Genomic DNA, 57,671 nt, shown 5'->3' with positions numbered 1-57,671 from the left:
TATTCTCGCCAAGCCTTTTGACCCACCAGTGTTTTTAAATCTGCATATTGCGTGGAAAAAGCAGCGCCCCGTCAGCCAAGCAGACCGCGCCTTTGTGGAGTTTTTAATGAAAAACCGCTAACAGACGTACACAATAGAAAGGGCCGATTTCTCGGCCCTTTTAATGCGTCACCTAATAATTAAGGTGAAATAGCTTAACTCATAATAAGTTAGCGCTGTTTACGGCGACCAAAGGCAAATGGCAGCAGTAATAAACTTAACCAGCCAAGAGCACCACCGTCATCCTTCTTCGGCGGAGTATCGGTAATAGAGACAGACACTAAGCTCGAATCACTATTGCCGTGGTTATCGGATACCGTCAGTTGGAATGAAACGGTTTGCGCCGCGCCATCCACATTAGGTGCAACTAAGTTTAACTTGGCTGCGGCGGGGTCAAAATTAAAGCTCGCGCCGCCTAACTGAGTCCACTTGTAGGTCAGCGGATCGTTGTTCGCATCCGATGATTTACTCGCATCGATAAACAGCGGCTTACCTTCTTGGACTGCGGTTGGCGCTTCAACCTTAGCCACAGGCGCCACTTCAGCAACATCAAACTGATAGCTCTGAGTCAAAGTTTCTGACGACGCGTTATTGACCTTGTTCGACAGGCTTAACTCATTATCAACACCTGCCTTACGTGGAACCAGCTCAAAACTGATGTCTTTCGCTTCAGCGCCCGATGGCATCTCGACCGTCCAAGTGATCTTATTGCCATCTTGCTTACCGTCATGGCTGATGTTAGCCACTTCATGACCTTCAGGCAGCATAGCTTCTAAGTTATATACGCGTGTTTCTTGAGTTTTGTTGGCTTCGATACGGGTTTTCATCACCTTAGCCACGCCCGGTGTTAACTGACCGCTCAGCATATTCCCTAGAGGCGACAGCACATCATCACCAACACGTTCAAAGACGACGGGGAGCTTCACTGGTGCCACTTTGTCATCGCCCGTGGTAAGAGTCAGCATGGCTAAGCCATCGTCACCCACTTTAAGCGCATCCTTCCACGCTAGCTTAATGTCAAAGTCCTTAATATCGCCAGAAAGCGTCGCCGTAAAATTATCCCCTGCGGCTTCATCGTTATAGAAGGTCAATTGCTTTAACCCAAACACATCATCAGCCGTTGCTGATGAGGCGCTGTAGTTTTGCACAATCACATAGTAAGTGCCTTTAGCAGGATTGTTGAGTAAGACACTTTCCTCAGAACCGTCTTTCGCCGATGACCCCACTCGCGCAAGTTTGCTACCATCGTTTTTGTCGAGTAGTACATACATATCGAGATCAGGGGATGTGGTGTAGCTAATCGATGCACGGAAAAAGCGCGCATTATCATTAACATCAAATTTAAAGACTTTGACGCCATCCTCAAGATCATCTGTATATGAAGCATTATTCGAGTCTTGCTTCACGCTTGACTCAATGGTTTGGCTTAGTTTAAGGCCCGTCACTTCGGCGCCAACGCTAGCAAAATCCACCGCCTTTAAGCCTTCAAGAGTGATCTCATCCGCATTACGAGTCGCTTGAATGCTCACCAAGTTTGGCAGGTTACGCTTACCAATCTTAGCGGCAATCGGCATAGTCGCTGTCGGGAAGCTGGTCGACTCAAGCACTAAGTTACCAAAGCCCCAATCGGCGCCCACTTGTGTTACATCGGCGGTCACGGTAATAGTTTGGCTCGCACCTTTTTTCAGGGTAAAGCTTTCAGGCGATACCGTTACTGCTAACTTATCGGTCACCGCTTGGCCCTTCGCCGTCCAGCTACCATCTTGGGTTGCGGTTACGGTACGGGTCCAAGTACAGGTATTGACACAACGAGAATCAGCCATACTCGGCACGTTGAGCTTACGAGGATCGCCGTTCAATAAGGGATTTGCAATTTCATAGTTAAGGGCACTTTCGTCCATCACTAAGCCGGTTTTAGCCGCTAAATCGACACGAATACGGCCAGCGCCCACATCGAACGGATCGGCAACAGTTTTAGCATCGGCTTTTTTCATCGCCTGTGCGGTCGTTGCGGTCAGCATTAATGCGGAGCGGATATTGTCCGGCGTCCAATCTTTATGCAGCGACTTTAACAGCGCACCAGCACCCGCAACATGGGGGCTTGCCATGGATGTACCCGACATTAGAGTAAAGTCGGCTGGATCTGTACCCGATTTATCATGGCCAAATTGTTGATCAGCATAAGCTGCGTAAATATCCGAACCCGGAGCGGCCACCGACGGCACTATCACATCATTGGTCGCATTTGGACCAATCAACGAGCTTTTAGAAAGAACATCAGCTTCACGTTCAACAACCTTAGGAGCGATACCAATGGTAAGCTGTTGATTTGGATTAGTTTCCAAACTATTAACAAGTTCAATACCATCTAGATTGCTGATCAAAATAGAAGGGACATTGAGGTCTGCTAAACCTGTCATCGTAAAATCAATATCCTTACCTTCACCGTCTCTATTAAAGATGATGACTCCCTTCGCTCCCGCAGCTAATGCCCCTGCAACTTTCACAGAAAAAGCACATGTGCCCCGCTTTATTACCGCAATCTTGTCTTTGAAAGCATCAGCCGCAAAAGCATTACAGCCTTCAAAATTATTAGCATCAAGTGCGCCTGCATATACTACTGGACCAGTAACAGACTCAACAATCGCAGGGCCATCACCTAATGTATAAAGATAATTTTTCCCATTAAATTCAACAGTTGGTTTAATAGTTCGACCATGTGTCGAATTAGCCACAGAGGTATACCATGGAGCATTTTTGGGAGTCGAATAAGGTGATTGGGTGATTGCGGCACTGGTTGCGGTCGCTGGACGAGTATTCCCAGCTGCGACTGCAGCAAAAATACCTGCATTACGTGCCGCTAAAAAACCCTGTTCAGTGGCACTATTCCAGGGATTACCACCGCCACTGATGGAAAAGTTAATCACGTCAACGCCATCTTTAATCGCATCATCAATGGCTTTAAGGATAGGCACAGTCGGGCAACCCGAATACTTGTCACCCGCATCCCCTGGCTTACAAATTTGGTAAGCGATAATATTAGCGTGGGGCGCGACACCTGAAATCTGTGCAAACTTAATATCTGTAGGGATACCTGAACCTTCTAATTTGCCCTTCTCTCCTTGAACATAAGGCACATCAAGCAAGATATTCCCTGCCGCGGTGCTGGCCACGTGCGAGCCATGGCCACCGTAGTCTTCACCATTTTTAGCGGGGGGCGTTGCACCAAAAATCTTTTCATCATCATAGATATCAGTGATTTCAGGGTAACTACGCACACCAATCAGCTTATCGTTACACATGCTGGCAAAATCGGTTCTACAATCACCAATATAAATCCCTTGCCCTAAGGGGTTTGTATGGTCATAACCATCACCACCAATATCGGCAAACGAGGCATGATCAGAGTTAATACCCGAGTCGATTATCGCGACTATCACACCCTCACCCATGGCCTTGGTGCCAGTAGCACTACCGTCCCACACCTTTGGGGAGCCGATCAGTGCCTGACTCACATCGGTCTCAAGCTGTTCCATACGCTCACGCTCGATATAAATCACCTCAGGTAGTTCAGCCATTTTTATCGCTTGCGCCTGCGTCATACGCACTGCGATACCATTGAGTGCATATTGATAGGTCGTTAATGGCTCCAGCTGCGTACCAATAGCAGCACTGGCACTTGTTAAAAAGCGCTCTTGTTTGACCTTAAGGAAACTAACGTAGTTTTTCACCTCAGGAGCCGCGGCGTTAAGTTTAACATTGCCGGTCTTTCCTGTGCCTTTTGCCTGTGAGGTCGACTGTACATGCTGTGGGCTAGTTGCTTTGAAGCCAGGAATATCCCCTTGATAATTCGCGACAGCACTGTCACGCAAGCGAACAATATAAGTATGCTCACCTTCGGCAAACTCTGGCTCAGGAATAAATTTTACATCTTGGTTGTTAACCGCGGTAAATTGACCTCGAGTCGAATCATTTAATAATTCGGCAGGAATATCTAACTGAATTGTTTCACCCGTTGGAGATAATACTGTCTGCGCATTTGCTGCAGATGACAGCAGTGCCATAGACACTGCTAATGCAATTTTTGTTTTCATTCTCGCTTCCTTCGCTAAACATAATTTTTCTACAAAGTTCAATTTTTAATATTTATTCAGCACGGAGACATAATAAAATGCCCGCACCAAGTGAACTTTACAGCAGCGTTTTAACACGTGATGATACATATTGAAACAGATAATTAACGGTACAATTATCTGTAAAAACAAATATTAAGAACATCGTACTTAATAGATTTGAATAAAATACACATTAACAGAATGCGTAACTAGTTAAAAAATATGGACGCAAATTTAGCAAATACTTAAAAACAAAAATAAAAACAAAAAATCCGCTAAAAATGTGCATAAATCTAAAGCGCGCTAAACAGCATGACTAACCATAAATATCCATCAATTTAATATGAAATTATTTCACCTAATTATTATTTTTTAACAATTTCAAATCAAAAATTTATGCAGAATAAGCTTGTACTTTATGCATTACGGAATGAAATACTTTTTGGAGTAACAAGAACAACGGCAAAATAGCAACAAAAAAGGGGAATAATTCCCCTTTTAACTAAATCTTGATTGATAAGATGGTAAGACTTAAATAACGGTCCCCATTACTGCTCGACTCTAACCGCTTTCATCAATACTTCAGTGGTGTATTTACCATTATTAATCACAGGGAATCGGTCATAGGTCTGAAAAATCACCTTGTCTTGATACTTGATCATAGCCACTACGCCGTAATTAATGCGTTTATCGATAGATTGCGCCGGTAATAAGAACTTAAACGGCACTGGTGCCCGAGCGATATTAAAGCTCTTTTGAGCAATGATGACGCCGGGCGTGTTCAAATCGATAATCGCAATGGTAATTTCACTGCCTTGGGGCAGGAGAATTTTCTCCAAATAGCCCGCGGCTCCATTCACCACCACCGGAGGATCGGGTTGAACCGTCACACAGCCACTTAAGGCAAATGTCATCAGTAAGAATGAAAGAAACAACTTTATTTTCATCAACATATTAACTTCCTTTTACCATACGGATCAGCCCCTCTTGGGTCGTCGATGCGACAAGCTCACCCTGCTGATTAAAAAATTGGCCTCGTACGTAACCCCGTCCACCACTGGCGGTTGGACTGTCGATACTGTAGAGCAACCATTCTCCCATATTAATCGGGCGATGGAACCACATTGCATGATCGATTGTTGCCATGCGGATCCCCGGCGTTAAAAACGACACCCCATGGGGCTGAGCCGCCGTGACTAAAAAGTTAAAGTCAGAGGCGTAGGCCAGCAAATATTCGTGAATATGGGCATCCGTTGGCATTGGTCCATTCGCCCTTAGCCACACATAGCGATAGGGTTCAGTTTCTTTGGGCGCGAAGGGATGCAAGGGATTGACTAACCGCATCTCAATCGGCGCGTCTTCCATAAACTTTTCAAGAATGCGCGCGGGCACTTTATCCCTTAAGGTCATCGCCAGCTCATTTTGATTCAACAAACCTTCAGGACCCGGCACCTCAGGCATTTTGGCCTGATGGTCAAAGCCCGCCTCGGGTTCTTGGAACGAGCAGGTCATATGAAAAATCGGCCGCCCCTTTTGTATTGCGCTCACGCGTCTGGCACTGAAACTGCCGCCGTCACGCATATTCTCTACTTCATAGACTATGGGTAGCTTCTCATCCCCTGCGCGTAAAAAATAAGAGTGTAGCGAATGCACTTTACGCTCGGCTGGCACGGTTTGCTTAGCAGCGCTCAGTGCCTGGCCCATCACTTGGCCACCAAATACGTGCCCAAATCCTAAGTCTTGGCTTTGGCCACGAAACAGCCCGATTTCAATTTGCTCAAGGGATAATAATGATAAGAGATCGTCTAATACCTGACTCATAGGATCCTACTGAAAATTAGCAACTAATGCCCAAGGGTAACTCAGGTAGACTAGGGCTGACCAGTAGAGAGTCAATAGCTTATCGTATCTTGTTCGTTATTAGTGCCATTACCCGCATACCTACTACTCAATCTTAATATGATGATCAAAGGCACTCTGTTTTGACCAAGCCAGCACTTTATCTTCACCGCAGGTATGCAGATTAACCGGAAACGCTTGATAAAGCTCAGGCCAATACTTGGCTAATTTATCTGGCGTACACTGGCCTTCGCTGAAGTAGATAGACTGAAATTCGGCAAACATTCCATGACTCACGCTGCCCGCCCCCGCGAGCAAATGTTGGCCATTCGGTGCGGCACCACTGACTAAAAATGCCATGGTCGCCGTGACCGTATCAAAGGAAAACAGCGGTTGAATCGCTGGGGCTAAATGTTTATGGGTCATGGCCGTGAGCGCCTGTGGGCACAGGCTATTGATATGGATATTATATTGCTCGCCCTCTAAAGCAAGGCTATTAACCATACCGACGAGGGCCATCTTGGCGGCGCTAAACGGAACCTGATGTAAGTCGCCAAACAACGCCGACACCCCTGTGGTCATCAAAATTCGGCCATAACCTTGGGCTTTCATCAGCGGCCAAATCGCTTGAGTAAGATAAAAGCTACCGTTGACATCCACATCAAACTGTCGCTGCCAGTCTGCTTGTTGGATATGCTCGAACGGGCAGGCGCCGTAAACCCCGGCGTTATTGACCAAAATATCCACGCGTTGCCAATCTTGCTGTAGGCGATTCACCATCGCCTTGACATCATCCTGCTGGCTAACATCCACTTCAAAATACAGGCATTCTCCCCCGAGTTTTAAAATGGTTTCATGGGTTTGTAGCAGTTCAGTATTAGTTGTAATCAATGCCTTGCTTTGAGATGGGCATACTTTAGGTTGGTCAACTAGAGCTACTTTAGCACCCCGTTCAGCCAACATAATGGCATAAGCTCTCCCTAGCCCTGAGCCAGCACCTGTTATCAACGCTACTTGATTATCGAAACGCATCCCACCGGTCCTTATCTTTAACATAAACGTGACGAGCTCATTTCACCTCAGTAAAGTCCTATTGAGGCACTTAACCTTGGGGTTTAAATCTCGATAAACTTAGCTAGCTTCACTCACGAACATGCGGGAGCAACATAGGCTATAAAAGCACAGCCCCTATAGATTTTCTTTGAACTTGGCGGCAAATCTTTCCCCTAAAAGCGAAACATCTGTGCGCCAATTCAAACTCTGTTACATGCGTGTATTAGATAGTACTCACTTTAAGGCAAATTCTTGTTATGCTATGGCGCTGTTCACTACCCAATTCTTTTTTCAGATAACGACTGGACATCATGAATCCTTGGATTTTAGCCATTAGACCCCGCACTTTACCCGCGGCAATCGGTCCCCTGTTAATCGGTAATATTCTGGCACTGCACCTTGAGCGTTTTAGCTGGCTAATTGCCGCCACCTCAATGTTATGCGCCATCCTATTGCAGATCGCCGTCAACCTCGCCAATGACTATTTTGATTTTAAAAATGGTATCGATACCGCCGAACGTATCGGGCCGGTACGCGTGACCCAAAGTGGTATGATCCCCCCCCATAAAGTCCGTAATGCCATGATCCTATGCTTAGTGCTGGCATTAACCGTGGGCTCATATTTGATTTGGCATGGCGGCTGGCCGATTGCGATTTTAGCGGCAGCGGCAATTTTAGGCGCCCTCGGCTACAGCGGCGGCCCTTATCCTTTGGCATCACACGGGCTAGGTGAAGTCGCCGCCTTTGTGTTTTTTGGCTTAGTCGCCGTGGTCGGCAGTTATTATTTGCAGGCGGGTGACACTAATTTGAATGCTTGGCTACTTGGCTGTGCAATTGGCTTATTTAACGCCGCCATTATGTTGGTCAACAACACCCGTGATATTCGTACCGACACCCAAGCAGGCAAACATACGCTCGCAGTTAGGATTGGCGAGGCGCAGGCCAAAGTCTTGTATCAAGCGTTAATTTACTTGCCCTTTGGGTTAGTGATAGCGGGATTCTTACTGGGCATTCTGCCGGGCTTACCAGTACTGCTCGCGGGCTTATCCCTGCTTATCGCTCGTAAACTTAGCAGCGATTTCTATGCAGTATCCGGTGAGGCGCTCAATCCACTATTGGGACGCACGGCAAAACTCACTATGATTTTCAGCACCCTATTCAGTGTGGGATTGGTGTTTACCGCCTAAACAGGATATCAAGGTTTCGGGATTGCCCCAGAGTTGAGTTAAAAACCAGCCCACAGGGCGGCTAGGTAAAAATAGACTAAGCTTAAAATACAAAAAGGTTCGTCACGATGCGTTTAATACGCAACATGACGAACCTTTTGCTTTTAGGGGCAAATTAAGACCAGAGATAACCCGATATTGCGGTGTTTAATAACACACCACTAAATTGATGCGTGGCTTTTGGCGTCTGCAAATGCGCCGCCCCAAAACACACATGTAAAGGGATTAAGTGTTCTTCCCTTGGGTGGCTAAAACGTGCCTCAGGCGCCGATTGCCAATCGATTAATTGTGCCTTGGCGTGGTTATCGCCTGATGTCACCACATTCGTTAACCAAGTATCAAACGCTTTGCTGCGAGGCAACACCTTAGGATCGCTGGAGAAAAACGCCCTCATATTGTGAAACGACATACCAGAACCCACAATCAATATTCCTTGGGTGCGTAATGATGCTAATGCTTCACCGATAGCGATATGGGTACTCGGGTCCAGGTGCTGCACTAAAGACATCTGCACCACAGGAATATTGGCCTCTGGATACATCAACTTAAGTGGTACAAAGGTGCCGTGATCGAAAGCACGCTGATTGTCTAGCCGTACCTCGATTCCACTTGCCTTAAGCAAATCGGCAATGGTTTCGGCAAGCTGCGGCTCACCAGGTGCAGGATAAGAAAGCGTATAGGCCTCAGGGGGAAAGCCATAATAATCGAACAGCATACCTGGATGGGGATGGCTCGACAGTGTCACCTGCGCCTCTTCCCAGTGGGCGGTAACTAATATAATTGCCTTGGGCGTGGGAATAGTCTCTGCCACCTTGGATAAATATGCCCTTAACTCCAGATGATTTGCATCATTGAGTAGCGGTAAAGGCCCGCCACCATGGGGAACAAATAACACTGGCATTAAAGCGGAATTCGCGTGCGTCATAATAAACTTCTCTTGATTAAACCGTTAGTTATCACTTGTAAATCAGATCTTGCCAGCCTTGTGGCTAAGAATTAGAAAGCCGCTTTCATGTCCACCAGCTGACGTTGAAAACGCACTAATCTATCAACGGTTTCATCGAGCTTGATGATTAAAAACAACAGTGCAGATAAAGACAGTGCGGGTAACGCGCTCAGGGTGGTTTCGTAATTAAAGTGGTAATAAATAGCCCCCATCATCACCGACAGTAATGCCGTCGCCGACAGAACTCGATATTCACGCCAGCCAATGCCAATGGCGCCCAGCACTTCAATCACACCGATAAAATAGCCAAAACCCGTGGGCAAATTCATCACGCTAAAGGGCACATGGAAAAACGGCACGCTGAGTAACTTGCCCATGCCCGAGAATAAAAACACTATGCTCATCGCCAGCGTCACCACCACCGCCGCACGATTTAAGGTATTGGCACAGATAAAGAGTTTTTGAGGGTCAGTCTCGGCCACGGTTTTATTTGCATTGCATTTAGCGAAACATAATTGATTTATCGACATAACTACCTCATTACTCATCTCTTTTAGCCCCAGTTCAGCATTAACCCTCGCTAAACGGCACCCTAAACGCAAAGTAGTGGACTCGCATTGAGCCCACTACTGCTATAGGACGGAATTATGAGCCGACAAAAAGTAAATAAATATGGAATAATATCTAACATCTCCTAAAATAATTCTTTATTTGTTTAAGAGCCTTGCCATGACCTTAGAACAACTGCTGATGTTCAATACCGTCGCCCTCGCGGGCTCGCTAAAAGCCGCCAGTGACAAACTTCATAAGACTCAGCCTGCGATCAGTCAGAGCATTAAACAGCTGGAATCCCAGTTAGATTTAGTGCTATTCGACCGCCAAGGGTATCGCTTAACGCTCACCCAAGAGGGACGAAAGCTGCTGCAATACGCCCAGCGTGTACTGAATGAAGCGCAGGAGATGCGACAAGTCGCGAAGCATTTAGCTAAAGGTAACGAGGCCAGTATCACCTTAGCCTTCGAAGCATCCTTTAATCTAACCCGGATCTTGCCGATACTGGAGCGCACACAAAATGAATTCCCTCACACTCAAATCATTCTTAAACAAGAATATTTAACCGGCGCGCTCGAAGCCTTAAATCAAGGCAAAGCCGATATTGCGATTTCAGCGGGCGGCATTGAGCCAATACGCTCAAGCCATTTTGAGCTGGCTTACTTATTTTCAGGCAGTCTATTGGATGTGGCCTCACCGCGCTTACTGAGTCGACACCCCACTCTGAGCCATGTGCGCGAATTGGTGAACGAGTACCAAATTGTGATCCAAGATACTGGCACTGGCACCGCCAATATTGAATTTGGGGTGCAAGCTGGACAGCGCCGTTGGTACGTTAATGATTTTTATACAAAGAGAATGCTCATTCAGAGCGGCATGGGCTGGGGAAAATTACCACATTATTTGGTGGAACAAGCCCTAGCGGATGGAAGCCTATTACCACTGGAACTGCGGGAAAGGCAAAACCTTATCCAACTCGATTACTATGTGATGCGCCCACCACACTCGCCATTAGGCCCAGTAGCGCAGGCACTGTGGGAAAACCTAGTCCAATTAGTTTCACTCCATTGAATAGTGCTAACAGCATAATTTCCAACGAACCAAACACTGCGACTATTTCAAGTTTAAGGGCAATCCTATTATCTGCGGCCGCAGTGACGCAACTTGTCCCCTGAGCCAGTCGTGCCTTCACGGCGAATAAAGTAACTCAGCGTTGATAATAAACAATTGACCAAAAATCAAACTGTTCGCCTTTGGCGGCGCACCAATCAGGAAACGGCTCAACCCCAAAAAGAGTGGAATACTCCTCCCAGCAATTGATCATCGACTGGTAATAATCATGCCGGTTTTGCAGCCTTGATTTACTCTCGTGCGTTTGTAATCGCACAATTAATGCTTGTGCTGACGCTAACGAATCTTTTGCCCGCGATATATCCCCCAGTAATACAGATTCAGATAGATGGTGAGTCTGAAAATCGACACTGTTTAAATGGGACAACGCGACTTGAGTGAGGCAAATTTCATCGGCCGGCTCGAGCGTCAGCGCCCTTTCATAGGAGGCGATATCCTCGCCAATGAAGCCTAACCATTTGTGGGGGATAGGATTATTGGGCTCATCTAACGTCCATTGGGTTAGCACGCCTTTAAGCAGCACGATAAGGGGATAAGCAAGTAACTGGTGTGTTTCACGGTGCCAAAAGCCTAAGGAGGATAGCTCCTCTGCGATATGCCTTTGCTCTGCCAAGGGCAGGGTCTTACAGTGCGACACGAATTTATTGACCGTCGCAATCGCTTGCTTCTTCAGTCCTTGCTCTTTTTGCAGGCAATATTCGCCAAAAAGTTCATACCCCTTCCAGGCCAAATACTGGGCCCCTATTGCCTTTAATCCTTCAAAGTTATCGCTATTCCAGTAGTTCATAGAGGTGTTTAAGTTAGTAGCTTGAGTTAAGTGTTTAAGTTAAGTGTTTGAGTTAGATGCTTGAGCTTCGTGGTCTTCACCAGCAAGGTATTTGCGGTCAGTAAAAATATAAGCCTTTACCGCAGATTGTAATCGCCAAGCCCATCTGGAACCAAATGATTTACCATTAAGCAGTTAACTATCTATGATTTTTATCTCAACTTCCCCGTTGTATAACCTCTATCGAGCATGTCACTACAATAATAAAGGGCCTTGCGGCCCTTTATTCAATGTTAGTGTAACAGCATGATTATTGGATTTCTTGCTTAGCGAGTGCACGGTCTAGCTTGGCACGATCCACTTCAGGCGAGGCTTTAACCGCTTGGATTAAACCGAGTAGATCTGTGCCCTCTTCGGCAGCCAGTAACAATAAGTTATTGTTATTTTGCCAATCTACTTTTAGGCCATGGGCCTTGGCAAAATCGTCAGCCGATACACCTGGCTTTAGCTTAACCACCAACTTACCCGTCATTTCGGCAAAGGGTTGACCCGATTGGGTGACCACTTTCTGCCCTTTGACCAACTGCTTAGCCTGTTTAATCCCTGTCTCAGTTTTAACAAAGTAAGGCGTATCCAAACCTAAAAACTCGGCACGGCTCATTCCTTTAGTCTCAGTTTGTGCTTCTAAAAAATCGACTTTGTCATGTGCCATCGCCTGCAGAGACAGTGAAAGTGCAACAGCCACTAATGATAAATTTAACGCTTTCATTGGTTACTCCTTAAGATGCAGACTTGGCGACATGGCCATGGAAACGGATAGACCAGCCTTTCAGCTTACCATCAGCTTCATTAGGAATTTCAATAGGTGCACGGCCTCTATCAATCTTGATGAAGGAGTAGCTGCCACTATTCACATCAATTAGTTTAATCGTCCATTCGCCTTTTGATGATTCACCATAGAAGGCATTCGATAACATGGGCGTTGCATCATAGCCAGAGACCAGGTCTTCAGGATCATCTTTATCCATGACACCTTGGTAAACTAAACCGTTATAAGGTGTCATCAACACACTCTTAGTACCCGAAGGTGAAATCAGCTCGACCGCTAAATCCGGTAGACGCAGGTGATCGGCAGTCAGTTCAATTTGCACGGCTTCAATCACTAAATCGTCAGCGACCGCTAGGGTATCACTCACGCCATTAACATCTGCATCGGGAATCGCTTTGTTTAGCGCAGCGCTTGCTTGCCATTCAGTTACAACATAGTCACCTAAGTCCTGCGCGTAGGATTTGGCCAATTTAACGGCTTCGGTAAGATTCACACGACCAAAACCATAGAGGTTATGGAATGAAAAGCCTGCCGCATTTTGCAACCAACCAGGGATAGCTGTGTATACTGGCGCACCGTCACCCTCACCAATAGTCACGGTTTTAGGCGCAATATCCGCATCCACTTTGGTAGCTGTCTTCGCCAAAATATAGCGAACATCACGCCAAGTCAGATCTGGATTCGCACTCATGATGACAGCAACTGCCCCCGAAGTGTTGGGTGCTGCAGAGGAGGTGCCGTTCATTGTCGATGTGTAATCACAGTTAGGGTTTAAAGGATTTGAACCGCCGTGGAATGGTGTGCTTGGTCTATCTTCTGCAATTGCAGAGCCCTTCTCACATCCCATAAAGTCGGTTGTCACAATCGCTGGATCGTCATCGCCATATTCACCACCGGGGGCTGTGACAAAAATATTCGAGCCCACAGATGAATAGCTAGAAAGTTCACCCTTAGCATTAATCGCACTGACCACTAAGTTATAGACGTTAGCATTGTCAGAGGACATGTTAGAATTATGGAAAGGTAAGCCATGGTTAGCAGGATTTTCTGCCGTTGCGGTGAAGTAATCTCCCGGAACCCAAAAAGTATTCCAACGGTAATATTTATAACCGTTACCCGCAGATTTAACGAAAACACTGCCTTTGCCATCGAAACTTTTTGTCGTAATGTCTTGATAAACTTCAGTCTCATCCTCATTAAACCCATGCGGGAATGGCACGCTGTAACCATAGCTTTGGTTAAAGACACGCGCACTATCGCTATAGGCACTGGCACCATGGGATTTAGCGAAGTTTTCAAATGTCTGAGTGCTTTTCACTTTACCTGTCGGGTCTTCATCTAAGAAATTAAAGCCGATTAATTTTGCCTTGGGTGCCACGCCACGCCCACCAATACCGTTCCAACCTTCCGCAGCAATAATCCCTCCAACAGCAGTACCATGGGCAGCATCAGCAGAACCGGAGAAAGGTGTAGGGTCAACCGTACCAGTAATTAAATTGTACGAACCACCATTTACAGTGTTATTTGTTAGATCTGGATGAGCAATCTCTAAGCCGCTATCGACCACTGCAACAATGACGCCTTGCCCCATAGCATTGTCTGAAATCGCACCGCTCACATTCATATCTTCACCGGCCACACCGCGATGAGCCGCAAAAGCATTCTGCCCGGTGTTTTTTAAATGCCATTGGTAGGTAAAGAGTGGATCGCCATGTTTAATATTGATTGTCAGATTAGCTTCAGCCTGTAACTGGCCGTCGGACACTTTGAACCGAACCACTTCAGTCCCTTCACTGGCATCGGATGCATAGGTAAATTCACCAGTGTTTTTATTCACTAACGTAAAAGTGCCTAGTTTAAGATCGGCAGGGTCTACTAAAGAATAAGTTAAACCACCTTCGGCATCAGTCGCCTCCAATTTTCCTGTAAACAGAATCGACTGTGACACATCAACAGTCATATCCGCCGTGGTCGGGGCGGTATTCACTTTAGGCACAGGTGCCGGAGTCTTCTTATCATCGCTCCCACAGCCAGCCAATAAGGCCGCCGTGATGCTTAATGCAACAATGGACATACGCATAGTAGACATTCCTTCTTGTCATTACTTTTTGCAACTTAATTTGGTGTAATAATGTTGATTAATCTTATTCCGCATTAAGTGCTGTTATTTTAGTTATACCCTATGATTTCTTGTAAAATACAAGCATCAAATGGGATGCAAAGATTTAACACAAAGGAAATAGTTATGAAAACAAATATAAACAGAATGGAAGATTGAATAATTTTATTAATTTATATAATCAGTAGAAAACGCTCAAGATAAACAAAATCAAGAATCAGAAAGACTTTATCGCAAAAATAAAATAAACAAATAAAAACAAAGCATTATGAATTTAATTGAAATCAAAAAATTACAGAACAACAAACCATTTAAATGACATATTATTTTACACTTTGTAACATAAAACTCTTTTACAATATTACAAGCTCAATAATACCCATTAAAAAGAATGGAATACTTTTTAAAAATTATATTTTTAACACATAACAATCACACATGATTTTTATTTAAACTCAATAAATTTAAAAGCCCCTATTTCTAGGGGCTATTCAAATTAATTTATCTAGATTTTAATGAGCGTCCTATTAGGCGCACTCCAATCTAAATGATATTTCTCGCCAGCGGGCTTATCTAAGCGCTCAAAGGTATGGGCACCGAAAAAGTCCCTTTGTCCTTGAAGCAAGTTTGCTGGCAGGGTCTCGCTGCGGTAACTGTCGTAATAGGCCAGTGCCGAACTAATACAAGGTACGGGGATCCCTTGCATCACAGCCGCCGCCACAGCACTGCGCCACTCGGTTTGTTTTTCCGACAAGGTAGTAGCAAAGGTGTCTGCCATCAATAAACAGCTTAAGTCCGCATCTGCTTGATAAGCTTGAGTGATTGATTGCAAGAAGGTGGCACGAATAATACAACCCGCACGCCAAATCTTAGCGATTTCAGCAAAATCAAGCTGCCATTTTTGCTCCTGCGCCGTCATCGCCATCAGTTGGAAACCCTGGGCGTAGCAACACACTTTCGCGCAATAGAGCGCACTCTCTAAGGCATCGATTAAAACGGCTTTTTGAGCATCATCCATCGCCACAGAGGCAGGACCTGAGAGCTTTTTACAGAGCTGAACACGGAGGGATTTTTGGGTGCTGACCGCGCGCGCATAAACCGCTTCGGCAATAGTGGGAGCCGGACAACCAATTTGCAAACTGCTTACCGCAGTCCATAGGCCTGTGCCCTTTTGCCCTGCTTTATCGAGGATCATCTCAACTAATGGCTGACCCGTTAGCGGATCCGCCTGTTTGAGCACCTCGGCGCTGATCCCCATCAGATAGCTGTTTAAACTGCCCTTATTCCAGCGTTCAAACACCTCACCCACTTGAGCTGCACTCATGCCTAAGCCATCGTGCATTAACTGATAGGCTTCGCAAATCAGCTGCATATCGGCGTATTCAATCCCGTTATGCACCATTTTCACATAATGTCCGGCGCCAGCAGGACCAATATAGGTCGTGCAAGGCTCACCTTCGGTCACGGGATTACCCGGCTCAAAACGCTCAATTGGCAGCCCTGTTTGAGGATCAACCTTAGCGGCAATGGCCTTCCAAATCGGCGCCACATGCTGCCAAGCCCCAAGATCGCCACTTGGCATTAATGATGGGCCAAAACGAGCACCCACTTCTCCGCCCGAAACCGCCGAGCTGAAGAAGATAAATTTCCCTTGGTAACGCTTTTCGCGCTCAACGGTATCCGTCCAAAGACTGTTGCCCGTATCGATAACAATATCGTCCGCTTCGATACCAGCAGAAATCAGGGCATGACATACCCCATCCACAGGCGCACCTGCGGGGACAGAGAGTACCAGAATACGAGGGTGAGCGAGGCTTGCTAACATTTCTGAAAGATTAGCACAGCCTGTAATACGCAGCTCCTGTCCTACACGTTCTTGTTTTTCTTGTTGTAAAACACCGTTGACTTTAACAGGATCAAGGTCGAAGGCACTGACGCGATATTGATTGTCGGCAATGTTTAGCGCAAGGTTTTTGCCCATCACGCCAAGGCCAATCACGCCAATGTCATTAAGATTGCTGTGGTTTTGCATTATATAATTCCCACGGGTCACAGAGGTTAGAAATAACCAATTTGGAGGTGTAATTATATCGGGCTTTGTAACTTAATTACCAGAGACAATAGACGATGCATACGATTGGCAATCTCGATTACAGCCTAAGATGTGTTGTTTTTTCAGGAGAATATTCCTAGATTTCATCAAACATCTTTACCAATCGTATACATCTGGGCAAGCGCTTCCTTAGGGAAGGGAATTAATTAGTGAGCGAGTTTTAAGCCGAGTACACCAAGCAAAATCAGGATTAAGCTGGCGATTTTCAGCAGACTCACGCCCTCGCCTAAGAGAATAATGCCCGCAATTGCCGTGCCCATGGCACCTATGCCGACCCAAACCCCATACGCCGTGCCTATCGGTAGCTGTTTAACCGCCAGCCCCAATAGCAGCACACTCACGGTCATGGAGAGCACAGTAAACACACTCGGCCAGAAACGACTAAAACCGTCGGTGTATTTAAGCCCGATAGCCCAACCAATTTCAAATAGCCCAGCAAGAATTAATAGAAACCAGCTCATAGAGAACTCCCATACGGGGTCGTCCCCAAATTGATATCGGCGGATTTAGGGTCGTCCCTAAGCCGTTGCGAAATGTGTAATGTCGCTAACAATTGGAATCTAGATATAAAGCTTAAGATCCAATGCCTTAATCGTGCTTTGTAAAAGCTCGACGATTAAGTATGCGGGTTAGACTAACAAATAGTGACATCTAAGAGCAAGCCTTGGGCTCCAGCCCTTTCCGCAAAAATTAAAGCGATAGCCTGATGAGACTGCACTCATGAGACTATCGCTTTATCTTGGCAGTACGGCCCTTATTTTTGACCGCACACTACTGCCTTGTCACTTAGCCCACAAGGGCATCGGCATAGCCCATGCGGGTTAAGGTCGTGCGAACTAAATCGAGGGTTTGTGGATCTTCAATCGTCGCTGGCGCCGTATATTGCTGATTGTCGGCAATTTTACGCATAGTGCCGCGCAGGATTTTACCCGAGCGGGTTTTCGGCAGTTTTTGAATCGCGCTCACCAACCTAAAGGACGCGACAGGACCTATTTCTTGACGAACCAGCGCAATTAACTGCTTATGCAGTTCTTCATCCGTAATCACCACACCTTTTTTAAGCACCACTAACCCCAGTGGCACTTGGCCTTTGAGTTTGTCATCGACACCAATCACGGCCGCTTCGGCCACATCGGGATGCTGACAGAGTACCTCTTCAAACCGCCCAGTGGAGAGTCGATGGCCGGCTACGTTAATAATGTCATCGATACGGCTCATGATATAGAGATAGCCATCTTCATCCATGTAACCCGCATCCCCCGTAAGGTAATAGCCTGGATACATAGATAAGTAACTGTCTTGATAGCGTTTATTATTTTGCCAGAGAGTGGTGAGTGTGCCCGGTGGCAGCGGCAATTTGATCACCACGTTACCTGAGACATTCGCCGCCACTTTGGCGCCCAGTTCATCGACCACATCGACCTCATATCCAGGGACGGGTCGACCGGGCGATCCCGCTTTAACCGCAATCGGTGCTACGCCCATCAGGTTTGCCGCCACAGGCCAGCCCGTTTCGGTTTGCCACCAATGGTCGATAACGGGTTTATGCAGTTTGGCTTCAGCCCAATGCAAGGTATCGGGATCGCAACGCTCCCCTGCTAAAAAGACATTCTTCAGGCAGTTTAAATCAACACCTTGGATAAATTCGCCATCGGGATCCTCGCGCTTAATGGCGCGGATCGCCGTAGGCGCGGTGAAAAAGCTTTTAACTTGATACTTAGCAATCGTGCGCCAAAAAGCGCCTGGGTCTGGTGTGCCTACGGGTTTGCCTTCATATAACAGCGTCGTCGCCCCGACAAGCAGCGGACCATAGACAATATAGGAGTGTCCTACAACCCAGCCCACATCCGATGCCGCCCAAAACACATCCCCTTGGGCAATATCGTAAATATTGGCCATGGACCAAGCCAATGCCACCGCATGACCGCCATTGTCTCGCACCACTCCTTTAGGTTGACCTGTGGTACCTGAGGTATAAAGCACATACAAGGGATCGGTGGCTTTCACCGTCACACAATCGGCGCTGCCGCTAGTACATAAGTCGGTTTGCCAATCCTTATCTCGCCCCGCTTGCATTTGCGCCTCATATTGGGGGCGATTTAAAATCAAGCAGTGCTCGACTTTGTGCACCGCTTCATTTAATGCTTTGTCCAGTAGGGGTTTATAGGGCACCACGCCCGAAGGCTCAATCCCGCAGGAGGCCGACATTACCAACTTTGGCTTAGCATCATTGATACGGGTCGCCAGCTCATTAGCCGCAAAGCCGCCGAAGACCACCGAATGAATAGCACCAATGCGCGCGCAGGCAAGCATGGCATAGGCAGTCTCGGGCACCATGGGCATGTAGATGACAACACGGTCCCCCTTGGTCACGCCAACACTTTGCAAATAGCCAGCAAGCCTTGCCACTTGCGCCTGCAACTCTCGGTAAGTAATGCTGTATTCTGTTTCCGTCACAGGGCTCACGTAATGAATAGCAATTTGCTCACCACGCCCTGCCAACACGTGCCTGTCCACCGCGTTGTAGCAAGTATTTAACTCGCCATCGCTAAACCAGTGATAAAACGGTGCCTCGCTTTCATCTAATATTTGTTTGCTCGGCGTAACCCAATCTAAGGCCTTGGCGGCTTGTTGCCAAAATGCCTGTTTATTCGCAATAGATGTCCGATGTAATTGTTGTCCAACATCTGTCATAAGGCCTCCCATCATGACACTCACCCGTGTCACCACAGATGAAACTCTCCCCTTCCTTCCATCGAAGATTATGACCTGCCGCGCGCTATTCCCCCATTAGACTAAGGGATATAACCGCTAAAAATGTTAAACATGTTGGATTATTGTGCTTATCCCTTGCTGTACATAATAATTCCACATAATCTTATGTTTTAATGGAATTTTTCATGGAAAGAAAACGCATTATGATGCGCTTTAAACCCGCCTTACTCCTGGTCCTCAGTCTCGTTAGCGCGAACGGCATTGCGTCAACTCAGCAGCTAGAGACCTTACTCGAACCCTTATCTATTGGTGAACGAGCCAAGGTCGACAATACTCAGATTATTAGCGCCAAGCTACTGTCGCGGGTCTACCAAGTGCGTCAATATCAGCCGCTCTGGCAAGACAACGACTACGCTGGCACTATGCTCGATGTGATTAAAAGTGCCGATGATGAAGGGTTGTCGAAGGAAGATTATCACTACTCCAAGCTAGTCGAACTTTACCAACAGCTCAGTACCTCGAATTGGCAGGATGAATACCGCAGCAATGTATTTGAAGTGCTGCTAAGCGATGGGATCATCACCTACGCCATTCACTTGCTGAACGGCAAAGTGAATCCCAGCATGCTCGGCAAAACCTGGAATTATGATGAAAACCATCTGGATTTTGATACCACATTAAAACAGCTTGAAGCCCATATTAAAACGCGTACAGTTGCCGAGGCGATTAAGGGATTAGCGCCTAAGATTACTCCTTATCATCAGCTAAAACAGTATCTTGCCCAGTACAAAGACTTAGCGGCACGCTATCCCTTTAGCCCCATTCCCTATACGGAAGTCATCAAGCCCGGCAGCACTTCCCCTTCGCTGCAAGACATTGCCACTCGGCTAACAGAGTTAGGTTACATAGCTGCAAGCGCGTCAGCGGACAATAGCGCCGCCGTGAACCAGCCCTTAACGTACGACAGCACGCTCGAAGCCGCGGTGCGTCAATTCCAAACCGACCATAGTCTCAAAGCCGATGGCGTGATTGGTGCGGGCACTATGGCGGCGCTGAATGTGCCCTACTCGCAACGAGTCGATCAGATCCGTATTAACCTCGAGCGAGCGCGCTGGTTATCGGCAAACTTGCCCGCCAATTATCTTATCGTCAACTTGGCAGGTTACGAGCTGTTACTCTTTAAAGACAACAACTTAAGCTGGCGAACCGACATTATCATCGGCAAAATTAACGCTAAAACGCCACTGTTTAAATCCAAGTTAAAATACGTGGTCGTTAACCCTACTTGGACAGTGCCCCGCAGCATCTCCACAGAAATCATCAATCACTTGCGTAAAGATCCCGATTATTTACAGAAGAAACACTTTAAAGTGGTCGAAGGCTCGGGCACGCCCGTGGATGCAAGCGGTATCGATTGGCACAGCATGACGCGCAAAAACTTCCCCTACTGGTTTGTGCAAGACCCGGGTGAAGATAACTCACTGGGGTTAGTTAAGTTTATCTTCCCTAACCAATACTCGATTTATCTGCATGATACGCCAGCTAAAAGTCTGTTTGAACAAACGGATAGAGCCTTTAGTCATGGCTGTATTCGAGTCAAAGATCCGCTCGTGCTGGCGGATAAATTGCTGAGTGCCAATGCCAATTGGTCAAGTAGCACACTCAGTAGCAAATTAAGTGAGGGAAAAACGGAAAACCTGTTCTTAGATGAACCCTTAGACATTTTGATCATGTATTGGACGGCAACGATCAAAAATGGAAAAATCAAGTTTTACAATGATGTATATAAACGCGATCTGGTACTTATCGAGGCATTAAACCGCCCAACCTATGAAGGTGTGTTAGCAGACGACGGCTTGCTCAACACCATGGAGTAAACGCCGATAATCGCGGCTTTTGATACAAGTTACTTGCTCAATCCACTGCGCTGCGTTACCCAATTGTAAGACGAGGACAACGCGGCATATCCCCGCTTCACTAGAACCTTTTACGCTCGCACTTACATCATTAATATCAATAGGTTGAACTCAAGCCGCTAGAGCGAGTGGCAACAAGAATTGACAAAAAAATCAGACTAACCACGCCACAATCTTTACCTTTACGTAAACTTCATATATCTTGCATAAAAATGATTAACTAAGGTGCCTGAATGAGCGCAACTAACACGCCACAAACGACTTATTCGATCAGTGATCTCTCAAAAGAGTTTGATATCACGACCCGAAGCATTCGTTTTTACGAAGACCAAGGCTTACTTAAGCCAAAACGTCGCGGTCAAACCCGCATTTACAGTCTCAAAGACAGGGTTCGACTCAAACTAATTCTGCGCGGCAAGCGCCTTGGGTTCTCCCTCGCGGAAACCCGCCGCCTGTTCGAACTTTACGATGCCGACAAGAGCAGCACCACCCAGCTCAATACCATGCTTGCCCTAGTCGAAGAGAAAAAATCCGCACTGCAGCAGCAAATGGACGACATTAAAGTGGTACTGATGGAGCTGAACTCGGCCGAGCAGCAATGCCGCCTCGCCCTAGAAGAAAGCAAGGCCAAGGCCTAATCCCTTCGAGGCTTGCGAGCATAGCATTAATCAAAACCTCAGTTGGTACGACCGCGTGACAGGGGTATATCACGCACTGTAAGACGGTTTTAAAGACTCAAGCACCTAATAATCATAAAAATATAAATTAGAACCTAAGATAGGACACAAGCAATGAACTCACTCTACACCAGTCTCAATTTTGGCCTAGGCGAAGAAGTCGATATGCTGCGCGATGCGGTGCAAGATTTCGCTAAACATGAAATCGCCCCTATTGCCGCCAAAGTCGACCACGACAACGCCTTCCCTAACGAAATTTGGCCCGTGCTCGGTGGAATGGGACTCTTAGGTGTCACTGTGCCTGAGGAATACGGCGGTGCAAATATGGGCTATCTTGCCCACGTGGTCGCCATGGAAGAGATTTCCCGCGCATCTGCTTCTATCGGGTTAAGCTACGGCGCCCACTCCAACCTGTGTGTAAACCAAATTAACCGTAACGGTAATGCTGAGCAAAAAGCCAAGTATTTACCAAAGCTGGTCAGCGGTGAACATATCGGTGCTCTGGCGATGAGTGAACCCAATGCAGGGTCAGATGTGGTTTCAATGAAGCTGCACGCCCGTAAAGAAGGCGACCGTTATATCCTCAATGGCAACAAGATGTGGATCACCAACGGTCCCGATGCCAATACCTATGTGATTTATGCCAAAACCGACTTAACCAAGGGCGCCCACGGCATCACGGCCTTTATCGTTGAGCGTGGTTTTAAAGGTTTCAGCCAAGCGCAAAAACTCGACAAATTAGGCATGCGCGGTTCAAACACCTGTGAACTGGTGTTTGAAGATGTCGAAGTGCCAGAGGAAAATATTCTTGGTGGCCTCAACAATGGCGTCAAAGTGCTGATGAGTGGCTTAGATTACGAACGCGTCGTGCTCTCAGGCGGCCCGCTTGGGATCATGAATGCCTGTATGGATATCGTCGTGCCTTATATCCACGAACGTGAGCAATTTGGTAAATCCATCGGTGAATTCCAATTAGTTCAAGGCAAATTAGCCGATATGTATACCGGCATGAACGCCGCTAAAGCCTATGTGTATAGCGTGGCGAAATCCTGCGATCGCGGTGAAACCACCCGTAAAGACGCCGCGGGCGCCATTCTTTACAGCGCGGAACTGGCGACCAAAATGGCACTGGATGCCATTCAATTGCTCGGCGGTAACGGTTACGTCAATGAATATGCGACTGGCCGCTTACTGCGCGATGCCAAACTCTATGAGATCGGTGCTGGCACCTCAGAAATTCGCCGTATGCTGATTGGCCGCGAGCTCTTTAACGAATCGAAATAAGCAGCCTAGGGCGAACGGCGCATGACGAGCTTTAGCCTTTCATGCTCCTCGCCCACCGAGCCAACTGATACTGAGTTACCGCTTTATAAGGACAATCAAAGTGACGCAATTAAGCAGTCGTATCAACGCCCGTAGCGATGAATTTAAAGCCAAATCCGATGATATGGCCGCCCTAGTGGCCGATCTTAAAACCAAACTCGCCAAAATTGAACTTGGCGGAGGCCCCGTTGCCCTAGAGCGCCATTTGGCCCGCGGCAAACTCCTTCCCCGTCAACGGGTTGAGAAACTCCTCGACGCAGGTTCGCCCTTTTTAGAGCTGTCACAGTTCGCGGCCTTCGACGTTTACGATGAAGAAGTACCCGCTGCAGGGATTATCGCCGGTATCGGCCGCGTTAGCGGCGTAGAGTGCATGATTATCGCCAACGATGCCACGGTCAAAGGCGGCACTTACTACCCTATCACGGTCAAAAAACACTTAAGGGCACAGGAGATTGCCAGCCGCTGCCATCTGCCCTGTATCTATCTAGTCGACTCGGGCGGCGCTAACTTGCCCCGTCAGGATGAAGTGTTCCCAGATCGCGACCATTTCGGCCGGATTTTCTACAACCAAGCACAAATGTCCGCCAAGGGTATTCCACAAATTGCGGTGGTGATGGGTCTGTGTACTGCGGGCGGCGCCTATGTGCCTGCCATGGCCGATGAATCTATTATCGTTAAAGAACAAGGCACTATCTTCTTAGCTGGGCCGCCGTTAGTTAAAGCCGCGACCGGTGAAGAAGTCAGCGCCGAAGAACTCGGCGGCGCTGACGTACACACTAAAATTTCAGGTGTGGCGGATCACTTAGCCCAAAACGATGAGCATGCCTTAGAGCTTGCCCGCCGCGCAGTGCTGCGTCTGAATCATCAAAAACAAATCAATAGTCTGCTGAGCCCTGTTAAGCCACCCAAATTTGATATCAACGAACTCTACGGCATCGTCGGCACCGACTTGAAAAAGCCCTTCGATGTCAAAGAAGTCATCGCCCGCATCGTCGACGACTCGGATTTCGATGAGTTTAAGGCCAACTATGGCGCGACTTTGGTCTGTGGTTTTGCCCGTATTCACGGCTATCCCGTGGGGATTGTCGCCAACAACGGCATTTTATTCTCAGAATCGGCGCAAAAAGGCGCGCACTTTATCGAGCTGTGCTGCCAGCGCAAGATCCCGCTGCTGTTCCTGCAAAACATCACTGGCTTTATGGTGGGTAAAAAGTACGAACACGAAGGTATTGCTAAACACGGTGCCAAAATGGTGACCGCAGTATCCTGTGCCAATGTACCAAAATTTACCGTGATTATAGGTGGCAGCTACGGCGCGGGTAACTACGGTATGTGTGGCCGCGCCTTCGAGCCGACCATGATGTGGATGTGGCCCAATGCGCGCATCTCTGTAATGGGTGGCGAGCAAGCCGCTGGCGTATTAGCCACAGTGCGCCGCGACGGTTTAGCCCGTAAAGGCGAAGCATGGTCAATTGAGGATGAAAAGGCCTTCAAGGCACCGATTATTGCCCAGTACGATAAAGAGGGTCATCCCTACCATGCCAGCGCCCGCCTATGGGATGACGGCATTATCGACCCAGCGCAAACCCGTGATGTGGTGGGCCTTGCCCTGTCAGCCGCATTAAATGCCCCTATCGAAGATACCCGCTTCGGTGTCTTCCGTATGTAACGCATCTTGCGATGCCTTACGTATCAATCATAGAGGGAATAACTAATAATGACTGACACACAACACCAGAACACTAGCACTCAATCCTTAGCTAATTTGCAGCACGTCAGCTATGCGCTGAATAACGGCGTAGGCGAGTTAATTCTTAACCGAGCCGAAGTGCACAATGCCTTCGATGAGGTGATGATCAGCGAGATGATCGCCGTCCTCGGTTATTTTGCCGAGCACAAAGACTGCAAACTGTTGGTATTAAAAGCCAATGGCAAAAACTTCAGCGCAGGCGCCGACTTAAACTGGATGCGCAAACAAGCCAAGATGGATTTTGAGCAAAATCTGAATGACGCCAAGGCGCTGGCTAAGCTGATGCAGGATTTAGATACCTTTCCAAAACCTACTATCGCCTTAGTCCAAGGTGCGGCCTTTGGCGGCGCGCTGGGGTTAATCTGCGCCAGTGATATTGCCATCGCCACCGAGCGCGCAAGCTTCTGCTTAAGCGAAGTCAAACTAGGGCTGATCCCCGCGGTAATTAGCCCCTACGTTGCCCGCGCCATGGGCAATCGCGCCTCACGCCGCTATATGCTGACCGCGGAGCGTTTTGATGCGCCAACGGCGCTCAAACTCAATGTTATCCATGAGATAAACGACGATCTTGAGGCCGCAGCCCAACCTATTATCACCGCGTTGCTCGCCAACAGTCCGCAGGGAATGGCGTGGGTGAAGACCCTACTCGCCCGCCTCGAAGACGGCGTGATAGACCAAGATACGATTGATTACACCAGCGAGCGCATCGCCCGCATTCGGGTATCTGATGAAGGCCAAGAAGGTTTAAACGCCTTTTTCGAAAAACGTCAGCCGAACTGGCACACGCCAACAGATACTCAAGGAGTTCTTTGATGTTGACTAACAGCATGTTCACTAAGCTTTTAATTGCTAACCGTGGTGAAATTGCCTGCCGCATTATCAAAACCGCGCAGGCCATGGGCGTTCGCACCGTAGCCTTATATTCCGATGCCGATAAAAACGCCCGCCATGTTGCCATGGCCGACGAATCGTTTTACTTAGGTGGTAGCGCCCCAGCAGATTCTTACCTCAAGGGCGACTTGATTATCGAGATTGCCAAAAAAGCTCAGGCACAAGCCATTCACCCAGGCTATGGTTTTTTATCGGAAAACGCCGACTTTGCCCGCAAGTGTGAGGCGGCCGGAATCGTGTTTGTTGGCCCAGGCAGCGATGCCATCGATGCCATGGGCAGCAAGAGCGCGGCCAAAGCCATTATGACGGCGGCCCAAGTGCCTTTAGTACCCGGTTACCATGGTGACGATCAAACCGATGCCACCCTCAAGGCCGAAGCCTTAAAAATCGGTTTCCCCATGCTGATTAAGGCCGCCTACGGTGGCGGTGGCAAAGGCATGCGTATCGTTGAGCACGAAGGCGAAATTATGGACGCCATCAACTCGGCGCGCCGTGAAGCGGCCTCCTCCTTCGGTAACGATAAGTTATTGATGGAGCGTTATTTACGCCAGCCTCGCCATGTCGAAGTGCAAGTGTTTGCCGATACCTTTGGCAATGCAATTTACCTATCGGATCGCGACTGCTCGATTCAGCGCCGCCACCAAAAAGTGGTCGAAGAAGCGCCTGCACCCGGTTTAAGCGATGAGCTGCGCGCCCAAATGGGTGAAGCCGCTGTCGCTGCCGCCAAGGCCATCGATTATGTCGGCGCGGGAACTGTTGAATTCCTGTTAGATACCGACAATAGCTTCTACTTTATGGAGATGAATACCCGTCTGCAGGTAGAGCATCCAGTGACCGAAATGGTGACGGGCCAAGACTTAGTCAAATGGCAGTTAATGGTCGCCAGTGGTCAACCTTTACCGCTCAAACAGGACGAAGTGCGTATCCATGGACACGCCTTTGAGGTACGTATTTACGCCGAAGATCCGCAAAATGAGTTTTTACCCGCCAGCGGTAAGCTCAACTTCCTGCGCGAGCCTGAGCAAAGCAAATATGTGCGTATCGATTCCGGCATCCGTGAAAACGATGTGATCAGTAACTTTTATGATCCAATGATCGCCAAACTGATTGTGTGGGATGAGTCGCGCCCACGTGCGCTGCAACGCCTAGTGCATGCCCTCGAGTCCTATCAAATCAGTGGGCTTAAACACAATATTGAATTTTTGGCCAATATTGCCGAACATCCCGCCTTCGCCAAGGCGGATTTTAGCACCGACTTTATCAATCGTTACGGCGATGCGCTGATTGGCAGTGCTTCGAGCGAAACCGATACGGCAATCGCCTTTGCCGCGCTGTATCAAGTACTTGCCCGTAAAGAAGCCGCCAAGGCTCAGGCGATTAATAGCGCCGATCCTTACTCACCTTGGGGCCAAGTCAGTGGCTTTAGACTCAACAGCGTTAGCCAGCATACAATTGCCCTGCTCGACGATGCCCACGAGTTACAACAATTGGTATTGTTAGACTTTGGCGATCACTACCTATTATCCCAACCCGCAGCAGATGGCCAAGTGAGCAAGTCCCTTAGTGGTGAGCTTAAGCAAGATCTACTGTTAGCCGAAATCAACGGCCATAAGAGTAAAGTGCCTGTCAGCGCTCAGGGCGATGATTTTACGCTGTTTTTACCCTCAGGCAGTTATCACTTCAGGGCGGTAAAAACCCAAGTGGTTGAGGCAGAATCGAGCAATGAAGATAAGCTCAAGGCCCCAATGAACGGCACTGTCGTGACCCACTTAGTGGAAGTCGGTGCTGAGGTGAAGGCAGGACAAGGGCTACTGGTGATGGAAGCGATGAAGATGGAATACACCATCGAAGCGCCCTTCGACGGTATTGTTACCGAGTTCTACTTCAAGGCGGGCGAGTTAGTGAGCGATGGCGCAGTGCTGCTCCATGTTGAGCCCAAAGCTCAGAGCGAGGAAGCCTAAATGTCTGCGCTGGATCTTACGAACTTAAGCGCCAGCTCGGATAGGGTTAGCCTATTCGAGATGGGGCCCCGTGATGGCTTGCAGAATGAGGCCGCCGTCCCAACACAGGCCAAAGTCGCCTTGATTGAATCCCTCGCCGATGCGGGTGTGAAGCGAATTGAAGCAGGCAGTTTTGTATCACCCAAATGGGTGCCACAAATGGCCGACAGCGGTGACGTATTGCGCCAAATTCGCCGTCAAGCGGGCGTGGTTTACAGCGCCCTCACCCCTAATGTCAAAGGCTTAGAACTGGCGCTGGATGCAAAAGCTTCCGAAGTCGCTATCTTTGGCGCGGCTTCACAAAGCTTTAGCCAACGCAATATCAACTGTTCGATTGAAGAGTCGATTGAACGCTTTATCCCGTTGATGGACATGGCAAAAGCCGCCAATATCCCCGTGCGTGGCTATGTGTCCTGCGTTTTAGGTTGCCCCTATGAAGGGGAAATCGCGGCGAACGAAGTGGCAAGAGTGTCTGAAATCCTTTACAAAATGGGCTGTTACGAAATTTCGCTCGGCGACACTATCGGTGTAGGCACGCCGTTAAAAGCCCGTAAAATGCTGCAAGCCGTGATGGAGCGAGTCCCGGTTGAAAAGCTTGCCCTGCACTTCCACGACACCTATGGCCAAGCATTAGCCAATATTACCGCCTGCCTCGACTTAGGTGTGCGCAGCTTTGACGCCTCAGTGGCGGGCCTAGGTGGTTGCCCGTATGCAAAAGGCGCATCGGGCAATCTAGCGAGTGAAGACTTGGTCTATATGCTCCACGGGCTCGGTTTGAAGACGGGTATAGATTTAGAAAAACTGGCTTTAGCGGGTTTTGGGATCAGCAAACAATTAAATCGTCTTAATGGCTCTAAAGTCGCCAATGCAATCTTGCAGGGCGCCAAAGCCTAGGTGCTAGGTGCTAGGTGCTAGGTGCTAGGTGCTAGAAATGATTGGACACGAATAACAATTTAAAGGACATCAAAATGGCAGGACTCAATAAAGTCGTCAGCAGCTATGAAGAAGCGTTAACAGGTTTATCCGATGATATGACCATTATGGTTGGCGGTTTTGGCCTGTGTGGTATTCCTGAAGGCTTAATCAATCAAATGGTTAAGATGGGCGTTAAAGGCTTAACCGCCATTTCGAATAATGCCGGTGTGGATGATTTCGGTCTGGGCTTATTGTTAAAACATCGCCAGATTTCGACCATGATCGCCTCCTACGTCGGTGAGAACGCCACCTTCGAACAGCAAATGCTCTCGGGCGAACTGAATGTGATTTTAACGCCGCAGGGCACGCTGGCGGAAAAAATCCGCGCCGGCGGTGCAGGCATTCCGGCATTTTTCACCGCCACAGGCTACGGCACCCCCGTGGCGGAAGGCAAAGAAACCCGCGAGATCAAAGGCCGTCACTATGTGTTAGAAGAATCTCTGACAGCCGATTTTGCCCTCGTTCGCGCTTGGAAGGCCGATACTATGGGTAACTTAGTGTTCCGCAAAACCGCCGCTAACTTTAACCCTATGATGGCGACTGCGGGCAAAATCACGGTAGTGGAAGCTGAGTTTATTGTGGAGCCGGGCGAGCTCGATCCTGATCATATCCATACTCCCGGCATTTATGTTGATCGCGTCATCCAAGGCAAGTTCGAGAAACGTATCGAGCAGCGCACGGTAAAAGCGGCGAAATAAGCAACGCTGAACGATTAACAACGCAAGCTAAAGCGACAGAGTCTAAGCCCTAAATAAAGACCGAAAAATTGAGGCCAATAGAGACTCTAGGTAAAGGAAGGATAAAGATCATGGCATTATCAAGAGAACAACTGGCACAGCGCGTTGCCAAAGAATTACAAGACGGCTACTACGTCAACCTCGGTATTGGCATTCCCACGCTCGTGGCCAATTACATTCCCGCTGGCATGGAAGTGATGCTGCAATCGGAAAACGGTCTGCTCGGCATGGGTGAATTTCCGACGGAAGAAACTATCGATCCGGATTTAATTAACGCCGGTAAACAAACCGTCACCGCGGTAAAAGGCGCCTCGTTTTTCTCCTCCGCCGAAAGCTTCGCGATGATCCGTGGCGGCCATGTGGACTTAACCGTACTCGGCGCCTTTGAGGTCGATGTGAATGGTTCCATTGCCTCATGGATGATCCCAGGCAAACTTATCAAAGGCATGGGCGGTGCAATGGATTTAGTGGCGGGTGCGGAAAATATTATCGTGACTATGATGCACGCCGATAAGTACGGCAACTCTAAGCTGTTACCCGTGTGCGAATTGCCCCTCACAGGTTACGGCTGTATCAAACGTGTTGTCACCGATTTAGCCTTTATCGAGATTAAAGATGGCGCCTTCCATCTGTTAGAGCGCGCCCCCGGTGTCAGCGTTGAAGAAATTGTTAGCAAAACCGCTGGCAAATTAATCGTGCCAGACCATGTACCAGAGATGGTGTTTTAAGCGTTCTATAACGTGTGCAAATAACCTATAGCAATAAGGCTTGAAACTTACGTTAAATTGAAGCTTTAGGCTAAAAGATGTTGAGCGTTAACCGATTTTTTTTAGTTTTAAAAGCCCAGAAGAGGATTCTGGGCTTTTTATTGCTTTGCTTAACCCATTGAAACTGACGAGTGCAACAGCACTTATGCTCTGGCGACACGCCGTAAACCCATCCTTGGGGGCTCAACGAAAAAGTCCCTTTTTTCGATGGTCGCCAACGCATCAGCGCTGTTTGCTGCAATGTTCTGCACATTCACCCCTGCTTTACAAATCGTTTGAATAGATGGCCTATCCAGTCGTTTTCCTTCACAGTTAGCCACCTTGTATGCAGTTGCGGTAAACTCGCCGCAGCCAAAATAATAAGGATGCTCAAGTTGTTAGCTAAATATCTCAATAAACGCAGCCGCAGTCGTAAGCATATGCGCGATTATGCTCAAGATGTATTTCCCCGCAATCAACATCTACTAACCGATTATATCAATAGCGGGAAGGCTGATAGTTTTGAAAGAGTAAAGCAATACCGTGAATTCGATAAGGATTTTCGTCAATGGCAATTATTTCGGGCTGAGTTTGGTGTACCCAAACGCCATTGGGGTTATCTGGCCCAGCTTACCTATATCGAATCCGGTATACTTGAAGCTAAGCCATTGATGTGCTCACTAGCATATGGTTATTTTGATACTGCGATTGACTACTATCGTTTTTACCGCGAGATTGAAACAAAAGGTGAGATTGCTAATGCCATGTGGGCAACAGAACGAGCATTTCAGCTTGTGATTATGTTGTTAGCAGGACTAAAAGCTGAAGCGGATGAGTTATATAATGCGAACGCCACCGCCTGGCGCGCTGGCTGGATAATTCGTTCCCACGGGTTTATCGGTGATTTTTTGGTGTTGTTATATGGGCGATATTTGGGTGTTATTGAGCCGCCTTTTACTAGTGAAGTGCAAGTGACATTGCGAAAAACGGCTCCTTTCCCCTATGCGCCCTTTTTAGATAACTGGGACACACAGGATATCGAATTCATCAGCACTATGTTGCAAACCCTGTGTGACCATCAGGTAGAGCAAGCAGTTATCGGCGATAAAAAGTGCTTTTTTGAGTTTGATAGTGGGCCACACGCATATTTACCATTGACTGCGTTAATGCTTCTAAAACTGCGATCCCTTAAGGGGTTACCTAACCCGCAATTCAGTCATCCCGCATTTGGCGATATAACAGCGTTGTTTGAGCAAGTCTCCACAGCCTTTAGCGACTATGTCGCAGCAGAGAAGATCCTGCAGATTGAAGATGCGGCCGATGAAGTGTTAACCCAGACATTAACCAGAATGCAAAGCCAAGATTTTAATGTCCATGCTATTTTTGCCAAGCGGCATCCATCGTAAGTGCTAGTTAAGATGTTGATTAACCATGCATTACAATAACCCATATTGATAACCCAGACTTAAGGCTGAGCCTATTCAAGCCTTAAGTCATCCCAATGCAAACAAGAGGACAAAGGATGTACCAGATTGCGATTGTGATATTTGATGAATTTACCGATATCGATTTCTTTTTAATGCGCGATATTCTCGGCCGCACAACAACCGATTGGACAGTCAAAGTGCTAGGCACCAAACCTAGCCACAGGTCGAGTTTGGGGATGACGGTAGAAACCGATGGTCATGTCGCGCAAGTCGCCGATGCTGACGTGGTGTTATTCAGCAGCGGCTACAAAGGCGTACCTGCCGCACTTGCGGATCCTGAGTTTATGTCGGCCCTTAAATTAGATCCCGCACAGCAATTGCTTGGCAGTATTTGTGCGGGCTCATTCTTTTTTGCCAAGTTAGGCTTACTCGACAATATCTCGGCAACGACTCACCCCGATGCCAAACCCGCATTGGTAGCAATGGGTGTGGAGGTGGAAGACTCTGCTCTGGTGGTCAATGGCAATATTGCCACCGCGGGAGGTTGTCTGTCCTCACTCTATTTAACGGGTTGGGTTGCGGAGCGCTTATTTGACAGTGCGAAGCGCCGCGAAATTCATCGGCAACTGATCCCCGCAGGCCAAGCCGATGTGTTTGACGCTTTAATCGAATCCTCGATTGCCTCAGCCATTCGCTAATATGGTGTGCAATCCTCTGGATAAAGGGCGCAATTATGATACTCAAGGCATTACTCAATCAGTTAAAAATCGAGCACAAGATCACCAGCGCAGCCGAACTTGCGGCGCTATTGTCGCAAGATGAAGCGCTACTTCAGCAGATCAAACAGGCGGATGCGCAGTATTGGGTCAACTTTAGCAAGCAGACATTTGATGGTTGGTACTGCGTCGCTACGCCATCGAATGCCAGTTACCATGTGTACTATCAAGAACGTGGGCAACATTGCTGGGGAGAAGAAGTATTTAGCGATCAATACTTGGCGATAGCTACGGTGATTTTTGAGTCAGGACTGTTTCACGCTGAATAAAGGCATCATAAGTCTGAATAACTTTCGATGAGTTAGGCTGAGCACTTAGTGCCAAGACTTTCTAGCTAAACCGATTCAGACCCCATAACAAAGCCATCAATCTGCTGGCACTTAGCAATATTGATGGCTTTTCATCTAAGTAACTTACTGTTAAGGTGATGTTTTTATAAGCAATTAACGTTCTCGTTCAACAGGTCAATGGCAGCGGAGCATTCACTATGGATTGGTTACTGATCGCCCTCGCAGGTTTACTCGGCGGCATGTTAAATGCGGTGGCGGGCGGCGGCAGCTTTATTACCTTATTTGCCCTTGTGTTTGTGGGCGTACCACCACTGATGGCCAATGCTACGGGTACGGCGGCCCTGCTCCCTGGCTACCTTGCCAGTGCATGGCGTTTTCGAAAAGAGATTGAATATCCTGCAAATCTTAGCTTAAAAACCCTCTGCCTGATTGCGATAGCTGGCGGATGCCTAGGCGCGGCGATACTGCTAAGCACCAGCGAGCAAGTATTTGCTTATCTTGTCCCTTGGTTGATTTTGCTGGCCACACTCGCCTTTATCGCCGGACCTTGGTTACTGAAAAAACGTTTAGCGAATGCCAACCTCCCCCGAGTGAATACCGTCAAGCCACTGACGGCAATGATGATTCTCTTCATCGTCTGTATTTACGGCGGTTATTTTAACGGGGGATTAGGGATTATTTTACTCGCCACCTTTGGGTTACTCGGCCAAACCCAATTACATGGGATGAACGGGCTTAAAAATTTACTCTCCGCCCTACTCACCACCATTGCCGTGGTGATTTACGCCCTAGGTAATCTGATTGATGGACAATATCTGTTACTGCTTGCCATCATGGCGATTATTGGCGGCTATCTCGGCGCCGCGCTGGCTTATCGCATTCCCCAATCCCTGTTGCGGGGTTTTATAGTGCTTGTCGGTTTCGCCATGAGTGTGGGATTTTTTATGCGTTAACCCCTTTGCGTTAGCCTAAGATATGCCAACCTCAAGAGTCATGTATTGGCAGACTACCTGCTTAATAGAAATCTAGATACTGGACAAAATAAGGAAGTATGATGGGCGCCATTTCGATTAGACAAGCACAAATAGCCGACCTTAATGCCATAACTAGCTTACTGTTACAGCTGGGTTACAATGCCACCGAGCCGCAGTTACAGCAGTATCTCGATGCTCCTAAAAGATCGGATGAAATCTATCTCGCAGAGTCAGAGGGAGTTGTGGCTGGGTTGATAAGTTTGATCTTTTTTGATTATTTTCCCTCGCAGCAGCAAATCTGCCGCATTACTGCTTTAGTGGTGACTGAGGCCAGTCGAGGCTTAGGTGTGGGGACGCAACTGATTGACTTTGCCAAAGACAGAGCAAGTAAGCGAGGTTGTTGCCAGCTTGAGGTCACCACCTCTATGCGCCGCGAGAAAACCCAAGCCTACTACGAGTCCATTGGCTTTGAGAAAACCTCCTTTCGCTATATTCAAGCTATCGAAGGTAAATGAATAGAGTTAACCAAATAAAATAGGCGCTTAAGTGTACTCAAGCGCCTATTTGGGCTAAGCGTTAGCGTGGGATTAATCCTGCGCCAACTCCTTTTCTAATTGCTGGGCAATGGCTTCTGGCGAGCCGCTGTTACGGGCAAAGAGACCGTAAGCAGTTGGGATCACATAAATGGTAAACAGCGTCGCTAGCATAATGCCCGCAAGCACCACCACACCAATCACAAAGCGGGTTTCTGCACCTGCACCCGTTGCCAATACCAGAGGGACTGCGCCTGCGGCAGTGGTAATCCCCGTCATCAGGATTGGGCGTAAACGCTGACAAGAGGCTTGAATAATGGCGCGATCGAAATCGACGCCCTTATCCCGCAACTGGTTGGCAAATTCGACGATCAGAATACCGTTTTTCGCCGCCAAACCGACCAACATAATAATCCCAATCTGGCTGTAGATATTAAGACTCTGGCCCGTAAACCACAGCCCAATTAAGGCGCCAACCGTGGCCAGCGGAACCGTCAGCATGATCACCATAGGGTGAATATAGCTTTCAAACTGCGCTGCTAATACCAGGAACACAATCCCCAGCGCCAGCAGGAACACAAAGTACATTGAGCTGCCAGACTCTTGATAATCAAGGGATTGTCCCTTATAGCTGATCACCGCTTCCGCTGGAAGATAAGCACGCGCCACTTGATTGAGGTAATCCAGCGCTTCACCTAGGCTATAACCATCCGCCAAGCTGGCTTCGATAGTGATCGCCCGCATACGGTTGTAACGATTAAGGGAACTGGCATCGGCAAACTCTTCTACCGTGACTAAGTTTGACAATGGAATCAGCTCCTTCGTCCGTTCGGAGCGAACATAGATATTTTGCAGATCGGCCGCAGTATTTTGGTTACTGCGCTCCCCTTCCACAATCACATCGTACTCTTCACCATCACGCATAAAGGTGGTGACTAAACGCGAACCCAACATAGACTCTAAAGTACGGCCGATATGGGAAATCGATACCCCAAGGCTGGCCGCCCTGTCCCTGTCAATCACCACTCTAAGCTGCGGTTTAGTCTCTTTATAGTCGTGGTCAAGGCCAAGCAGTTTAGGATTTTCCGCCGCCTTTTCCATCATAATGTCGCGCCATTGCGCCAATTCTTCGTAGCTTGGGCCACCAATCACAAACTGCACTGGCTTACCCACGCCGCGGCCAAAGGCTTGACGCATCACAGGGAAGGCCTGCACACCGGCTAAATCGGCGAGGCGCTTGTTAATATCGCCTATCACTTGTTTCATCGGGCGACGTTGTCCCCAATCTTCGAGCACGATAATCGCCATCCCGTTAGAGAAGTCAGCGGCGCGGCCAAAGCCACGGGGCGCACGGATCAGCAAGCGTTTAATGTCGCCCGAGTCTACCAAGGGCATTAAACGGTTTTCCACTTCGTTCATGTAGGATTCGATATATTCGTAACTCGCGCCCTGCGGACCGTTTATCATCAAAAATAACGAACCCCGGTCTTCCTGCGGTGCAAATTCCTGCGGCACTTTTTGGGCCAGTAGCACACTGCTACCAAGGGCAATCAACACAATAACCGACATCAGCACAGGTTTTGTCATCGCTTTTTCAAGGGAGCTTTGATAGCTGTGGGAAATGCCCGTCATAATGCTATCGACCTTACGCACTAACCACGAATCCTGCGACGCCGGTTTAAGCAGCTTAGAGCACATCATCGGGCTTAAGGTTAAAGCCACGATACTGGAGAAGATCACCGCCGCGCTCATTGCTACCGCAAACTCTTTGAAGAGCTTACCTAAGTCCCCTTCGAGGAAAGTGATCGGCATAAATACCGCCACGAGCACTAAGGTGGTGGCGATAACCGCAAAGGCCACCTCACGGGCGCCCAAGAATGCCGCCTTTAAGGGTGAATCGCCTTCTTCGATACGGCGGTGAATGTTCTCCAGCATCACAATCGCATCGTCGACCACCATACCTATGGCGAGGATCATCGCCAGCAGCGTCAACAGGTTGATTGTGTATCCTAGCGCATAGAGCACGATAAACGTTCCGAGCAAAGACACGGGCACAGTAATCGCGGGGATTAACATAGCGCGCACGCTGCCAAGGAACAGATAAATCACGATAATCACCAGCACCATGGCGGTGAACAGGGTTTGGTACACCTCTTTAATCGAGGCTTCGATAAACACTGAGCTATCGTAGCTGCGCTTAATCGACATGCCTGCAGGCAAGGTAGGATTGATTTTATCGACTAAAGCGTTAACGGCGCGGGCCACTTCTAAGGTGTTGGCGGTCGACTGTTTAGAGACCCCAAGACCAATCATGGCCTCCTTGTTACCGCGGAACATGATGCGCTCTTCTTCTGAGCCAATTTCCACCTTAGCCACATCGCCAAGTTTGACTAGATAGCCATCTTCACCTTGGGAAATCACCAAATTGGCAAAGTCCTCGGCGGTGCGATAACTACGCTCTAAACGCACGGTAAAGTGACGTTCCTTAGACTCAAGCGAACCTGCGGGCAACTCAACGTTTTCAGCCCTTAACGCAGCTTCAACATCGGCCACAGTAAGGCTTCGGGATGCTAAGGCTTGTCTGTCGAGCCACACGCGCATGGCGTAGACCTTGCCACCACCGATACGGATCATCGACACCCCGTCCACTACAGATAGACGGTCGGATAAATAGCGACGGGTGTAATCGGTCAGCTCTAATGTGGTCATTTGATCCGACACTAAGTTGAGCCACATAATCACTTCATCGCCACCGTTGGCCTTTTGCACCTCTGGGGGATCGGCTTCTTCGGGTAAGTTATCTAACAGGCCTGAAATTCTATCGCGCACATCGTTGGCCGCATCTTCAATGTTGCGGCTGATATCAAACTCTAAGGTCACCTGCGAGCGACCATCACTGCTCGATGAACTCACATGGCGAATACCTTCGACGCCGCTGATCCTATCTTCAATCAGCTGGGTGATACGACTCTCGACCACGGCCGCACTGGCGCCGCGATAGTTGGTTTCAATCGAGACAATTGGCGGATCGATGTTAGGGTATTCCCGCAGCGGTAATTTACCGAATGCCACTAAACCAAAGGCCACCAGCAATAAACTAATGACCGAGGCAAATACCGGCCGTTTAACGGAAAGATCTGTCAGGATCATACGCTTGGCTCCGTATTAGCATCGGAAAGATAGCTAAACTTTTCAGCCAATTGAGTCTTCACCACATCACCAGGGTGTACCTTTAGAAGGCCGCGGATCACCACGTTTTCACCAATCTCTAAACCACCGAGGATTTCAACCCAGCCGCGGGTACGAATACCAATAGTGACTTGCTTACGCTCAATCACATTGTCTTTATTGACGCTGTAAACAAAGTGCTCTTTTTGGATCGGGATAATCGCCGACTCAGGTAGCATCAAGGCTTCGCGGCTGCGTTTGATGAGTTTCACCTTCATCAGCATGCCGGGCAGTAAACGTAAATCAGGATTTGGGATTTCGGCGCGAACAATCACAGCACGAGTGGTTGGGTTTACACGGCTATCGATAGAAATCACTTTGCCGTTAAAAATTTCATCGGGGAATGCCACGGCTTTAGCTTCGACTTGCTTGCCTGGCTGCAGGTCTTGAATAAAGCGCTCAGGCACCGAAAAGTCTAATTTAATCTTAGAGATATCATCGAGTGTGGTGATCTCCGTCCCCGGAGTCACTAAACTACCCACACTCACTTGGCGCAGGCCTAAACGACCATTAAAAGGCGCCACTATGCTGCGATCATTCAGGGAAGATTGCGCCTGCTCTAACTCGGCGCGGGCGGTATCGATTAAGGTTTGCAGGCGGTCACGCTCTAGCTCCGCCACAGTGCGACTGGTCACCAGAGAGCTGATCCGCGCTAATTCGCGCTGGTTATCGCTCACCTTCACCTGCGCCACTTTCACTTTGGCAATTTGCTCGGCATTTTGCAGTTGCACCAATAAATCACCCTTCTTGACGATATCGCCATCATCAAACTTGAGCGAAGTAACCACATCGGTGACTTTAGGCGTGATAGTCACAGACTCAAAGGCCTTGTTGGTGCCTATGGCTTCGACTTCGTCACGCACTGGGGCCATGGCGGCCGTCGCGATGACCACATTAGGGGTGAGCTTAACTTTTGCTTGCTGCGTCTCTTGGGGTTGCATACTTTGGTATCCAAACCAGCCCGCAGCTAAAATGGCGATGATAATTATGATTTTTTTCATCTGGCTTCCAAATGATGATGACTCGCATTAGTGACGGCTAGTTTACCCACTCGCATCATTGCATCAATACGTTTTACTTTTTCTTACAAATTACGGCAAATGCGCAAATTGTGTAATAAATAGCAATTTGAGTCAGAAAGGGGGAACAGGATTAATAACACAGTAGGATACTTGGTGTATTTAGTGAATTACTTCAAAAAAAATCAAAATTCAAATCAGTTTATCTAAAACCATGCTGTAAATATTGATATATGCCAGAAATATCCTGAAACACCATTCTGTATAAATAACGCCCAGCGGTGCTCAAATGGCAGACACAAAAAGGGGCGATAAATCGCCCCTTTAGTGACTTAGCGCTGCATTAGCGCAGTTTGCGCTCTTCTTTCATCAGATCTGACAGTGACTTATACACGTTAGTTACGACATCATTCGACAACGGTTGATCTTCACCATCGCGCAGCAGGATTTTGGTTTCCTCTGGGCTATCACCGTCTTCGAGTAATAAACGGTAACTGCCTTCCTTCAAGGACAATTGATTGTCGTTCCACAACGAACTCCAGAAACCAGAGTTGTCGGTAAACTTGATGAAGTACAGGCCCTTAGCGCTATCCATATCGGCTATTTCAAAGCCCATTTCTGGCAGCACGATACGTAGACGATCCCATACTTGCTTGTAAGGCGCTTTAGCTGACCAATAAGCGGCACCTTCTTCAGGCGTCACTAAATCCACATTGATCCCTAAGGTCTGCTTCAAACGGTTAGCTTGAATGGCTTGCTCACGTTTAACGCTCATGTAGGCAATGGCGCTATTTAGCATATCAATGGTGTAGCGCTGCTTATCTTCACCACTGAGTAAAACATCCTGCTCTTTACCATCATAAAACTCTTGGTGTTCAACCAAGTGGATAACGATGTTTGCAGTACGACCGTGTGGACGAGTTTCTACATCGAAGCGATAGCGCTGACGCAGTAGATACTCTTTATCTGAACCCCAGAGACTGGACTCTAAAACTTCACGGTTTTCAATCCAATCGGTTTCGATACTACCTTTATCGAAATCACGACTACGGATAGGAATCGCTTGTTTTGCAAAGAAACCGTCTAAGTTAGTGAAGATCTCTTGCTTAAGATCGACACTATTATCAATCGATTCAACCACGATCTTGATATTATCACTGCCCTCTTCCACATGAGTGCCTTCTGCCATTGGCAGCACTTGCAGTGGTGGACGGATATCGAGGTTTTTACCAATAAGTGCAGGATTTGCCTTAGGACCTAAGGCTGGCACTTCAAATTCCTTATTGTATGGCGGCGTTTTTAATCCCTCAGGGATTTTTAGCATTGGCGCTTGCTCAGCCTGCACATAGTCTTCACCACCGTTAGCTTGGCGACGCTCTAATGGCGTACTACAAGCTGCAACAGCAGCAACTAGAAACAGCGGGGTGACTTTCTTTAACATTAATTATTTAACCTCTATCTGGGCACGAGTCATTGCATCTAACAACAGACCATGACATTGCTCAGAAAGTTCAGTCAAAGGTAAACGAATATGGCCACACTCAATCAGTCCCATACGGTGGGCTGCCCACTTCACAGGGATTGGGTTAGCTTCACAAAACAGTGTGCTGTACAGACCACGCAGCGGCTCATCAATACTCGCTGCTAATTCGGCATTGCCAACCAGTGCTGCATCACACATGGCTTTAAAGGCTTTTGGCACTATGTTGTTGGCAACCGAAATCACGCCATTACCGCCAAGGAGTAAAAACTCTCTCGCCGTGGCGTCATCGCCGCTGTACAACATAAAGTCATTACCACAAAGCTCACGTAGGCGCTTAACGCGAGATACATCGCCCGTGGCTTCTTTAACGCCAATAATATTGCTTACACTCACCAATTCAGCCACGGTTTCGGGCTTCATATCAACGGCGGTGCGTCCGGGAACGTTATACAGAATTTGGGGAATATCAGTGCTCGCTGCCACCGCTTTGTAGTGTGCAACTAAGCCCTTTGGCGTTGGCTTATTGTAGTAAGGAGTCACACCGAGCATGGCGGCAACCCCTACTTTAGATAAAGACTTAGTGAGTTCGATGGCTTCTGCAGTGGCATTTGCACCATTACCACCAATCACAGGAATACGACCAGCAGCAAACTTAACGGTTTGCGCGACCACAGTAACGTGCTCATTCATTGGCAGAGTCGCTGACTCGCCAGTAGTGCCCACGGCGACGATAGCGTCTGTGCCTTGGTCAATATGGAATTCGACTAACCTTTCAAGACTTGCAAAATCTACTGAGCCATCACTGTTCATTGGCGTGATTAAGGCTACGATGCTTCCGTTTATCATCTGACTTCCCCAAAATTTCAGGATTCGCTATGGTACTGATGCCAACCATTAATGACAAGCATTAACGGGGGTCTCAAATTGAATTAGTTATGGTAGCATTACATCCCGCACAAAAACTCGGCACTAACCCTGAGTTTTCGCTCTATGATATCGAAAAAGTGAGGACAATTCATGACCAATTTCCTGGTCGTAACCGCAATGGGCGTAGACCGTCCTGGACTCGTAAGTAAACTAGCTCGGCTTGCCAGCGACTGTGACTGCGATATCGTCGACAGCCGTATGGCATTATTTGGTAACGAATTTACCTTAATCATGATGTTGTCAGGTTCGTGGGCATCCATAACGAAAATTGAAAGCTTGCTCCCGAGTCTTAGTGTTGAATTAGAACTGATGACAGTGATGAAGCGCACCTCTAAACATACGCCGCAAAATTACCTTTCACGCCTCGAAGTACGCTTTACTGGTAAGGATCAACGCGGCACTATGAAGCGCATTACCCAGTTCCTTGCCGACCGTTCCTTAGACTTGGCAGCAGTCCGCTCCTTCTCGGAAGAACTCGACAACGGCGAGCAAACGCAGACGATTTCGTTGACCATCAATATTCCTGAAAAAGTTGAACTAGAAAAGCTCGAAAAGAGTATCTATCAACTCTCCGAGGAGATGGCACTGGATTGCACCATTCGACGCATGGAAGGCACGACCTCAAGAAACGACAGAGGATAATTGATGAATACATTAACTGCTGGCGCCAAAGCGCCGCTATTTACCCTTCAAGATCAACAGGGTAATGCTGTTTCCCTACAAGAATGCTTAACGCGTGGCCCGGTTTTAGTCTACTTTTACCCTAAAGCTTCAACCCCAGGCTGCACAGTACAAGCCTGCGGTTTACGCGACAGCAAAGCCGAACTCGACAGCCACAAAGTGACTGTGCTTGGCATTAGCCCAGATCCTGTAGCTAAACTAGCCAAGTTTGTTGAAAAACAGTCACTTAACTTTACCCTACTCAGCGATGAAGACCACAGCGTGGCCGATGCCTTTGGCGTGTGGGGCGAGAAGAAGTTTATGGGCAAAATCTATGATGGTATCCATAGATTAAGTTTCCTCATTAATACCGACGGCACCATTGCCCATGTGTTTGATAAGTTTAAAACCAGCGATCATCACCAAGTGGTGCTGGCACAAATTGCAGCGCAGCAATAACAGTAAATACTAAGCAAGGCATTTACTGAATGATGGTCAATGCATAACTAACGGCTCGGTTTGAACTTTTCAGGTTCAATTGTACAAAAAAATCGCACTCAAACATTAAATGGCCCGAAATTAGGGCCATTTTTCATGAAAAATTTTCAACTTGTGGCGAAAACATCCACTTATCATCCAGCGACTTTCGCTGTCGATTGTTCCATTGAACAACCAGCTCAATTCGGAAAAAGATTATAGGAAGACAGGCTGTAATGCTTCAGTTTGAGGCTGTTGATAGTGATTAAAGTCAATCTGGCAGCCTTGATCAGTCACAATTGAACCATGTGCTAAACATAAATGTTCAGGAAAACCAGCAGTGATAAGCGGCTGGTTAAAACGGATCAGATCCCAACTTGAGGGCATAAATAGCTTAATCATTTGGGCAACTAGGGGATAGGGATAAACAGTCAAATCCAGATTCGTCTCAAAGCTGACGTAGGAGCTATCCCCCTGCCCCGTCGATGGCGTGATATGTAAGGTAATATAGTCAGCTCCACGTATCCCATTCAACGAAAATCCCGTAGGCTGGAAACAGTGCATATCAAATTGAAAGTCAGGGAAGAGTTGCTGCAATCCTAAGCGTTGATAAATCCCCTGCTCGGTTTGTGTGGGCAACTTGAGGTAATCAGCCAGCTCGCCACGGATGTGATACATCATGAGTTCTAAGCAGGTCTCGGTTGAGAGCATAGCTTGGTTGTCTATACAAAACAGATTGTCGGTACAAAACAAATAGTGATGATGTGAGTCTAAATGGCCCACTCGAAAGGCTTTTCCGGGGATCAAAGTCCGCAATTGAGCGATATCGTCCACAAAACTCGTGCTTTGAAGCTGGGCTTGGTATTCATTCTTGCGCTGATAACAGAGCGCGGCAATATGCTCTACACCAACAGCGTTAATAAAATGGCAGGCGGCATCCACTAAGGTGCTATTACCGCAGGTGAGCAGCAAAATTTTATCATCCCAGACAAACAGACTGGATTCACTCAACAGATAGGCATCACAGGCAGGATTACGGATTGTGGACAGGATTTCCGCATTGGCACAGGCCACCAAAGTAGACCAAAAACCGCACTCTTGTTGGCGTAGTGATACCATATTCGGGGTGAGTCTGATCTCAAGCTTTTTTTCCGCGCCTTCAAAAAACATCAAGCCGTTCGCCTCATCTTATCCCTCTGTTTGGGCATCTATTGGTATAGCAGTCATTCACCGTTCACTGGCAACACTTATTTAAGCGAGCGAACTCATTTTGAGACTGGTAACCCATCAATTTCGCGCGGCTATTTTTACACGACTAGCGCCGCAATAAAACCACCGAGCTAGCTTTTACAAGGTGCCAGCCTTGCTGGCGCACTCACCTTTACAACTCGCCAGCAAAAAGCAACACACTCACCTTGGCAACGCACTAGCAAAAATAATAGGCTATAAAAAACAAAAGTCAGCCTAAGTGTCCCTAGGCCGACTTTTTTAACACACTCAGTATTAAGAAAAATCTTCTAAATAAGTGTAACCTTTTAGGCCCACTTGCAGTTCTTCTAAAATCTGGGCGCGTTCTTCTTCGGCAATGTGCTGATTCACTAACTCTTCGTAAGTACGCATAAAGTCAACGGCATCTAAGTTAACATAGCGCAGTACGTCAGCAACCGTATCACCTGCAAGGACCGACTCAATATTGGTCACCCCGTTTTCTTCAATGCTGACGACAGCAGAGTTGGTATCACCAAACAGGTTATGCATATCACCTAAGATCTCTTGATAAGCCCCGACCATAAAGAAGCCGATCAAGTAAGGACTTTCAGCGCTCCAAGCTGGCACAGGTAGCGTGGTTTCAATCCCTTGACCGTCTACGTATTGGTCAACAATACCGTCAGAGTCACAGGTGATGTCCAGCATCACGGCGCGGCGCTCTGGCGCCTTGTCTAAACCAGACAGTGGCAGCACAGGGAACACCTGATCGATACCCCAAGCATCCGGTAACGATTGGAATAATGAGAAGTTTACGAAGAACTTATCGGCTAACTTTTCATTTAACTCATCGATAATCGGTCTGTGGTAACGGTTTTTGGTGCTTAACAAACCTTGCACTTCGTGGCATACACGCAGGTTAGCCTGCTCAGCCCAGGCACGTTCTGCCAAGCTTAATTGACCCAAGGCAAACAGCGATTGCGCTTCTTGCAGGTCACTTTGGCTATCGTGGTAAATCTCAATCAAAGCGCGTTGATCGGCGCGGCCGCTGATCTCGGTCCAAGATTGCCACATGTTGTGCAGCAGCTGTGGTGACTCTTCCGCAGGCGGCTGGATTTCTTCTACCTGATAGGCTTCAGTACCAATCACATCGGTGATCAACACAGCGTGGTGCGCCGTTAAGTGACGGCCAGATTCTGAAATAATACGTGGCATAGGTTGCTCGTATTCATTACAGATATCGGTAAGCACGTTGACGATGTTGTTCGCGTATTCGCTTAAGCCATAGTTCATTGAGTTGTTACTTTGGCTACGGGTACCGTCGTAATCCACCGCTAAACCACCGCCGACGTCGAAGCAGTTAATGCTGGCGCCTAACTCACGTAATTCACAGTAAAAACGCGCCGCTTCGCTCACACCTTGACGAATATCGCGGATGTTGGCGATTTGCGAGCCTAAGTGGAAGTGCAGTAACTGCAGAGAATCTAACATATCCTCTTGTTTTAACTGATCAACCACGGTCAGAATTTGCGCTGCTGATAAACCGAATTTCGATTTTTCGCCGCCGCTGGCTTGCCACTTGCCTTTACCTTGGAAGGCAAGGCGAGCACGTAGACCTAAGCGAGGTTTCACTCCTAAACGCTTAGACTCGGCTAACACCATCTTCAGCTCAGATAGTTTTTCTAAAACGATGTAGACCTTATGGCCTAACTTTTCACCAATTAAGGCTAAACGAATGTATTCGTTATCTTTGTAACCGTTACATACGATCACTGAACTGGCTTTTTGCGCCATGGCCAATACGGCCATTAATTCTGGCTTACTGCCTGCCTCTAGGCCTAATTGTGGAACTTCTTTTGATGCTTGGCTCGCAAGGATCTCTTCCACCACAGTTTTTTGTTGGTTTACTTTAATGGGGTAAACCAGCAAATAGTCCGCCTGATACTCATATTTTTGTATCGCTTGGTCGAATGCTTGGCACAAACTGTTCACTCTGTGGTGCAGAATTTGCGGGAAACGAACTAATACAGGTAAAGCGACCCCTGCTTTAACCATGTCTTTTGCTAGCTCATTTAAGCCAATCTTGTGATCAGGATTCTTAGGATCCGGCGACACTGTCACCTCACCTTGGTCGCTGATCCCATAAAACCCTTGGCTCCAGTGGGTAACGTTGTACCCAGCACGAGCAGCATCAATAGACCAATCATTCATTTTTATTTAGCCCGTCTATAAAAAAATGGGTTAAACGGCCACTGCATTCTTGCACGACCGCCCGTTCGACAAACCCAGGTAATCATACGGTTACCTGACATACAATTAGGATGTTTTCACCCTGTTTAATGCAGCAAAATCCCCCCAGCAGAGGTGACATTGATGCGTTTTTCCTTAACGCAGCCGGGGTAGACCCCAGATTCTGATTACTTTGGCGATGGTAGGAGATGGAATTTATATTCCCCTTTATCGCCTTGGTTTCTCACCAATGGCATTAACCTTAGCGCGCTTTGAGGTCAAAAAACACTCAAAACCCTTATATTAGGCGTCGCATCACCGCTCAAGACCCCAAATATCCAAAGAGGGTTTCAAGCATGTCGACAACTATAGGTAACACTAAAGGAACAACATTACATATTAAGTGGCTAAGCAAACGCTTACGCACTTAATAACAGGCAAGATTATTGTAACAGGGGACTGTTGGCTTCTTCGCGGCCAGAATTGATACGGATTAACGTGAGATGTTTAAGGCTAGTATCGTCATAGGGCACAACGATTGAGCGCTGGCATTGAGATGCTTTTAGGCAAAGAGCAAAAAATGGATGCTTGTGCATTAGCTAAACAATTCCTCTTAACCCCATGTAACCATTATAAATTGTACGTTACACGGTGAATGACCTGTGAACCATAAAATCATTACAACTCACGTAATATTTGTCATGTCTGTAACGAGCGAAGTCGTTAAACGGCGCAATTAAACCGCGCAATGTCACAGAATGCAAGCAAGAATCTCATTTAATATTTTTCATTAAAATATAATAAACACCGCATTAACAGGCTGGCCAGCAAAAAGCAGAGTTATATATTTAAAATCAATAAATTAAATATCATCCACACTCTAAGTGCGTTCAATATTTTTTAATAGCCAATCAAGATAATTCGATAACATTTGCACACATCAGCAATATTATTTTATCGCAGCGCGACTGTTCATTTACGACTATCAACGTAAAAGCCTATCTGGAAGCTGCCGTTTACAGATAAAGCGGTTATAATCACCGCCGAATGACATCCTTAGATAGAGAGTTCCATGGTACAGATAGGAAAAACCTGCAAACTTGAGGTGGTAAAACAAGTCAGCTTCGGTGTGTATTTAAATGCCCACGAATTTGGCCAAGTGTTACTGCCCAACAAAGCCACCCCAAAAGATTGCCAAGTCGGTGACTGGCTGGAGGTATTTTTATATCTGGACTCTGAAGATATCGTCATTGCCACAACTCGTAAGCCTTTAGCGCAAGTAGGAGAATTTGCCTACTTAAAAGCCGTGGCAACGGGTCCTTACGGGGCATTTTTAGACTGGGGATTAGATAAAGATCTACTGCTGCCCTTTGGCGAGCAGCATAAACCCATCGAAGAAGGCCGCTCTTACCTCGTCTACGTGCATGTTAACCGCGCGGATGAACGTATTGTTGCCTCATCTAAAATCGATAAGTTCCTCGATAAAACCCCAGCTCAGTACGAAGTGGGTCAACAGGTTGACTTATATATTGGTGGCACCACAGATTTAGGCTACAAAGCCATTATTAACCATGCCCATTGGGGCGTGATTTACCAAAATGAAGTGTTCCAAAAGCTGCGTTTTGGCCAAAGAGTTAAAGGCTTTATCAAACAAGTGCGCCGCGATGGCAAAATCGATCTGGTCTTGCAGCAAGGCAGTAAGCAAGAGCTCGATAAGCACGCACACATTATCTTAGTAAAACTCAAGCAAGCGGGTGGTTTCTTACCACTGACCGATAAAACCGATGCCGAAGTGATTTACGAGCAACTCGGCATGAGTAAAAAAGCCTTCAAGAAGAGCATCGGCGGCCTGTTTAAAGCGGGCAAATTAAGTATCGACGATGATGGCTTACGCCTGACGGAAGCAGACTGATTAGGCAGAATAGTCAACCGAATACGAGACTTAGCACTCTCTTGCCCCCATGTTCGTGCTTTATTTGTACAAATAGTTTGCCTTAAACCTCAGTTTACCGACAAGCGCTAGGATATTAAGCATGGCTCTGTTATAACAAAGCCATGCTTTTTTCTTTGGAGCTTATATGGAACTCACGTTACACGAAGCCAGAGTTATCGGTTGCCTACTTGAAAAAGAAGTCACCACCCCAGAGCAATACCCGCTTTCACTCAATGCCCTGACCCTCGCCTGTAATCAAAAAACCAGCCGCGATCCCGTATTGGACTTAAGCGAAGCGCAGGTTCAAGATGCCCTCGATTCATTGAATAAAAAGCGCTTAATCAGCGAGCAATCCGGCTTTGGTAGCCGAGTCGTCAAATATAAGCACAGATTCTGTAACACCGAATTTAGCGAGTTACAACTTTCCAGCGCGGCGGTAGCCATTGTCTGTTTGCTGCTACTTCGCGGCCCACAAACGCCGGGCGAATTGCGTACCCGCAGCAACAGGCTGCACGACTTTAAAGATGTGCTCGAAGTCGAAGCCTGCATTAAGCAATTGATGGAGCGAGATAAACCCGTGCTAGCTCAGCTACCACGGGAGCCGGGTAAGCGTGAATGTCGTTATACTGAGCTGTTTTCCCAAGGTGCTGAGCAAATTAGCGCCGCGTCATCCACCCATGCAGATGCACACCCGCTAAACGAACAGGATAGACAACAACTGGAAGCGAGAGTCACGCAGCTTGAAGAGCAAGTGGCTGAACTTAAAGATAAGTTAGACTCGCTTATCGCTTCTTTATCCTAACCGCGCTGCGGACGACTTTCGCGATTGATCATTCTTAATGATAACTAACGTGAGAGTTTGTCCGCTCACACACCAACGAGGCAGCGAATGACACAAAACGCTCCCAGTACATTCAACAACATGCTTTTGATCGCTGGCTTTGAATGTCGAAAATTTCTATTTAACCTTCGCGGGATTATCGCCCTGATCGCCTTTGCATTAGTGTGGGGCATGCTATTGCTTTACCCCATCCAAGGCGCTTCGACTTTATTGATGCAGCCCAATATTAAAGATCTGATCGACGGTCTCTTAGGCAACCAAGCACTCAATGTGCTGTTTGACTGGCCCGTGGCGGAAATGGCTATCTTCTGGTGTTTTGCGCTGTATCTTTTTCCGATGTTCAGTATTTTGATTGCCGCCGATCAGTTTTCCTCAGACAAAACCCGCGGCACATTGCGCTTCTATACCATAAGAACTAGCAAAGATAGCCTACTTTTTGGTCGCTTCTTAGGGCAAATCCTAATCCAAGGCCTACTGATTTTATTGACAATCCTTGCCACCATAGCACTAGCATTAACGCGCGATATTGGTTTGTTATTACCCGCATTAACGTCGGGCGCCTTGGTCGGCGTCAACCTAGTTATCGTGATTTTACCCTTTACCGCGGTCATGACCCTATTGTCCCTCTATGCCAACACGGCTAGACAGGCCATGGTGCTCGCCACCATCTTGTGGACTGTCGTCTCGATTGCACTGCTGATTTTGGGTAATCAATCCAGCTTATTTGAAGGGTTACAATGGATATTGCCGGGCGCTCAACTGTCGAACATGGTCAACACCAATGGACTCAATAGCTTTGTCTACGCGCCTATTCCCCTATTACAAACCGCATTCGCCCTTTTCCTTGGCCGCGTTTATATCCAAAGGAGTCAACTATGATCCTCATTCAATGCCAAGGACTGTCCAAACACTATGGCAGCAAAAAAGCGCTCAATAACGTTAACTTAACCCTCGAATCAGGAGCGCCTATCGCCTTGGTTGGCCCTAACGGTGCAGGTAAAACCACACTGTTTAGCCTGCTCTGCGGTTACCTCACCCCAAGCGCGGGCACAGTGCGTATTCTAGGAGAAGCGCCCAATAGTCCAGCATTATTAGGCCAAATTGCCGCCCTGCCACAGGATGCAACGCTCGATCCCAATTTAACCATTATCAGCCAGTTAAGCTTCTTTGCGCGTCTTCAAGGAATGGATAGCAAACAGGCAAATCAAGAAGCCCTGCGGGTGCTCAATTTAGTGGACTTAGCCGAGGTGGCGCAGCAAAAGCCACCGAGCCTAAGCCATGGGATGAGTAAACGAGTGGCGATTGCCCAAGCCTTAATCGGCTCACCCAAGCTGGTATTACTCGACGAGCCCACCGCAGGACTCGATCCGGCCAATGCTAAGAAAATCCGTGAACTCGTCAGAACGCTCTCGCCCAGCACCACCTTTGTGATCAGCTCGCATAACTTGGACGAGCTCGAAAAGCTCTGTGACCAAGTACTGTATCTAGATAAAGGTGAGTTGGGCCAATCCATTTCGATGCGCTCATCCAATAGCGGCAGTGATTATCTCACCCTCACCATGGAAAGCTGCGACAGTGAAGCGCTGATCCAAGCCGTAGGTCAAATAGCTGGTGTGGTGAATATCACCTCAAAACAAGCCCATGTATTCGTTATCCAATTAGATGACACGGCAAATCGCCATTACGAATTTGAAACCGCCCTGCTCACCCTATTTAAGCAGCAGCATTGGCAATATAAGATGCTGCTGAAAGGACGCACATTGGAAGAAACGTTATTTTCTTAAGCCCGCGATAAGTCCAGCCATAATTCCACCGCTTAAACCAACTCTTACAGCGCCCGCAAGGGCGCTCAGTAAACACAGTGTTGTTTATACACAGCGAAAGCAAAGCCATTTGCTTACACCCTATCAAAGGTGGAACAGTCGTAACTATCAGTGTTAAAACGCTTGATCCTCTAACGTCCACTTTAGCGCTAAACACCACTTAGCCCATAACGCTACTTATATGAGGCGTATTTCCGTTTAAAAGAAAAGGTGAGTTACCACCACTAACCAATAAAGCAGCAGTTAAGCCGCTTTGCTAAACCTTGGCTTTAAATCTGATCCCGAGCTTGTTATAACTCCCCTTTCCTGCTCTTTCGCTGAATTCAGAGGTTTCAATGAACAAAGCACAACTTATCCAACGTATCGCCACTTCGCTTGAACAGTCCCAGGCCAGTACTAAACCTGTTGTCGAACAAATCCTGCAACAGATCCATATCGCCTTAAGCGAAGGTGAGAAAGTCTTCCTGCCACAATTTGGCACCTTTGAATTACGTTATCATTTACCTAAATCGGGTCGGAACCCACAAACTGGCGAGATGATGGAGATTGCAGGCTTTAACCAGCCAAGTTTTAAAGCAGCGACAGCGCTTAAACAAGCGTTAAATGAATAGGATATGAATTAAGCATCGTTAAACTAGGCCGCTTTTGTGGGTAAAGGTTAACAATTTAAGTTTGATGATTGGATTTGTTAGGCGCCAACTAAATCTACCATCCATTTTACATTTCGTACCTTTCCATGCGGCTACTGCCATAGACTCCATCAAGCTATGCGTTTATGGGCATTCTTATGCATATAAGTCATCGAGCTTTAGGCGGTAATATAACCGCCTAAACCGAGAAGTATTAAGATAACGAGTTAACCACTCTAGATCAGGACTCGATAATGGTTTAGCGAACCAGTGATAAGAAAAACTTACTTGTTCACTAAGGGCGTCTCATGTCTGCCATTACTTTTTACTCGGATTTTGCATCTGCCAAACTAATGTCGCGAAAGGCATATCAAGATCGCTGTATACCGCATGGGCTTTTGGATCGGCATTGCTACCTAACATTTCTACCGCGGCTGTAGCGTAATCGGTTACTGGCACGCCTGCACCTAATAGACGTTGTAGGCCTGCAGTACGTTTTGCTTGGTTAAAAGTGCCTGATGCATCTAGTACCACCCTACTATCATATCCTGCTGCCTTAGCTGAAAGTGCAGGGAAGCTTGCACATATTTCGAGTGAAACACCAGCAATAATCACCTGCTTTCTACCCGTCTTTTCAATGGCTTCTCGTACTTTGGGATCATCCCATGCGTTGATGACGGTACGTTCAATGACCTTCACATTCGGAAGAGCTTGAGTTAATTCCGGCATCGTTTGTCCCCACATACCATTGGGCATGGTAGCGGTAATAATGACTGGGACACCTAACGTGTGAGCGGCTTTAGCAAGAGAAACAACATTGTGTTTAAGTTCCCCTACCGTCGTATCTCTCACACCACTAATAAGACCGACTTGATGGTCTACTAAGAGCAAAACGGCATCATCCCGTGAAAGCATGTTCAGATAACTATTGGGTTGTTGTACCTTGAGCGGTGCTGTTTCGGCCATGCTATGCACTGCTAAAAATAAGCAACTAATACCAAGGAGGCTAGCGGCAAATAGAGAATGAAATTTCATGATGTACTCCTAATTATGTATATTGAAAGAAACAAACGTTTGCTTCAGTTTGACAAAATGACGATGGACAATAGGTCGTTTTACGGTGATGTTTAGTATAAATTAGTTTAAATATGTAACAATCCACTGTTAGATCCACTTATCGTTCCATCAATGAGACGATAGCCAGCCTCGAAATAGAGCCAATCATGATTCCATTAGCACTCGATTTAAATGATCTTTTCTTGTTCACCCAAGTGGTGCAGCAAAGAGGATTTACCGCAGCATCAACAGTGTTGGGAGTTCCTAAATCGCGGATATCAAGACGAATTAAACTGCTTGAGGAGCGATTAGGTGCGCGATTAATACAACGCACATCGCGCAAAATGAGCCTTACGGACGCAGGTGAAGTGCTTTACTTGCATTGTCAGGCAATGCTGGCGGAGGCACAGGCGGGAGAAGCGGCAGTGAGGGCACGGCAATCTGAACCCAGTGGCTTGGTACGGATTAGTGTGCCGACGGCGATTGCAGATGCAGTTTTGGCTAAGTTAGTTCCTGACTTTATTCGCCACTACCCGAAGGTGAAATTGTCATTACAGGCGAATAACCAACCAGTTGATCTCATTGAAGAAGGGATTGACGTTGCTCTACGTGGGGTTGGTTTTGAACAAGCCCCTTCGAGTCTTATTCAGGTAAATCTCTGCACTGTGCAATGGGGTTTACTGGCTTCACCGTCATGGTTTAAGTCAAAGCAGCTATTACAATACCCTGAACAGTTACAGGGGGATGATGTACTACTGTTTGAAGGTATCAAACATCATTCTGATATATTGCGCCTTAGGCATGTATCCGGTGTTATTCAAGATGTGAGGGTTAACCCTTTGCTGCGAAGTGATAATGTGCAAACCTTAAAATTGTCAGCACTTTCAGGTTTAGGTATTGCTTGTTTGCCCTTATATACCTGTTCGACAGAATTAACGGACAGCAAATTAATACATTTACTCCCTGAGTGGCGGCCGAAGGAAGGACGGTTAGTGATGCTTTACCCTGAACGTCGGGGGTTGTCTCCAGCTGTGAGGGCGTTAGTGGACTTTTTTAAGATGCGTTTGCCTGGGCTAATTCAGTACCAAGTAAAGCCTTCTATCGGATAATTCTTGGGGAAACAGTCGAAATCAATTGCAGCTTTAGTGAACTGATTAGATATTTAATGTAATGTGTATAAACTAAATCAGCCATTTTAAATTCACAACTAGACATAATCTCGGCTGAAAATGCAAAAAAGCACCGACGAATGTCGAGGCTTATTTACTATTCACTAAGAATAATGGTACCCGAGGCCAGACTTGAACTGGCACGCTGTTACCAGCGAGGGATTTTAAATCCCTTGTGTCTACCGATTCCACCACTCGGGCAAACTCTGAATATCGCAAGCACAGCTATTGATATTGTTTAACTCTTTACTTCGTTACTTATATTTCAAAAATATAAATAAAGAAGTTTAACGCTTCAGCTCTGTTTGAGCTTTCACCATTATAAAAATGGTACCCGAGGCCAGACTTGAACTGGCACGCTGTTACCAGCGAGGGATTTTAAATCCCTTGTGTCTACCGATTCCACCACTCGGGCAAACTCTTTATATTAACGACGGGAATCGTGTCATTAATATCTTATATTATGGAGGCGCGACCCGGAGTCGAACCGAGATCGACGGATTTGCAATCCGCAGCATAGCCATTCTGCCATCGCGCCATCTTTCCAATCATTTAGATTGGAGCGACATATCGGGTTCGAACCGATGACCTATACCTTGGCAAGGTATCGCTCTACCAACTGAGCTAATGTCGCATTTCGATTTCACACTCACTCAAAAAACAAGGCTTCGTATCCACCTTACTAACTGAGCTTATGTTGCATCTCGTAGAGTTAAGATTTTGTTTTCACTTCGTCTCTCGTCTACGGGGAGGCATTCTACCTATTTACAATGCAGTGTCAACCGCTGTTTTATCGATAACTTACTGCTTGCGCACTAAATAATCTCTTTGATCTTTTATTGTGCTATTCAGCCGTTAAATCTTTCCAAGCGGCTAAAATGTAGCTCATCATTGACCAGAAGGTTAGCACGGCAGCGATATATAACAGCACAAATGCCGCGGTGATCATGAGTGGGTTGTATTGCCAGATCAGACCAATAATCGCCACCATCTGCGCAGCAGTCTTATATTTGCCGATCCAAGAAACCGCAACCGTCCCGCGCTTACCTAATTCGGCCATCCACTCCCGCAAGGCTGAAATCACAATTTCGCGACCAATCATAAACAGTGCCGGCAGCGTTAACCAGATATCGGCATATTGCTCCACCAGCAACACCAGCGCGGTGATCACCATCAGTTTATCGGCAACGGGATCGAGAAACGCCCCAAAACGCGTGAGTTGCTTGAGTTTTCGGGCGGCATAGCCATCCAAGGCATCGGTAATGGCGGCAAGCCAAAACACAAATGCAGCAACGAAGGGAGTCCAACTGTACGGCAGATAAAAAAGCACCACGAAGATGGGCAGTAAAAAAAGCCTAAAAAGGGTTAATGCTATAGGTAAGTTAAACGGCATGATCAAACCAGTTAGTCAAAAGCAGCGCCAATCTTGCCTTAAATTTATCACCCTCGCAATGTATCATGAATGGTTTGTGCCATTTCTATGCTAATACCGGGTACTTTCGCTAACTCGGCCACACTCGCCCCCTTCACTTCCTGTAAACCACCAAGATGTTGCAATAGCGCCTTGCGCCGCTTAGGACCAATCCCAGGAATCGACTCGAGCGTCGAGGTGTTACGGGTTTTCTGGCGACGATTGCGATGGCCAGTAATAGCAAAGCGGTGGGACTCATCGCGAATATGTTGAATAAGGTGCAGCGCTGGCGAGTCATCTTCGAGGGAAAAGCTACTTTCAGTGTCGCCAAAGATTAAGGTTTCAAGCCCGGGTTTACGGCTCTCCCCCTTTGCCACCCCAATCAGTTGCGGCGCTTTATCTAAATTGACAAATTTCTCATCAACAATTTGCTGGGCGATACGTAGCTGGCCCAAGCCACCGTCGATAAATAAGATGTCAGGAATTTTGCCGCTGGCATCGATTTTATCAAATCGACGACTAATGGCTTGTTTCATCGCGGCATAATCATCGCCGGGCGTAATGCCTTCGATATTGTAGCGGCGGTATTCGGCTTTATGTGGCCCCTCGCGGTTAAACACCACGCAGGAGGCTACCGTGCTCTCCCCCATGGTATGGCTGATATCGAAACACTCCATCCGCTGGATTGGCGCATTGAGTTCGAGGATCTCCTCCAGCAAGACAAAACGCTGTTCAACGGTGTTTTTATGGGACAGACGCGTCATCACCGCATTGGTGGCATTGGTCAGCGCAAGGCGCAAAAAGCTTGCCCTATCGGCGCGCACATTGGTTTTGATGCTGAACTTTTTGTTTAACGCCTCAGAGACGGCCGCTTCTAACTCATGCAATTCTTCAAAGTGATGGCTTATCACCACTTCCTTAGGAATGGTGCGTTGAATATCGGCATTTAAATAAAACTGTAATAGGAAGGAACGTAAGACTTCTTCGATATCCGTTTGCGCAGGCACCGTTGGATAATAGCTGCGGCTACCAAAAATTTTACCTTCGCGGATAAATAGCAAGTGAAAACAGGCAATGCCCGAGGCGTAATGCACACCGATAACATCCATATCCCCAGTATTACCTGAGACTTCTTGCTGCTCGGCCACGCGGCGCAGCGCCATAATTTGATCGCGAAAACGCGCGGCTTGCTCATAGGCTTGCTGCTCGGCGGCCTCTTCCATCTTAGCCACGAGTTCACTGATGACTTGCTTGTCTTTCCCTTTTAAGAACAGACTCGCCAGTTTAACCTGCTCATCATACTCCGCATTACTGACCTTACCGACGCAAGGTGCACTGCAGCGGGATAACTGGTACTGCAGGCAGGGACGAGTGCGGGATTTATAATAGAGATCATCACACTGGCGGATAGGAAACAGCTTTTGCATCAAGTGCAAACTTTCACGCACCGCACCGCCATTAGGATAAGGCCCAAAGTAATAGCCCTTTTCCCGCTGCGGCCCACGATGGTAAGCAAGTCGTGGATGCTCGTGCTGACTCAATAAAATATAAGGGTATGATTTATCGTCCCGCAGTAACACATTGTATTTGGGCATGTACTGCTTGATATAGTCATTTTCAAGCAGCAGCGCATCGGTCTCACTGTGGGTCAGTGTCACATCGATATGATGAATATGCGACACCAGCGCCTGGGTTTTCACATTGCCAAGGTTTTTACGGAAATAGGAGGATAAGCGCTTCTTAAGATCTTTGGCTTTACCCACATAGATGACGTCACCTTTGACGTCATACATGCGATAAACCCCAGCAGAGGATGAAACCGTGCGTAAAAAACTCTGGGCGTTAAAACCTGTCGACATCGTTATACACCCACTCTTTGACTCACGGTCTTCAACACAACTTGATATATCGTCTTCACACTCACAACTAACACTTAATTCATGTTAGAAACATTGACACAAACGGCCATTAGAAATGGCCAGCGTCTAACATTTTATAGCGGATCGCTAAACGAGTCAGCTCCACATCACCACTGATCCCTAGTTTGGCAAACAAGCGGTAACGATAACTGTTAACGGTTTTTGGGCTTAAGTTGAGCTGCTCAGAAATATCATTGACCTTTTCACCATTGGTGATCATCAACATAATTTGCAGCTCACGCTCGGACAAGGCTTTAAACGGATTCTCATCGGCGGGATTGAATTGGCTCAATGCCATTTGTTGGGCAATTTCTGGAGATAAATAACGCTGACCACGGGAAACCTGACGTATCGCTTGCAGTACTTCGGGAGGTGTCGCCCCTTTGGTTAAATAACCGGACGCGCCCGCCTGCATCACTTTGCTGGGGAAAGGATCTTCAGTATGCACAGTTAACACAATAATCTTGGCATGGGGCTGATAACGTAAAATTTTACGCGTGGCTTCAAGCCCCCCCATCCCAGGCATATTCATGTCCATTAAGATGACATCGGCTTCATTTTGTCTCGCCCACTGTACCGCGGTTTCGCCATCTGGCGCTTCTCCCACGACTTTGATCCCACGTTCATCTTCTAAGATGCGGCGGATCCCAGTTCTTACAAGCTCATGGTCGTCAACTAAATATATCGATATCAACTTTTATCCACCTTTAACCAATGTCGACTTACACAGTGTAGTCAAATCAGAATACCGCAACCGGAATATAGGTTATCAGGGTAATTTAGCCCAACAATGGCATTTCGCAAAGCATAAAATGAATATTGTTAACTAGATGATATTTAAAGGAACAACGGACTCATTAACCCAGTTTAAATTCTGCGCTTAGGGCGCTGCTGGTTTCGGTATTCACGGCAAATGGCGAAGAGTGTGCTCAACGCCGCAAGTTTTAAACACAATAGAATGGAAGGCCAAAATGCAAAGAGCCGCGAATTGTTTAGCAGTCTTGTATAACATTAGATGGAGAAGCAGCGCTTAGCATGAGGAACCCGAGGGTTCAAATGCCAAAAACAAAAAAGGCACCATTGCTGATGGTTTATCTGTGGAATATTGCGGAGGGGCTGTGCTTCGAATAAGGAACCCTGGGATTCAAATTCCGCAAACAAAAAAGCCATCATTGCTGATGGCTTTTCCGTAGAATATGGCGG

At 47.4% G+C, this 57,671-nt stretch carries 49 protein-coding genes and 4 tRNA genes (1 of these 53 running past the window's edge); 25 read left to right on the top strand and 28 right to left on the bottom strand.

Annotated elements, in window-relative coordinates; genetic code table 11:
- On the top strand, window positions 1-121 hold the final stretch of the coding sequence (locus SHD_RS03365) for a LysR family transcriptional regulator (protein WP_023265845.1). Its footprint begins 761 nt before the window's first position; only the last 121 of its 882 coding nucleotides appear in the window; its start codon lies off the left edge, out of view; it ends in the stop codon at window positions 119-121.
- Between the two features lie 88 nt (window positions 122-209).
- On the opposite strand, the gene SHD_RS03360 is transcribed toward SHD_RS03365, so the two are convergent.
- The 4 genes from SHD_RS03360 to SHD_RS03345 all read right to left on the bottom strand — a co-directional run bounded on the left by SHD_RS03360 (window position 210) and on the right by SHD_RS03345 (window position 7,025).
- The gene (locus SHD_RS03360; protein ID WP_039977374.1) at window positions 210-4,133 is read right to left on the bottom strand and encodes a S8 family serine peptidase; all 3,924 of its coding nucleotides are present in this window, start codon (window positions 4,131-4,133) and stop codon (window positions 210-212) included.
- 569 nt (window positions 4,134-4,702) lie between these two features.
- A complete protein-coding gene (locus tag SHD_RS03355; protein ID WP_023265843.1) occupies window positions 4,703-5,107 on the bottom strand; it encodes a YbaY family lipoprotein in 405 nt (134 codons plus the stop codon).
- A 1-nt stretch (window position 5,108) separates the two neighbouring features.
- On the bottom strand, window positions 5,109-5,975 hold the full coding sequence (gene tesB, locus SHD_RS03350) for an acyl-CoA thioesterase II (RefSeq protein ID WP_023265842.1): 867 nt from the start codon (window positions 5,973-5,975) through the stop codon (window positions 5,109-5,111).
- A gap of 123 nt (window positions 5,976-6,098) precedes the next feature.
- Window positions 6,099-7,025, bottom strand: coding sequence for an SDR family NAD(P)-dependent oxidoreductase (locus SHD_RS03345; RefSeq protein WP_023265841.1), 927 nt, complete (start codon window positions 7,023-7,025; stop codon window positions 6,099-6,101).
- A 332-nt stretch (window positions 7,026-7,357) separates the two neighbouring features.
- Between SHD_RS03345 and SHD_RS03340 the strand changes: the two genes are divergently transcribed.
- Window positions 7,358-8,233 carry a 1,4-dihydroxy-2-naphthoate polyprenyltransferase gene (locus SHD_RS03340; protein WP_023265840.1) on the top strand — a complete coding sequence of 292 codons (876 nt, stop codon included), beginning with the start codon at window positions 7,358-7,360 and terminating at the stop codon, window positions 8,231-8,233.
- Window positions 8,234-8,387: 154 nt separating this feature from the next.
- Here the strand turns inward: SHD_RS03340 and SHD_RS03335 are convergent, their stop codons facing one another.
- On the bottom strand, window positions 8,388-9,197 hold the full coding sequence (locus SHD_RS03335; RefSeq protein ID WP_039977372.1) for a DODA-type extradiol aromatic ring-opening family dioxygenase: 810 nt from the start codon (window positions 9,195-9,197) through the stop codon (window positions 8,388-8,390).
- 71 nt (window positions 9,198-9,268) lie between these two features.
- Window positions 9,269-9,748 carry a DoxX family protein gene (locus SHD_RS03330; protein ID WP_039977371.1) on the bottom strand — a complete coding sequence of 160 codons (480 nt, stop codon included), beginning with the start codon at window positions 9,746-9,748 and terminating at the stop codon, window positions 9,269-9,271.
- 199 nt (window positions 9,749-9,947) lie between these two features.
- Here SHD_RS03330 and SHD_RS03325 point away from each other — a divergent pair, with 199 nt between their 5' ends.
- Window positions 9,948-10,841 (top strand): LysR family transcriptional regulator, encoded by an 894-nt coding sequence (locus SHD_RS03325; protein ID WP_023265837.1) that lies wholly within the window; start codon window positions 9,948-9,950, stop codon window positions 10,839-10,841.
- A 136-nt stretch (window positions 10,842-10,977) separates the two neighbouring features.
- Here SHD_RS03325 and SHD_RS03320 read toward each other — a convergent pair whose 3' ends face one another.
- From SHD_RS03320 to SHD_RS03295, 6 genes are all read right to left on the bottom strand, one after another.
- Window positions 10,978-11,688, bottom strand: a complete 711-nt coding sequence (locus SHD_RS03320) for a hypothetical protein (protein ID WP_023265836.1) — start codon at window positions 11,686-11,688, stop codon at window positions 10,978-10,980.
- A gap of 289 nt (window positions 11,689-11,977) precedes the next feature.
- Window positions 11,978-12,436 (bottom strand): hypothetical protein, encoded by a 459-nt coding sequence (locus SHD_RS03315; protein ID WP_023265835.1) that lies wholly within the window; start codon window positions 12,434-12,436, stop codon window positions 11,978-11,980.
- Window positions 12,437-12,446: 10 nt separating this feature from the next.
- A complete protein-coding gene (locus SHD_RS03310) occupies window positions 12,447-14,576 on the bottom strand; it encodes a S8 family serine peptidase (protein ID WP_039977368.1) in 2,130 nt (709 codons plus the stop codon).
- 544 nt (window positions 14,577-15,120) lie between these two features.
- The gene (gene gndA / locus SHD_RS03305) at window positions 15,121-16,647 is read right to left on the bottom strand and encodes an NADP-dependent phosphogluconate dehydrogenase (protein WP_023265833.1); all 1,527 of its coding nucleotides are present in this window, start codon (window positions 16,645-16,647) and stop codon (window positions 15,121-15,123) included.
- A gap of 227 nt (window positions 16,648-16,874) precedes the next feature.
- Complete coding sequence (gene sugE / locus SHD_RS03300; RefSeq protein ID WP_023265832.1) at window positions 16,875-17,189, bottom strand: quaternary ammonium compound efflux SMR transporter SugE; 315 nt, start codon at window positions 17,187-17,189, stop codon at window positions 16,875-16,877.
- 325 nt (window positions 17,190-17,514) lie between these two features.
- On the bottom strand, window positions 17,515-19,422 hold the full coding sequence (locus SHD_RS03295) for a propionyl-CoA synthetase (RefSeq protein ID WP_084294826.1): 1,908 nt from the start codon (window positions 19,420-19,422) through the stop codon (window positions 17,515-17,517).
- 206 nt (window positions 19,423-19,628) lie between these two features.
- Between SHD_RS03295 and SHD_RS03290 the strand changes: the two genes are divergently transcribed.
- From SHD_RS03290 to SHD_RS03225, 14 genes are all read left to right on the top strand, one after another.
- Window positions 19,629-21,320 carry a L,D-transpeptidase family protein gene (locus tag SHD_RS03290; RefSeq protein ID WP_235056931.1) on the top strand — a complete coding sequence of 564 codons (1,692 nt, stop codon included), beginning with the start codon at window positions 19,629-19,631 and terminating at the stop codon, window positions 21,318-21,320.
- A 272-nt stretch (window positions 21,321-21,592) separates the two neighbouring features.
- Window positions 21,593-21,997, top strand: a complete 405-nt coding sequence (locus tag SHD_RS03285; RefSeq protein ID WP_011623082.1) for a MerR family transcriptional regulator — start codon at window positions 21,593-21,595, stop codon at window positions 21,995-21,997.
- A 153-nt stretch (window positions 21,998-22,150) separates the two neighbouring features.
- Window positions 22,151-23,320 (top strand): isovaleryl-CoA dehydrogenase, encoded by a 1,170-nt coding sequence (locus SHD_RS03280; protein ID WP_011716702.1) that lies wholly within the window; start codon window positions 22,151-22,153, stop codon window positions 23,318-23,320.
- Window positions 23,321-23,420: 100 nt separating this feature from the next.
- Window positions 23,421-25,028, top strand: coding sequence for a carboxyl transferase domain-containing protein (locus SHD_RS03275; RefSeq protein ID WP_023265829.1), 1,608 nt, complete (start codon window positions 23,421-23,423; stop codon window positions 25,026-25,028).
- Between the two features lie 48 nt (window positions 25,029-25,076).
- Window positions 25,077-25,922 carry an enoyl-CoA hydratase-related protein gene (locus tag SHD_RS03270; protein ID WP_023265828.1) on the top strand — a complete coding sequence of 282 codons (846 nt, stop codon included), beginning with the start codon at window positions 25,077-25,079 and terminating at the stop codon, window positions 25,920-25,922.
- A complete protein-coding gene (locus SHD_RS03265; protein WP_023265827.1) occupies window positions 25,922-27,961 on the top strand; it encodes an acetyl/propionyl/methylcrotonyl-CoA carboxylase subunit alpha in 2,040 nt (679 codons plus the stop codon). The genes SHD_RS03270 and SHD_RS03265 overlap by 1 nt, the downstream gene beginning before the upstream one ends.
- On the top strand, window positions 27,962-28,894 hold the full coding sequence (locus SHD_RS03260) for a hydroxymethylglutaryl-CoA lyase (protein WP_023265826.1): 933 nt from the start codon (window positions 27,962-27,964) through the stop codon (window positions 28,892-28,894). It abuts the gene before it with no gap.
- Between the two features lie 74 nt (window positions 28,895-28,968).
- Window positions 28,969-29,673: a CoA transferase subunit A gene (locus tag SHD_RS03255; RefSeq protein ID WP_011071999.1), complete on the top strand. Its 705-nt coding sequence runs from the start codon at window positions 28,969-28,971 to the stop codon at window positions 29,671-29,673.
- Between the two features lie 110 nt (window positions 29,674-29,783).
- Complete coding sequence (locus tag SHD_RS03250; protein WP_011623089.1) at window positions 29,784-30,440, top strand: 3-oxoacid CoA-transferase subunit B; 657 nt, start codon at window positions 29,784-29,786, stop codon at window positions 30,438-30,440.
- Between the two features lie 404 nt (window positions 30,441-30,844).
- The gene (locus SHD_RS03245; RefSeq protein ID WP_023265825.1) at window positions 30,845-31,864 is read left to right on the top strand and encodes a hypothetical protein; all 1,020 of its coding nucleotides are present in this window, start codon (window positions 30,845-30,847) and stop codon (window positions 31,862-31,864) included.
- Window positions 31,865-31,980: 116 nt separating this feature from the next.
- On the top strand, window positions 31,981-32,583 hold the full coding sequence (locus SHD_RS03240; protein WP_023265824.1) for a DJ-1/PfpI family protein: 603 nt from the start codon (window positions 31,981-31,983) through the stop codon (window positions 32,581-32,583).
- A 35-nt stretch (window positions 32,584-32,618) separates the two neighbouring features.
- Complete coding sequence (locus tag SHD_RS03235; RefSeq protein WP_023265823.1) at window positions 32,619-32,930, top strand: hypothetical protein; 312 nt, start codon at window positions 32,619-32,621, stop codon at window positions 32,928-32,930.
- A 218-nt stretch (window positions 32,931-33,148) separates the two neighbouring features.
- Window positions 33,149-33,904, top strand: a complete 756-nt coding sequence (locus SHD_RS03230; RefSeq protein WP_023265822.1) for a sulfite exporter TauE/SafE family protein — start codon at window positions 33,149-33,151, stop codon at window positions 33,902-33,904.
- Window positions 33,905-34,005: 101 nt separating this feature from the next.
- Window positions 34,006-34,440: a GNAT family N-acetyltransferase gene (locus SHD_RS03225; protein ID WP_039977362.1), complete on the top strand. Its 435-nt coding sequence runs from the start codon at window positions 34,006-34,008 to the stop codon at window positions 34,438-34,440.
- A 72-nt stretch (window positions 34,441-34,512) separates the two neighbouring features.
- On the opposite strand, the gene SHD_RS03220 is transcribed toward SHD_RS03225, so the two are convergent.
- The 4 genes from SHD_RS03220 to dapA form a co-directional block, all read right to left on the bottom strand.
- Window positions 34,513-37,608, bottom strand: a complete 3,096-nt coding sequence (locus SHD_RS03220; protein ID WP_023265820.1) for an efflux RND transporter permease subunit — start codon at window positions 37,606-37,608, stop codon at window positions 34,513-34,515.
- Window positions 37,605-38,687: an efflux RND transporter periplasmic adaptor subunit gene (locus tag SHD_RS03215; RefSeq protein WP_023265819.1), complete on the bottom strand. Its 1,083-nt coding sequence runs from the start codon at window positions 38,685-38,687 to the stop codon at window positions 37,605-37,607. The genes SHD_RS03220 and SHD_RS03215 overlap by 4 nt, the downstream gene beginning before the upstream one ends.
- Before the next feature lie 361 nt (window positions 38,688-39,048).
- Window positions 39,049-40,146, bottom strand: a complete 1,098-nt coding sequence (bamC, locus tag SHD_RS03210) for an outer membrane protein assembly factor BamC (protein ID WP_023265818.1) — start codon at window positions 40,144-40,146, stop codon at window positions 39,049-39,051.
- Between the two features lie 3 nt (window positions 40,147-40,149).
- Entirely contained in the window at window positions 40,150-41,034 is an 885-nt protein-coding gene (gene dapA, locus SHD_RS03205; RefSeq protein WP_023265817.1) for a 4-hydroxy-tetrahydrodipicolinate synthase, read from the bottom strand.
- Window positions 41,035-41,205: 171 nt separating this feature from the next.
- Here dapA and SHD_RS03200 point away from each other — a divergent pair, with 171 nt between their 5' ends.
- The gene (locus SHD_RS03200; RefSeq protein ID WP_023265816.1) at window positions 41,206-41,757 is read left to right on the top strand and encodes a glycine cleavage system transcriptional repressor; all 552 of its coding nucleotides are present in this window, start codon (window positions 41,206-41,208) and stop codon (window positions 41,755-41,757) included.
- 3 nt (window positions 41,758-41,760) lie between these two features.
- Window positions 41,761-42,234, top strand: a complete 474-nt coding sequence (gene bcp / locus SHD_RS03195; RefSeq protein WP_023265815.1) for a thioredoxin-dependent thiol peroxidase — start codon at window positions 41,761-41,763, stop codon at window positions 42,232-42,234.
- Between the two features lie 234 nt (window positions 42,235-42,468).
- On the opposite strand, the gene SHD_RS03190 is transcribed toward bcp, so the two are convergent.
- The 3 genes from SHD_RS03190 to SHD_RS22010 form a co-directional block, all read right to left on the bottom strand.
- The gene (locus SHD_RS03190; RefSeq protein ID WP_023265814.1) at window positions 42,469-43,422 is read right to left on the bottom strand and encodes an adenosylmethionine decarboxylase; all 954 of its coding nucleotides are present in this window, start codon (window positions 43,420-43,422) and stop codon (window positions 42,469-42,471) included.
- A gap of 333 nt (window positions 43,423-43,755) precedes the next feature.
- Window positions 43,756-45,669 carry a biosynthetic arginine decarboxylase gene (speA, locus tag SHD_RS03185; RefSeq protein WP_023265813.1) on the bottom strand — a complete coding sequence of 638 codons (1,914 nt, stop codon included), beginning with the start codon at window positions 45,667-45,669 and terminating at the stop codon, window positions 43,756-43,758.
- 461 nt (window positions 45,670-46,130) lie between these two features.
- Complete coding sequence (locus tag SHD_RS22010; protein ID WP_011071981.1) at window positions 46,131-46,283, bottom strand: hypothetical protein; 153 nt, start codon at window positions 46,281-46,283, stop codon at window positions 46,131-46,133.
- 476 nt (window positions 46,284-46,759) lie between these two features.
- Here SHD_RS22010 and SHD_RS03175 point away from each other — a divergent pair, with 476 nt between their 5' ends.
- From SHD_RS03175 to SHD_RS03155, 5 genes are all read left to right on the top strand, one after another.
- The gene (locus SHD_RS03175) at window positions 46,760-47,599 is read left to right on the top strand and encodes a CvfB family protein (protein ID WP_023265812.1); all 840 of its coding nucleotides are present in this window, start codon (window positions 46,760-46,762) and stop codon (window positions 47,597-47,599) included.
- A gap of 166 nt (window positions 47,600-47,765) precedes the next feature.
- Window positions 47,766-48,422, top strand: coding sequence for a YceH family protein (locus SHD_RS03170; protein ID WP_023265811.1), 657 nt, complete (start codon window positions 47,766-47,768; stop codon window positions 48,420-48,422).
- 87 nt (window positions 48,423-48,509) lie between these two features.
- Window positions 48,510-49,340 carry an ABC transporter permease subunit gene (locus SHD_RS03165; RefSeq protein WP_023265810.1) on the top strand — a complete coding sequence of 277 codons (831 nt, stop codon included), beginning with the start codon at window positions 48,510-48,512 and terminating at the stop codon, window positions 49,338-49,340.
- The gene (locus SHD_RS03160; RefSeq protein WP_023265809.1) at window positions 49,337-50,245 is read left to right on the top strand and encodes an ABC transporter ATP-binding protein; all 909 of its coding nucleotides are present in this window, start codon (window positions 49,337-49,339) and stop codon (window positions 50,243-50,245) included. The genes SHD_RS03165 and SHD_RS03160 overlap by 4 nt, the downstream gene beginning before the upstream one ends.
- Before the next feature lie 374 nt (window positions 50,246-50,619).
- The gene (locus SHD_RS03155; RefSeq protein WP_023265808.1) at window positions 50,620-50,895 is read left to right on the top strand and encodes an HU family DNA-binding protein; all 276 of its coding nucleotides are present in this window, start codon (window positions 50,620-50,622) and stop codon (window positions 50,893-50,895) included.
- Between the two features lie 336 nt (window positions 50,896-51,231).
- On the opposite strand, the gene SHD_RS03150 is transcribed toward SHD_RS03155, so the two are convergent.
- Complete coding sequence (locus tag SHD_RS03150; RefSeq protein WP_023265807.1) at window positions 51,232-51,948, bottom strand: isochorismatase family protein; 717 nt, start codon at window positions 51,946-51,948, stop codon at window positions 51,232-51,234.
- Window positions 51,949-52,136: 188 nt separating this feature from the next.
- Between SHD_RS03150 and SHD_RS03145 the strand changes: the two genes are divergently transcribed.
- Window positions 52,137-53,078, top strand: coding sequence for a LysR substrate-binding domain-containing protein (locus tag SHD_RS03145; RefSeq protein ID WP_023265806.1), 942 nt, complete (start codon window positions 52,137-52,139; stop codon window positions 53,076-53,078).
- Between the two features lie 174 nt (window positions 53,079-53,252).
- Here the strand turns inward: SHD_RS03145 and SHD_RS03140 are convergent.
- The 8 genes from SHD_RS03140 to SHD_RS22235 form a co-directional block, all read right to left on the bottom strand.
- Window positions 53,253-53,339, bottom strand: a tRNA-Leu gene (locus tag SHD_RS03140).
- Between the two features lie 127 nt (window positions 53,340-53,466).
- A tRNA-Leu gene (locus tag SHD_RS03135) sits at window positions 53,467-53,553 on the bottom strand.
- A 49-nt stretch (window positions 53,554-53,602) separates the two neighbouring features.
- Window positions 53,603-53,676, bottom strand: a tRNA-Cys gene (locus tag SHD_RS03130).
- A gap of 20 nt (window positions 53,677-53,696) precedes the next feature.
- Window positions 53,697-53,772 (bottom strand) — tRNA-Gly (locus tag SHD_RS03125).
- Between the two features lie 210 nt (window positions 53,773-53,982).
- Entirely contained in the window at window positions 53,983-54,531 is a 549-nt protein-coding gene (pgsA, locus tag SHD_RS03120; RefSeq protein ID WP_011625896.1) for a CDP-diacylglycerol--glycerol-3-phosphate 3-phosphatidyltransferase, read from the bottom strand.
- A gap of 47 nt (window positions 54,532-54,578) precedes the next feature.
- Entirely contained in the window at window positions 54,579-56,408 is a 1,830-nt protein-coding gene (gene uvrC / locus SHD_RS03115; protein WP_023265805.1) for an excinuclease ABC subunit UvrC, read from the bottom strand.
- Window positions 56,409-56,517: 109 nt separating this feature from the next.
- Complete coding sequence (gene uvrY, locus SHD_RS03110) at window positions 56,518-57,162, bottom strand: UvrY/SirA/GacA family response regulator transcription factor (RefSeq protein WP_011622328.1); 645 nt, start codon at window positions 57,160-57,162, stop codon at window positions 56,518-56,520.
- A gap of 317 nt (window positions 57,163-57,479) precedes the next feature.
- Window positions 57,480-57,671, bottom strand: a 192-nt coding sequence (locus SHD_RS22235; RefSeq protein WP_235056929.1) for a hypothetical protein, incomplete at its 5' end; no start/stop codon positions are given.

This window comes from Shewanella decolorationis S12, from assembly GCF_000485795.1.
Classification (GTDB): Bacteria; Pseudomonadota; Gammaproteobacteria; order Enterobacterales; family Shewanellaceae; genus Shewanella; species Shewanella decolorationis.
The sequence above is the reverse complement of the archived record's forward strand: the minus strand, read 5'-3'. Positions and strand labels throughout refer to the sequence as shown.

Excerpts from the sequence above, each read along its gene's own strand:
- SHD_RS03360 (WP_039977374.1), bottom strand. The coding sequence starts at position 4,133 with ATGAAAACAAAAATTGCATTAGCAGTGTCTATGGCACTGCTGTCATCT.
- SHD_RS03355 (WP_023265843.1), bottom strand. The coding sequence starts at position 5,107 with ATGTTGATGAAAATAAAGTTGTTTCTTTCATTCTTACTGATGACATTT.
- tesB (WP_023265842.1), bottom strand. The coding sequence starts at position 5,975 with ATGAGTCAGGTATTAGACGATCTCTTATCATTATTATCCCTTGAGCAA.
- SHD_RS03345 (WP_023265841.1), bottom strand. The coding sequence starts at position 7,025 with ATGCGTTTCGATAATCAAGTAGCGTTGATAACAGGTGCTGGCTCAGGG.
- SHD_RS03340 (WP_023265840.1), top strand. The coding sequence starts at position 7,358 with ATGAATCCTTGGATTTTAGCCATTAGACCCCGCACTTTACCCGCGGCA.
- SHD_RS03335 (WP_039977372.1), bottom strand. The coding sequence starts at position 9,197 with ATGACGCACGCGAATTCCGCTTTAATGCCAGTGTTATTTGTTCCCCAT.
- SHD_RS03330 (WP_039977371.1), bottom strand. The coding sequence starts at position 9,748 with ATGTCGATAAATCAATTATGTTTCGCTAAATGCAATGCAAATAAAACC.
- SHD_RS03325 (WP_023265837.1), top strand. The coding sequence starts at position 9,948 with ATGACCTTAGAACAACTGCTGATGTTCAATACCGTCGCCCTCGCGGGC.
- SHD_RS03320 (WP_023265836.1), bottom strand. The coding sequence starts at position 11,688 with ATGAACTACTGGAATAGCGATAACTTTGAAGGATTAAAGGCAATAGGG.
- SHD_RS03315 (WP_023265835.1), bottom strand. The coding sequence starts at position 12,436 with ATGAAAGCGTTAAATTTATCATTAGTGGCTGTTGCACTTTCACTGTCT.
- SHD_RS03310 (WP_039977368.1), bottom strand. The coding sequence starts at position 14,576 with ATGCGTATGTCCATTGTTGCATTAAGCATCACGGCGGCCTTATTGGCT.
- gndA (WP_023265833.1), bottom strand. The coding sequence starts at position 16,647 with ATGCAAAACCACAGCAATCTTAATGACATTGGCGTGATTGGCCTTGGC.
- sugE (WP_023265832.1), bottom strand. The coding sequence starts at position 17,189 with ATGAGCTGGTTTCTATTAATTCTTGCTGGGCTATTTGAAATTGGTTGG.
- SHD_RS03295 (WP_084294826.1), bottom strand. The coding sequence starts at position 19,422 with ATGACAGATGTTGGACAACAATTACATCGGACATCTATTGCGAATAAA.
- SHD_RS03290 (WP_235056931.1), top strand. The coding sequence starts at position 19,629 with ATGGAAAGAAAACGCATTATGATGCGCTTTAAACCCGCCTTACTCCTG.
- SHD_RS03285 (WP_011623082.1), top strand. The coding sequence starts at position 21,593 with ATGAGCGCAACTAACACGCCACAAACGACTTATTCGATCAGTGATCTC.
- SHD_RS03280 (WP_011716702.1), top strand. The coding sequence starts at position 22,151 with ATGAACTCACTCTACACCAGTCTCAATTTTGGCCTAGGCGAAGAAGTC.
- SHD_RS03270 (WP_023265828.1), top strand. The coding sequence starts at position 25,077 with ATGACTGACACACAACACCAGAACACTAGCACTCAATCCTTAGCTAAT.
- SHD_RS03265 (WP_023265827.1), top strand. The coding sequence starts at position 25,922 with ATGTTGACTAACAGCATGTTCACTAAGCTTTTAATTGCTAACCGTGGT.
- SHD_RS03260 (WP_023265826.1), top strand. The coding sequence starts at position 27,962 with ATGTCTGCGCTGGATCTTACGAACTTAAGCGCCAGCTCGGATAGGGTT.
- SHD_RS03255 (WP_011071999.1), top strand. The coding sequence starts at position 28,969 with ATGGCAGGACTCAATAAAGTCGTCAGCAGCTATGAAGAAGCGTTAACA.
- SHD_RS03250 (WP_011623089.1), top strand. The coding sequence starts at position 29,784 with ATGGCATTATCAAGAGAACAACTGGCACAGCGCGTTGCCAAAGAATTA.
- SHD_RS03245 (WP_023265825.1), top strand. The coding sequence starts at position 30,845 with ATGCTCAAGTTGTTAGCTAAATATCTCAATAAACGCAGCCGCAGTCGT.
- SHD_RS03240 (WP_023265824.1), top strand. The coding sequence starts at position 31,981 with ATGTACCAGATTGCGATTGTGATATTTGATGAATTTACCGATATCGAT.
- SHD_RS03235 (WP_023265823.1), top strand. The coding sequence starts at position 32,619 with ATGATACTCAAGGCATTACTCAATCAGTTAAAAATCGAGCACAAGATC.
- SHD_RS03230 (WP_023265822.1), top strand. The coding sequence starts at position 33,149 with ATGGATTGGTTACTGATCGCCCTCGCAGGTTTACTCGGCGGCATGTTA.
- SHD_RS03225 (WP_039977362.1), top strand. The coding sequence starts at position 34,006 with ATGGGCGCCATTTCGATTAGACAAGCACAAATAGCCGACCTTAATGCC.
- SHD_RS03220 (WP_023265820.1), bottom strand. The coding sequence starts at position 37,608 with ATGATCCTGACAGATCTTTCCGTTAAACGGCCGGTATTTGCCTCGGTC.
- SHD_RS03215 (WP_023265819.1), bottom strand. The coding sequence starts at position 38,687 with ATGAAAAAAATCATAATTATCATCGCCATTTTAGCTGCGGGCTGGTTT.
- bamC (WP_023265818.1), bottom strand. The coding sequence starts at position 40,146 with ATGTTAAAGAAAGTCACCCCGCTGTTTCTAGTTGCTGCTGTTGCAGCT.
- dapA (WP_023265817.1), bottom strand. The coding sequence starts at position 41,034 with ATGATAAACGGAAGCATCGTAGCCTTAATCACGCCAATGAACAGTGAT.
- SHD_RS03200 (WP_023265816.1), top strand. The coding sequence starts at position 41,206 with ATGACCAATTTCCTGGTCGTAACCGCAATGGGCGTAGACCGTCCTGGA.
- bcp (WP_023265815.1), top strand. The coding sequence starts at position 41,761 with ATGAATACATTAACTGCTGGCGCCAAAGCGCCGCTATTTACCCTTCAA.
- SHD_RS03190 (WP_023265814.1), bottom strand. The coding sequence starts at position 43,422 with ATGTTTTTTGAAGGCGCGGAAAAAAAGCTTGAGATCAGACTCACCCCG.
- speA (WP_023265813.1), bottom strand. The coding sequence starts at position 45,669 with ATGAATGATTGGTCTATTGATGCTGCTCGTGCTGGGTACAACGTTACC.
- SHD_RS22010 (WP_011071981.1), bottom strand. The coding sequence starts at position 46,283 with ATGCACAAGCATCCATTTTTTGCTCTTTGCCTAAAAGCATCTCAATGC.
- SHD_RS03175 (WP_023265812.1), top strand. The coding sequence starts at position 46,760 with ATGGTACAGATAGGAAAAACCTGCAAACTTGAGGTGGTAAAACAAGTC.
- SHD_RS03170 (WP_023265811.1), top strand. The coding sequence starts at position 47,766 with ATGGAACTCACGTTACACGAAGCCAGAGTTATCGGTTGCCTACTTGAA.
- SHD_RS03165 (WP_023265810.1), top strand. The coding sequence starts at position 48,510 with ATGACACAAAACGCTCCCAGTACATTCAACAACATGCTTTTGATCGCT.
- SHD_RS03160 (WP_023265809.1), top strand. The coding sequence starts at position 49,337 with ATGATCCTCATTCAATGCCAAGGACTGTCCAAACACTATGGCAGCAAA.
- SHD_RS03155 (WP_023265808.1), top strand. The coding sequence starts at position 50,620 with ATGAACAAAGCACAACTTATCCAACGTATCGCCACTTCGCTTGAACAG.
- SHD_RS03150 (WP_023265807.1), bottom strand. The coding sequence starts at position 51,948 with ATGAAATTTCATTCTCTATTTGCCGCTAGCCTCCTTGGTATTAGTTGC.
- SHD_RS03145 (WP_023265806.1), top strand. The coding sequence starts at position 52,137 with ATGATTCCATTAGCACTCGATTTAAATGATCTTTTCTTGTTCACCCAA.
- pgsA (WP_011625896.1), bottom strand. The coding sequence starts at position 54,531 with ATGCCGTTTAACTTACCTATAGCATTAACCCTTTTTAGGCTTTTTTTA.
- uvrC (WP_023265805.1), bottom strand. The coding sequence starts at position 56,408 with ATGTCGACAGGTTTTAACGCCCAGAGTTTTTTACGCACGGTTTCATCC.